The sequence below is a fragment of the Williamwhitmania taraxaci genome, assembly GCF_900096565.1.
Classification (GTDB): domain Bacteria; phylum Bacteroidota; class Bacteroidia; order Bacteroidales; family Williamwhitmaniaceae; genus Williamwhitmania; species Williamwhitmania taraxaci.
Genome location: NZ_FMYP01000014.1, coordinates 1 through 57671, shown reverse-complemented (window position 1 = coordinate 57671; position 57671 = coordinate 1). Strand labels below are relative to the sequence as shown.

General features: G+C 44.1%; 48 protein-coding genes (1 of these 48 running past the window's edge). 24 read left to right on the top strand and 24 right to left on the bottom strand.

Annotation, left to right across the window (positions count from 1 at the left end):
- From BLS65_RS05580 to BLS65_RS05565, 4 genes are all read left to right on the top strand, one after another.
- Window positions 1–1049, top strand: the 3' portion of a protein-coding gene (locus tag BLS65_RS05580) for a GDSL-type esterase/lipase family protein (RefSeq protein ID WP_092436753.1). It extends 97 nt beyond the left edge of the window; only the last 1049 of its 1146 coding nucleotides appear in the window; the start codon falls outside the window, past its left edge; it ends in the stop codon at window positions 1047–1049.
- 3 nt (window positions 1050–1052) lie between these two features.
- Window positions 1053–2585 (top strand): MBOAT family O-acyltransferase, encoded by a 1533-nt coding sequence (locus BLS65_RS05575; RefSeq protein WP_092436751.1) that lies wholly within the window; start codon window positions 1053–1055, stop codon window positions 2583–2585.
- Window positions 2586–2828: 243 nt separating this feature from the next.
- The gene (locus tag BLS65_RS05570) at window positions 2829–3320 is read left to right on the top strand and encodes a hypothetical protein (protein ID WP_092436749.1); all 492 of its coding nucleotides are present in this window, start codon (window positions 2829–2831) and stop codon (window positions 3318–3320) included.
- A 181-nt stretch (window positions 3321–3501) separates the two neighbouring features.
- Entirely contained in the window at window positions 3502–4629 is a 1128-nt protein-coding gene (locus BLS65_RS05565) for a M14 family metallopeptidase (RefSeq protein WP_092436746.1), read from the top strand.
- Window positions 4630–4683: 54 nt separating this feature from the next.
- Here BLS65_RS05565 and BLS65_RS05560 read toward each other — a convergent pair whose 3' ends face one another.
- The 4 genes from BLS65_RS05560 to BLS65_RS05545 all read right to left on the bottom strand — a co-directional run bounded on the left by BLS65_RS05560 (window position 4684) and on the right by BLS65_RS05545 (window position 10704).
- Window positions 4684–5193, bottom strand: coding sequence for a shikimate kinase (locus BLS65_RS05560; protein WP_092436743.1), 510 nt, complete (start codon window positions 5191–5193; stop codon window positions 4684–4686).
- A 48-nt stretch (window positions 5194–5241) separates the two neighbouring features.
- Complete coding sequence (locus BLS65_RS05555) at window positions 5242–7920, bottom strand: DNA gyrase/topoisomerase IV subunit A (protein WP_092436741.1); 2679 nt, start codon at window positions 7918–7920, stop codon at window positions 5242–5244.
- Window positions 7921–7938: 18 nt separating this feature from the next.
- Window positions 7939–9846, bottom strand: a complete 1908-nt coding sequence (locus tag BLS65_RS05550; RefSeq protein ID WP_092436739.1) for a DNA topoisomerase IV subunit B — start codon at window positions 9844–9846, stop codon at window positions 7939–7941.
- Window positions 9847–9954: 108 nt separating this feature from the next.
- Entirely contained in the window at window positions 9955–10704 is a 750-nt protein-coding gene (locus BLS65_RS05545; RefSeq protein ID WP_092436737.1) for a lysophospholipid acyltransferase family protein, read from the bottom strand.
- A gap of 145 nt (window positions 10705–10849) precedes the next feature.
- On the opposite strand from BLS65_RS05545, the gene BLS65_RS05540 reads away from it, so the two are divergent.
- Window positions 10850–11407 (top strand): hypothetical protein, encoded by a 558-nt coding sequence (locus tag BLS65_RS05540; RefSeq protein WP_092436735.1) that lies wholly within the window; start codon window positions 10850–10852, stop codon window positions 11405–11407.
- A gap of 70 nt (window positions 11408–11477) precedes the next feature.
- Here BLS65_RS05540 and BLS65_RS05535 read toward each other — a convergent pair whose 3' ends face one another.
- From BLS65_RS05535 to hpt, 5 genes are all read right to left on the bottom strand, one after another.
- Window positions 11478–12458, bottom strand: a complete 981-nt coding sequence (locus tag BLS65_RS05535; protein WP_092436733.1) for a lipoate--protein ligase — start codon at window positions 12456–12458, stop codon at window positions 11478–11480.
- 56 nt (window positions 12459–12514) lie between these two features.
- The gene (locus tag BLS65_RS05530; protein ID WP_092436731.1) at window positions 12515–13084 is read right to left on the bottom strand and encodes a phosphatase PAP2 family protein; all 570 of its coding nucleotides are present in this window, start codon (window positions 13082–13084) and stop codon (window positions 12515–12517) included.
- Window positions 13085–13087: 3 nt separating this feature from the next.
- Entirely contained in the window at window positions 13088–14077 is a 990-nt protein-coding gene (gene obgE, locus BLS65_RS05525) for a GTPase ObgE (RefSeq protein ID WP_092436729.1), read from the bottom strand.
- Window positions 14078–14172: 95 nt separating this feature from the next.
- Window positions 14173–14751, bottom strand: a complete 579-nt coding sequence (locus BLS65_RS05520; protein ID WP_092436727.1) for an adenylate kinase — start codon at window positions 14749–14751, stop codon at window positions 14173–14175.
- Window positions 14752–14778: 27 nt separating this feature from the next.
- On the bottom strand, window positions 14779–15324 hold the full coding sequence (hpt, locus tag BLS65_RS05515; RefSeq protein ID WP_092436725.1) for a hypoxanthine phosphoribosyltransferase: 546 nt from the start codon (window positions 15322–15324) through the stop codon (window positions 14779–14781).
- A 419-nt stretch (window positions 15325–15743) separates the two neighbouring features.
- Here hpt and BLS65_RS05510 point away from each other — a divergent pair, with 419 nt between their 5' ends.
- From BLS65_RS05510 to corA, 5 genes are all read left to right on the top strand, one after another.
- Window positions 15744–16607: a hypothetical protein gene (locus tag BLS65_RS05510; RefSeq protein WP_092436722.1), complete on the top strand. Its 864-nt coding sequence runs from the start codon at window positions 15744–15746 to the stop codon at window positions 16605–16607.
- Between the two features lie 8 nt (window positions 16608–16615).
- A complete protein-coding gene (locus tag BLS65_RS05505; RefSeq protein WP_092436720.1) occupies window positions 16616–18658 on the top strand; it encodes a helix-hairpin-helix domain-containing protein in 2043 nt (680 codons plus the stop codon).
- Between the two features lie 100 nt (window positions 18659–18758).
- On the top strand, window positions 18759–19145 hold the full coding sequence (locus BLS65_RS05500) for a hypothetical protein (RefSeq protein ID WP_092436718.1): 387 nt from the start codon (window positions 18759–18761) through the stop codon (window positions 19143–19145).
- 84 nt (window positions 19146–19229) lie between these two features.
- Window positions 19230–19706 carry a DUF5362 family protein gene (locus BLS65_RS05495; RefSeq protein WP_092436716.1) on the top strand — a complete coding sequence of 159 codons (477 nt, stop codon included), beginning with the start codon at window positions 19230–19232 and terminating at the stop codon, window positions 19704–19706.
- A gap of 375 nt (window positions 19707–20081) precedes the next feature.
- A complete protein-coding gene (gene corA / locus BLS65_RS05490; RefSeq protein ID WP_092436714.1) occupies window positions 20082–21143 on the top strand; it encodes a magnesium/cobalt transporter CorA in 1062 nt (353 codons plus the stop codon).
- A gap of 25 nt (window positions 21144–21168) precedes the next feature.
- Here the strand turns inward: corA and recJ are convergent, their stop codons facing one another.
- From recJ to lipA, 3 genes are all read right to left on the bottom strand, one after another.
- A complete protein-coding gene (gene recJ / locus BLS65_RS05485) occupies window positions 21169–22881 on the bottom strand; it encodes a single-stranded-DNA-specific exonuclease RecJ (RefSeq protein WP_092436712.1) in 1713 nt (570 codons plus the stop codon).
- A gap of 128 nt (window positions 22882–23009) precedes the next feature.
- On the bottom strand, window positions 23010–23702 hold the full coding sequence (gene lipB, locus BLS65_RS05480) for a lipoyl(octanoyl) transferase LipB (protein ID WP_092436710.1): 693 nt from the start codon (window positions 23700–23702) through the stop codon (window positions 23010–23012).
- A 9-nt stretch (window positions 23703–23711) separates the two neighbouring features.
- The gene (lipA, locus tag BLS65_RS05475) at window positions 23712–24560 is read right to left on the bottom strand and encodes a lipoyl synthase (protein ID WP_092436790.1); all 849 of its coding nucleotides are present in this window, start codon (window positions 24558–24560) and stop codon (window positions 23712–23714) included.
- A 305-nt stretch (window positions 24561–24865) separates the two neighbouring features.
- Here lipA and BLS65_RS05470 point away from each other — a divergent pair, with 305 nt between their 5' ends.
- The 4 genes from BLS65_RS05470 to BLS65_RS05455 all read left to right on the top strand — a co-directional run bounded on the left by BLS65_RS05470 (window position 24866) and on the right by BLS65_RS05455 (window position 28142).
- The gene (locus BLS65_RS05470; protein WP_092436708.1) at window positions 24866–25435 is read left to right on the top strand and encodes a transposase; all 570 of its coding nucleotides are present in this window, start codon (window positions 24866–24868) and stop codon (window positions 25433–25435) included.
- A 267-nt stretch (window positions 25436–25702) separates the two neighbouring features.
- The gene (locus tag BLS65_RS05465) at window positions 25703–25927 is read left to right on the top strand and encodes a hypothetical protein (RefSeq protein ID WP_125869776.1); all 225 of its coding nucleotides are present in this window, start codon (window positions 25703–25705) and stop codon (window positions 25925–25927) included.
- Entirely contained in the window at window positions 25924–26553 is a 630-nt protein-coding gene (locus BLS65_RS05460) for a DUF2238 domain-containing protein (protein WP_092436703.1), read from the top strand. Before BLS65_RS05465 ends, BLS65_RS05460 begins: the two co-directional genes overlap by 4 nt.
- 53 nt (window positions 26554–26606) lie before the next feature.
- Entirely contained in the window at window positions 26607–28142 is a 1536-nt protein-coding gene (locus BLS65_RS05455) for a KamA family radical SAM protein (protein ID WP_092436701.1), read from the top strand.
- Window positions 28143–28241: 99 nt separating this feature from the next.
- Here BLS65_RS05455 and BLS65_RS05450 read toward each other — a convergent pair whose 3' ends face one another.
- The gene (locus BLS65_RS05450) at window positions 28242–29369 is read right to left on the bottom strand and encodes an amidohydrolase (protein ID WP_092436699.1); all 1128 of its coding nucleotides are present in this window, start codon (window positions 29367–29369) and stop codon (window positions 28242–28244) included.
- A 238-nt stretch (window positions 29370–29607) separates the two neighbouring features.
- On the opposite strand from BLS65_RS05450, the gene lysS reads away from it, so the two are divergent.
- The 5 genes from lysS (at window position 29608) to BLS65_RS05425 (ending at window position 38558) form a co-directional block, all read left to right on the top strand.
- The gene (lysS, locus tag BLS65_RS05445) at window positions 29608–31329 is read left to right on the top strand and encodes a lysine--tRNA ligase (protein WP_092436697.1); all 1722 of its coding nucleotides are present in this window, start codon (window positions 29608–29610) and stop codon (window positions 31327–31329) included.
- Between the two features lie 205 nt (window positions 31330–31534).
- Window positions 31535–34879 carry a PAS domain S-box protein gene (locus BLS65_RS05440; protein WP_092436695.1) on the top strand — a complete coding sequence of 1115 codons (3345 nt, stop codon included), beginning with the start codon at window positions 31535–31537 and terminating at the stop codon, window positions 34877–34879.
- Between the two features lie 111 nt (window positions 34880–34990).
- Window positions 34991–35611 (top strand): 3'-5' exonuclease, encoded by a 621-nt coding sequence (locus tag BLS65_RS05435; RefSeq protein ID WP_092436693.1) that lies wholly within the window; start codon window positions 34991–34993, stop codon window positions 35609–35611.
- Between the two features lie 545 nt (window positions 35612–36156).
- Window positions 36157–37176 (top strand): NAD(P)H-dependent glycerol-3-phosphate dehydrogenase, encoded by a 1020-nt coding sequence (locus BLS65_RS05430; protein ID WP_092436691.1) that lies wholly within the window; start codon window positions 36157–36159, stop codon window positions 37174–37176.
- A gap of 35 nt (window positions 37177–37211) precedes the next feature.
- Window positions 37212–38558 (top strand): glucose-6-phosphate isomerase, encoded by a 1347-nt coding sequence (locus BLS65_RS05425; protein ID WP_092436689.1) that lies wholly within the window; start codon window positions 37212–37214, stop codon window positions 38556–38558.
- Window positions 38559–38674: 116 nt separating this feature from the next.
- Here BLS65_RS05425 and BLS65_RS05420 read toward each other — a convergent pair whose 3' ends face one another.
- Entirely contained in the window at window positions 38675–39130 is a 456-nt protein-coding gene (locus BLS65_RS05420) for a hypothetical protein (protein ID WP_092436687.1), read from the bottom strand.
- A 299-nt stretch (window positions 39131–39429) separates the two neighbouring features.
- Complete coding sequence (locus BLS65_RS05415; RefSeq protein ID WP_092436685.1) at window positions 39430–40500, bottom strand: type I restriction endonuclease; 1071 nt, start codon at window positions 40498–40500, stop codon at window positions 39430–39432.
- Between the two features lie 359 nt (window positions 40501–40859).
- Between BLS65_RS05415 and BLS65_RS05410 the strand changes: the two genes are divergently transcribed.
- Entirely contained in the window at window positions 40860–41327 is a 468-nt protein-coding gene (locus BLS65_RS05410; protein WP_092436683.1) for a hypothetical protein, read from the top strand.
- A gap of 601 nt (window positions 41328–41928) precedes the next feature.
- Window positions 41929–43929, top strand: coding sequence for an alpha amylase C-terminal domain-containing protein (locus BLS65_RS05405; protein ID WP_092436681.1), 2001 nt, complete (start codon window positions 41929–41931; stop codon window positions 43927–43929).
- Window positions 43930–44043: 114 nt separating this feature from the next.
- On the opposite strand, the gene BLS65_RS05400 is transcribed toward BLS65_RS05405, so the two are convergent.
- The gene (locus tag BLS65_RS05400; RefSeq protein WP_092436679.1) at window positions 44044–44910 is read right to left on the bottom strand and encodes a hypothetical protein; all 867 of its coding nucleotides are present in this window, start codon (window positions 44908–44910) and stop codon (window positions 44044–44046) included.
- Between the two features lie 307 nt (window positions 44911–45217).
- Here BLS65_RS05400 and BLS65_RS05395 point away from each other — a divergent pair, with 307 nt between their 5' ends.
- Complete coding sequence (locus tag BLS65_RS05395) at window positions 45218–45919, top strand: SIMPL domain-containing protein (protein WP_125869775.1); 702 nt, start codon at window positions 45218–45220, stop codon at window positions 45917–45919.
- Between the two features lie 175 nt (window positions 45920–46094).
- Here the strand turns inward: BLS65_RS05395 and BLS65_RS05390 are convergent, their stop codons facing one another.
- On the bottom strand, window positions 46095–47444 hold the full coding sequence (locus BLS65_RS05390; RefSeq protein WP_092436675.1) for a cyclic 2,3-diphosphoglycerate synthase: 1350 nt from the start codon (window positions 47442–47444) through the stop codon (window positions 46095–46097).
- A gap of 290 nt (window positions 47445–47734) precedes the next feature.
- Here BLS65_RS05390 and BLS65_RS05385 point away from each other — a divergent pair, with 290 nt between their 5' ends.
- Window positions 47735–48361 carry an acyl carrier protein phosphodiesterase gene (locus BLS65_RS05385; protein WP_092436673.1) on the top strand — a complete coding sequence of 209 codons (627 nt, stop codon included), beginning with the start codon at window positions 47735–47737 and terminating at the stop codon, window positions 48359–48361.
- Here BLS65_RS05385 and rodA read toward each other — a convergent pair.
- From rodA to purH, 6 genes are read right to left on the bottom strand one after another with little or no spacing between them, the layout of a single operon-like run.
- Window positions 48336–49748 carry a rod shape-determining protein RodA gene (gene rodA / locus BLS65_RS05380; RefSeq protein WP_244500665.1) on the bottom strand — a complete coding sequence of 471 codons (1413 nt, stop codon included), beginning with the start codon at window positions 49746–49748 and terminating at the stop codon, window positions 48336–48338. The two genes, BLS65_RS05385 and rodA, sit on opposite strands and share 26 nt — an antisense overlap.
- Window positions 49732–51585 (bottom strand): penicillin-binding protein 2, encoded by a 1854-nt coding sequence (mrdA, locus tag BLS65_RS05375; protein ID WP_092436671.1) that lies wholly within the window; start codon window positions 51583–51585, stop codon window positions 49732–49734. Before mrdA ends, rodA begins: the two co-directional genes overlap by 17 nt.
- A gap of 25 nt (window positions 51586–51610) precedes the next feature.
- The gene (mreD, locus tag BLS65_RS05370; RefSeq protein ID WP_092436669.1) at window positions 51611–52117 is read right to left on the bottom strand and encodes a rod shape-determining protein MreD; all 507 of its coding nucleotides are present in this window, start codon (window positions 52115–52117) and stop codon (window positions 51611–51613) included.
- Entirely contained in the window at window positions 52110–52961 is an 852-nt protein-coding gene (gene mreC, locus BLS65_RS05365) for a rod shape-determining protein MreC (RefSeq protein ID WP_092436667.1), read from the bottom strand. The genes mreD and mreC overlap by 8 nt, the downstream gene beginning before the upstream one ends.
- 14 nt (window positions 52962–52975) lie before the next feature.
- Entirely contained in the window at window positions 52976–53998 is a 1023-nt protein-coding gene (locus tag BLS65_RS05360) for a rod shape-determining protein (protein WP_092436665.1), read from the bottom strand.
- A gap of 21 nt (window positions 53999–54019) precedes the next feature.
- Entirely contained in the window at window positions 54020–55543 is a 1524-nt protein-coding gene (gene purH, locus BLS65_RS05355; RefSeq protein WP_092436786.1) for a bifunctional phosphoribosylaminoimidazolecarboxamide formyltransferase/IMP cyclohydrolase, read from the bottom strand.
- A gap of 385 nt (window positions 55544–55928) precedes the next feature.
- Between purH and BLS65_RS05350 the strand changes: the two genes are divergently transcribed.
- Entirely contained in the window at window positions 55929–57176 is a 1248-nt protein-coding gene (locus BLS65_RS05350) for an ABC transporter permease (RefSeq protein WP_092436663.1), read from the top strand.
- Window positions 57177–57251: 75 nt separating this feature from the next.
- On the opposite strand, the gene BLS65_RS05345 is transcribed toward BLS65_RS05350, so the two are convergent.
- Window positions 57252–57671: group II intron maturase-specific domain-containing protein (locus tag BLS65_RS05345; protein ID WP_317039056.1), on the bottom strand; the 420-nt coding region annotated here is incomplete at its 5' end.

Below are 57671 nucleotides of genomic sequence, written 5' to 3'. Positions count from 1 at the left end.
CAGCAGTAATTGCCGCCCCAGACGCATCGGAAGCAACAAACAAGCAAGAGGTAAGAATTTTACATATTGGCGACTCCCATATCCAAGCCGACTTGTTTACCGGAGAGGTTCGTCGCTTGCTGCGCGAATACCTCAGAGACACTATGCCTCAGCGAGGCTTCGTTTTTCCGTTCAGCGTAGCGGCAACCAATAACCCGCTCGATTATAAGTCGACCTCCACCGGTAGTTGGACGACATTAAAAAGTACTGACGTGCTCGCTATGGACGCTTTTGGTATAAACGGAATTGTGCTCAAGACAGCCGATAGGACTGCCACCATATCCTTTAAGCTGAAGAATGAAAAAAGCCGATTCAACCGAGTGCGAATTTTATACACCTCCACTTCCGGAATAAAACCTAGAATAGCGGGTAACTTCACGGTAATAAAAACCTTCGACAACAAGGATTCCGATTTTATTGATTTCATTTTAGACACCAAAGCAGATTCAATTACCATGTCCCTAGCGGGACGGACGGATGGAGAATTTAGGGTCCACGGACTCTTACTGGAAGATATGCAAAGTGCCTTTGCCTACAACGTAGTAGGGCTAAACGGTGCATCTACCACATCGTTCCTACGGTGCGACAACCTTGCAACCCAGATAAAGAGCATTAACCCCACACACGTTATTATTTCGCTAGGAACCAACGATGCCTACAGCACCGCCTTTTCGCCTCAGGATCTTAAAGTCAACCTCGAAAAACTCATTGAAAAGGTTAGAATTGCAGCACCGTTTGCCACATTGGTATTGACCACTCCGGGCGATTTTATGGCAAAAGGGAGGAAAACCACTCCTTCGCCCAAGATTGCAGCCGAAATTATAACCACTGTTGCGGCAAACACCCAATGCGCTGTGTGGGATTTCTTCAACCAAATGGGTGGGGAAGGTTCCATCGAGGGTTGGTACCACAGGGGACTTGCCTCTCCCGATCGCCTCCATCTCTCCAAGGAGGGGTATAAAGTGCAAGGTCGTATGTTCTTTGAATGGCTAACTGCAGTTAATTCATAGCACATGGAACTGGCCATTAAGGAATATATCAAACGATTCTTTCTGTTCTCTCAAACAGAACCGATGCTTTTTTCAGGAATTACCTTTTGGATTTTCCTTTTAATCCTACTGCTTGGATTCCATTTCGTTTACAAAAAGAATCAGCTTCGCAATATATACCTATTTGCATTCAGCCTCTTTTTTTACTACAAATCGGGTGGGTTCTTTTTCTGGCTGCTTATCTTCTCCACCGTAGTCGATTATCTTTTAGGGTTGGGCATTGGCAGTGCTCAAAAGAAACTTGCTCGCCGAGCCATGCTTGCCATTAGCGTTACGGTGAACCTAGGGGTCCTCTCTTACTTTAAATACGCCTACTTCTTTACAGAAACCATCAATAACTGGTTTGGCACCCATCTGAAAGTTAGCAACCTCTTGGCGGAATGGAGCAACCACCTAACCGGGTCAACCTTCGATGTAACCGCTATCATTTTACCAGTAGGGATTTCGTTCTACACCTTTCAAACCATCTCCTACACCATTGATGTTTATCGCCGGCATGTAACCCCCGTGCGCAATATCCTCAACTTTGGATTCTACGTAAGCTTCTTCCCGCAACTGGTGGCTGGGCCCATCGTTAGGGCATCGGAATTCATTCCCCAACTCTATATCCGCTACTACCTCACCAAAGATGAGGTGGGGCATGCCATCTTCCTTATACTAGTGGGGCTATTAAAGAAAGTTGCCATTTCCAACTACATCGCGTCCAACTTTGTCGACAGAGTTTTCGACTCCCCTATCGCTTACTCAGGATTTGAGGTGCTGATGGGAATTTACGGCTACGCACTACAAATATACTGTGACTTTAGCGGATACACCGACATTGCGTTAGGAGTAGCCCTGCTTTTAGGATTTAGGCTTCCCGTAAACTTCAACTCACCCTATAAAGCCACCAGCATCACAAACTTTTGGCATCGTTGGCACATTTCACTCTCCCGATGGCTGCGCGACTACCTTTACATTCCCCTTGGAGGGAGCAAAAAAGGAAAGATCCGAACCTACATCAACCTAATGATAACTATGCTACTGGGGGGATTATGGCACGGCGCAAGCCTTAAATTTGTAGCATGGGGAGGTATTCATGGTCTCGGCCTTGCCATCGAACGCTTGTTTGGCATTGGAAAACACCAACCATCAAAACGACTTTCTCCGGTTCGAAGATTCGTCGCTATAGTAATCACCTTCCATATTGTGTGCCTAGCATGGATTCCTTTTAGGGCTGCCTCCTTCTCCGATGCATTGACAATCCTTTCCAGAATTGCCACCGCATTTTCATGGAATACCATACCAGAGGTGCTCCTTGGATACAAGGCTGTCTTTATTACCATTGCGATTGGTTTCGCGGCTCATTGGTTTCCCTCGCAGAACAAGGAGAATTTCCGCGGGTGGTTTATCAGCACAAACCCTGTTATCAAACTACTAGCAATACTCCTCGTTGTGATGCTGCTTGCCCAAGTCCGCACAGCGGGAATCCAACCGTTTATTTATTTCCAATTTTAGGAATAGGCAATAGATGGATTAGGCGTATCTATGTTTATTCGCACATAGCCTTTGAAAAGACAGCACATGAACAAAATTTAATTAGAATACATTCGAATTACACCGCCTTCAAATCATCAAACAATTGCATTCCGTTGGCACAACCAATTCGGCCTATGACACGTTACCTTACAATTAAAGTATAAGAATTACTTGCACATGTTAAATTTATCCTTACCTTCGATATAGTATTATAAAAATCAAATGAAGGACGAGGAATCAACATTCAATATAACCAACAGCCATCTGAAGGCGATTGAGTATGGCGTTCCACTTTTAATTTCGCAACGATGGACTTTTTGTGCCCAGTTCGCCTTCCTTGCAATTTCCATACTCCTACTACTTACAATTAGCCATATCACTGGCGAACCAGAAACGCTATACATCCTGGGAATAATGGCAATTACAGCCATAATAACTTTCTCCATTTCAAATGCCATCGTGGTAAAGGGTCAACTTCGATTAAAAACAATTCTTGGTAAACCTCACTACATCGATCCTGCAAAAATCAACCATATCTGGTATCCTTTAGGACCAAAGATGAATATCTTGATGATTGTTTATCGGATAAAATATCCCCTCCCGCTAATTAGCATAATCACGGTTCCTGCATGGATCCGATATGCAGAGAACATTAAACTCCTATTAGACCATACCCAAGGGCCGGACTGTATAATGCGTAAGCCGGAACTCTAGATCGAAGCGCGTCAAGTCCTCTGCTTTTTGACATTGTCGGCTTGCCAACGAAATTTCTCTCAAGCCTCATAGATAATTACACACCTATATATCAACATCTTCGAATTTAATCCAAATCCCCACTGGAGGGATAAAGCATGTTGAAACTTTTACTATCTTGCCGCTACGAAACCGAGATCCTATGAAAATATCAACAAACTTCGACTCAGGCAATATTGAGGTTGTAAGCCTAAACTCTCACGACAACATCCAGCTGAGAATCCGAAAAGACACGCAATCGGAATTCCTTCAATGGTTCCACTTCCGCCTTATTGGAGCACAAGGTTATCCCTGTACCATCAAAATAATTAATGCAGGAGAAACGTCATACCCCGAAGGATGGCAGAACTACTACGCATGCGCTTCTTACGACCGGAACAGCTGGTTTAGAGTTCCAACTACCTTTAATGGTAAAGAACTAACCATTGAACTAACGCCAAACGAGAACAGCATCTACCTTGCCTATTTTCCTCCCTATAGCTACGAACGACACCTCGATCTCGTATCAACGGCACAGTCGGAAGATATCTGCGTGCTCGACACCCTTGGGCAAACACTTGAAGGCAGGGAAATTGACTTCCTTACCCTTGGAGAGTTCTCGCAAGAAAAGCGGAAGATTTGGGTTGTAGCACGTCAACACCCCGGAGAGACCATGTCTGAATGGTTTGTAGAGGGGCTCATTCATCGACTGCTCGATAGCGACGATCCTATTTCGCGTAGAATCCTTGAGAAATGTGTTTTCTACATAGTGCCCAATGCCAATATCGACGGTTCCATTCACGGCAACCTACGAACAAATGCCGCTGGGATAAACCTAAACCGCGAATGGGGAAATCCCTCGCAGATGAAGAGTCCAGAGGTATTCCATATACTCAAAAAAATGGACGAAACCGGAGTAGATCTCTTCCTCGATATACATGGAGATGAAGCACTTCCTTACTGCTTTATTTCTGGAATTGAGGGAATACCGAACTACCCGGGTCGCTTACAGATGCTTCAGGAGCGCTTTATTGAAGTGTGGGAAGCCATGAATCCTGATTTCCAATCCAAGCACGGCTATCCCAAAAACGAACCGGGAAAAGCAAACCTAAACATCGGTTCCAAGGCCGTAGCAAACCGCTACGGGTGCCTCGGACTCACCATCGAACTTCCCTTTAAAGATAATGCAAACCTACCCGACAGGGCTTTTGGATGGAGTCCCGAGCGATCGATAAAGATGGGCGAATCGGTTGTGGCCGTGCTGCTTCAAGTATATAAAGGGCTGCGTTAATTCAACCCATAAAGAAAGGAGCCATTGATTGATCAATGGCTCCTTTTTTTATTCTTATTTCAAATGATGCCTAATTGCATCAACGATATCTTCGGCAAGTGGATTATCGGATGGAACAACCACCTTCGCTTTTGAGTAGAATGGCTCGCGAATCTTCAGCATCTCGGTAATGTAAACTGTAAGTTCATTGCTCGATTTACCCCAAAGTAATGGCCTATCAATCTTAGTTGCCTCCAGTCGTTTCACCAACTCCTCGGTGCTCACCTTTAGGTAAACAGTAAGGCCATGTTCATTCATCTCGTCGATGTTGTTGTGAAAGCAAGCTGAGCCACCACCGGTAGCCACAATTACCCCATCCTCTTTTGTCAGATCTGCAAGAGCAATCTTTTCCAAGTTCCGGAAATACGCTTCACCTTTGGTTACAAAGATCTTCCTAATGGTATCTCCATTCTTCTGTTCGATGTATTCATCCATATCCACGTATCGCATTCCCAGCAACGTGCCCAACTGACTGCCAAGGGTTGTTTTTCCCGAAGCCATAAATCCAACAAGGAAGATGTTCATAGAGTAACCATTATGTTGCTGAAAGATACAACTTTTTATTTTTTAAAATTAAATCTCGAGCGACATTTGTGTAGTTTCCCCATCACTGTCGGAATCGGAATCGCTTTCATCCCCACTATCCGAAGGGTCTTGTTCCATTGGTTCCTCTGCCGATTCATCCAAGGGTTCCTCTTTCTGAAGTGGCTCAACAAACTTAGCCTCACCAATTTGGTAAGGCGTTAACCGCTTGCCTCTGGCTCTAAAACTCTTCACTCCAATAAATTCAGAAACATCAACAAGTTCGTTCAGGCGATGTGCATATGAACCTCCAAAAACGATCTCTACCTGAGGCCAAGCATCGGTAGAGAACTCAACAAGGTAAGAACCAGAAGCGTCACCAATAAAACTCTGTGGCTTATCAATAACCTCCACGCTAAACCGTTTAAGGTAAACAAACGACTGTTCAGCATCGAAGAAGAGGACACTATAAACCTTAACGGCGTCAAACTTCTCAATAAGCAGCAAGTCGTCGTCGTAATGATTGGACGTTTCGTAAGAGGTAATGGAATAAATACCACGCTTATAGAACACTACTAGTTTATCGTTGGCTCCAAACTCGCCCAACAATTTTCCACGGCCATCGGCATTCAAGCGCAGCACATCGGCATCGAACCAAATTTTTTGGCCACCTAGGGTAGAAACACCCTTCTCCTTAACCTGAATTTTATGAATTGCGTAGCGGCTAAAGATATTTCCCATTGAGCTACGTCCTTTGATTGCAAGCGTACTAAAATCGAGATCGATAATAGGTTTTTTAAGCTTTGGCCGTGGCTTTAGGAATACCTTCAGTACCTCAGCCTCACCATTTGGGTTAACGCTCATGTAAAGCACCTGCGACCCATCGGTACCCTTGGATATATCATACTCCTTATCACGAGTAATTCCAGTAATAGCGCACCGCTTTATCATGATGGATCCGTTTCGACCGTCGCGGTACACAGCATTATAGATGGTGCGGGTATCGTTTCGCTTAAACACACCTATATGAATAATATCCTTACCAAAGAACGACTTATCGGCAACCTTAGCAATGGTGTATTTTCCGCTCTTCAGGAATACAATCACGTCATCGATATCGGAGCAATCGGCTACGTATTCGTCCTTTTTGAGACCAGTTCCGAAGAAGCCTTCTTCCCTATTAACGTATAACTTTTGGTTTGCTACCACAACTTGCGTTGCTTGAATAGCCTCAAAGCTACGCAGTTCAGTTTTGCGCTCTCTTCCCTTTGAGTGTTTCTTCTTAATTTGCTCGTAGTAGGTAATGGTATAAGCCACTAAGTTGTCGAGGTTGTGCTGAACGGTTAGCATCTCAGCCTCAATACCCTTTATCAACTCATCGGCTTTCTTAATGTCGAACTTCGAAATTTTGCGAACCGGCTTTTCCGTTAACTTCTCAATGTCGGTACGAACAATCTCTCGGCGAAACTTAGCTCGATAGGGGTCAAATCCCCGCTCAATACCCACCAGTATCTGATCCCATGTGTCGGTATTCTTTTCGAGTTCGCGGTAGATCTTCTCCTCAAAGAAAATTTTCTCCAGTGACGAAAAGTGCCAATCTTCGAGCAACTCAGCCAGCTTAATTTGCAACTCCAGCTTCAGCAGCGCCATGGTCTTATCGGCCGAAATGCGAAGCATCTCCTTTACACCAACAAACCGAGGTCTATCATCCTCAATGACACAACTATTTGGAGATATTGAGATTTCACAATCAGTAAAGGCATAGAGTGCATCTATGGTTTTATCGGGCGAAGTATCGGCAGGCAGGTGAATAAGGATTTCGACATTCCGAGCGGTATTGTCGTCAATCTTTCGAATCTTGATTTTACCTTTATCATTGGCTTTCAGAATGCTTTCGATAAGGGTTGCAGTGTTTTTTCCGAATGGTATTTCGGTAATCACCAAAGTCTTTTTATCAATCTTATTGATTCGAGCCCTAACCTTAATTGCACCACCCCTTAATCCATCGTTGTAGCGGCTACAATCGGCCATACCTCCAGTAATAAAATCGGGGTAGAGTTCAAAGTCCTGATTTTTGAGGTAAGCAATGGAAGCATCGATAAGCTCAATAAAGTTGTGCGGAAGAATTTTAGAGGCTAAACCCACAGCAATACCCTCCACTCCTTGAACCAGTAGCAGCGGAAACTTAACGGGCAAAGTAACAGGTTCCTGATTACGTCCGTCGTAGCTGCGCATCCACTCGGTGGTTTTTGGATTAAATACCACATCGTTGGCAAACTTGCTAAGGCGCGCCTCTATATAACGCGGAGCAGCAGCATTATCACCAGTAAGAACGTTTCCCCAGTTACCCTGGCATTCAACCAATAAGTCTTTTTGTCCCAGCTGTACCAGTGCATCACCAATGGAAGCATCGCCGTGCGGGTGATACTGCATGGTGTAACCAATAATATTTGCCACCTTATTGAACCGCCCGTCATCAAGACGTTTCATGGCATGCAAAATACGGCGATGAACAGGTTTGAGTCCATCGTAAATATGTGGTACGGCACGCTCTAGGATAACGTATGAGGCATAATCCAGGAACCAATCCTTATACATACCCGAGAGGAACTTTTTCTTCACTCCATCCCCTATCAGTTTGGCTAGTTTCTCCTTGTCGGCAGAGCCTTCAACGGGTAACTCATTAATATCGTCTAACTCTTCAGGTTTATCCAAATCTTCGGCACTCATGCTTCTGTAAATTAGAATTTAGGCCTCAACGGCGTGTTCCACTTCTTCTTCAACACCAACGGCATTAGCGCCATCGGCATCATTCTCCATCTCTTCAAGCAGGTCTTCCTCAATACGAAGGTTATCGATGATAAACTCCTGCCGTTCGGGAGTATTTTTACCCATGTAGAAGGTGAGTAAATCTTGTATTACATCGTCCTTGGTAATACGAACGGGGTCGAGCCGAATGTCCTTACCAATAAAGTGGCTAAACTCATCGGGTGAAATCTCTCCAAGTCCTTTGAATCGGGTAATTTCGGGGTTTGGGCCTAACTCTTTGATTGCTTTTTCACGCTCATCGCTATTGTAGCAGTACAAGGTTTTCTTTTTATTCCGAACCCGAAAAAGCGGAGTTTGGAGAATATAAAGATGTCCTTGGCGGAGCAAATCGGGAAAAAACTGAAGAAAAAAGGTAATAAGCAACAAGCGAATATGCATCCCGTCCACATCGGCATCGGTGGCAATCACCACCTTACTATAGCGAAGGTCTTCCATATCTACCTCTATGTTGAGAGCAGCCTGAAGGAGGTTGAACTCTTCATTTTCGTAAACCACTTTTTTGGTAAGCCCATAGGTATTCAATGGTTTTCCCTTTAAGCTGAATACTCCTTGAGTATTAACATCGCGGCTTTTGGTAATAGAACCCGATGCAGAATCGCCCTCGGTAATAAAAAGGGTGCTCGCCTCAGCAAGGTCGTGCTTATCGCCAAAGTGAACGCGACAATCGCGCAGCTTACGGTTATGCAGGTTGGCCTTTTTGGCGCGTTCGCGAGCCAGCTTTTGAATGCCAGAAATGGCCTTCCGCTCCTTTTCCGAGTCCAATATTCGGCGCAATAGAGCATCTGCAGTATCCGGATTGCGGTGAAGAAAATTATCGAGAGCAACCTTTAGAAAGTCGCCAATATAGTTTCGAATAGAGGCCGCACCGGGGCCCATATCTTTTGAACCGAGCTTAGTTTTTGTCTGCGATTCAAAAACTGGCTCCTCCACCTTTATGCTAACTGCGGCAACAATGGAGCTGCGCACGTCGGAGGCATCAAAATCTTTCTTATAAAACTCACGAATAGTTTTAACCAACACCTCGCGGAAAGCAGCAAGGTGGGTTCCCCCGTGCGATGTATTTTGCCCATTTACAAATGAGTAATACTCTTCACCATAACGACTTCCGTGGGTAATTGCAACTTCAATATCTTCGCCCTTGATATGAATAATTGGGTAAGCAACCTCTTCGGAAATATTTTCGTTCAGCAGGTCGACTAACCCGTTGGCCGAGAAGAATTTTTGTCCATTAAAAACAATGGTAAGACCTGTATTGAGGTAGGTATAGTTGCGGAGCATGGTTTCCAGAAACTCGCTCTGATAAGCATACACTCCAAAAACAGATTCGTCGGGAATGAATTCAACGAAAGTTCCATTTTTTTGGTTAGTAGTATCAAGAACTTTCTCTTCGGTAATAATTCCTGCCGAAAACTCAACACACTTAGCCTGGCCGTCGCGAAAAGCTTGAATTTTGAAGAACGACGAGAGAGCATTCACAGCCTTAATACCGACTCCATTCAAGCCCACCGACTTTTTAAAAGCCTTTGAGTCGTACTTAGCCCCAGTATTCATTTTCGAAGCCACATCCACCAGTTTGCCCAGCGGAACACCTCGTCCATAATCCCGAATAGTTATTGATTTCTCGGTTTGAGTAACATCAATAACTTTTCCATAACCCATCATGTGCTCGTCGATGGAGTTGTCGAATACCTCCTTAAATAGAACATAAATTCCATCGTCGGGAGCCGAGCCATCGCCCAATTTCCCAATGTACATTCCGGGTCGTCGGCGTATATGCTCTTGCCACTCGAGCGTCTTTATTGAATCTTCTGAATAGTTAGCAGTCATACAAATTAAATTGCTGTCACAAATATAAGCATAAACATGCGTTTACGACCAAACTGTTTATCAACAGTTTATAAACCGCAAGTTAACAACGTAGTGTAAACACACCGTCTAAGAATAGAGTTCCGGGCGCATCGGTTGATGCAGGGCAACAAACTCCTTCTGAAAGTGGGCAGCGACTTCATTGGTTGTCAAATGAGCCAAGGTGGCCTGCTCCACTACAGGAAGAATTCTAATGGTAAAATGTTGTCTGGCCTTTACTTTGTATCCATCACGTGGCAGTGCATCGGAGGTACCCTCCACCAACACTGGTAAGATAGCAACGTTTGCATCGCGAGCAATAACAAATGCGCCCTCCTTAAAACGAGTTATTCGCCCGTTTTTGCTACGAGTTCCCTCAGGAAAAATCATCATAGAAACACCCCCATTAAGAGTCTTAACGCACCTATCTATCATATGGCGAGCACTGGTAGCATTACCACGGGCAATCATAACATGCCTATTCAAAACAAGGTTCCATCCAATAAATGGAACCCGCATCAGTTCTGCCTTTGCCACCCAGCGAAAGTTTACCGGAATCCGATAAAGAAGAGCAATATCGAGAGCCGATTGATGATTTACCACCACAACGTAGGTTCGGCCCTTCTCAATGTTTTCCTCGCCAGTTATCGTAACGCTCCAATTGGGATTCCAATAGATATAGGAGAGCGCCCACCAAGCCGACAATCGTTGAGTGATCCTGAGCTTTTTGTCGAATGGGGCCGTCAATATCCACATAGGAACCATGATGAACATAAAAAAGACGAAGCAGTGCACTGCAACGAGCACCCAAATAAGAAATAGAACCGAAGATTTAAACATAGGAGAAAATTGAGATTGCAAGTTTACTACTTTTTGAAAAGAAACTATTACTATTGTGACGGAAGAAAGAAACAAACTCCGTAAGATTTGTAAACAACACTAAATTAGTTATTTTTGTAATATACAAACCCAAAAATCTATCAGTATGCGATTACTAGCCAAAATAATCCTCACCATTCTTGTCTCAACGCTAATTGGTGGAGGGATTTCGGCTCAAAATGGAGACATCCCCGATACCATTCTCATGCTAAACGGGAAAAAGTTGTTGGTGAATATTTCAGGGCTTACCTCCACCGAAATTAAGTATTTCCCCTTAGGCAAGACCAAACCGGAAATAGTAAAACGCAAGCAAGTTCAAACAATCATGTATAAATCAGGGCGAAGGGAAGTTATCAACAGGCCTGTTTTTATGATGATTGCAGAGGGTGATTGGCGTGCCATCACCATTACCGATAAGCCGGAAGACGTTGACGGATTATTCCCACGCGGAAAAGTGGAAGCTCGCTCACCAAAGAGCGTAAGGGATGCAAAAGCCGCCGAAAAAAATGCCGAAATTCGCGTAAAAAAGAAGGCAGCAAACTTTGGCGGAATAGTTATTCTCCTTACAAAAAAAGAGTTTAAAGGAGGTTATGGCGAAGTGCCCGTATGCATCATCGAAGGTGTTGCCTACGGTATTGAGCCAGCGGCAGAACAGCCCAAATAACTTCTACGTTAACTATAAAACAAGAATGGCCGCTAATGAATTAGCGGCCATTCTTGTTTTATGCATAGAGCTAGAACATCCCTTTCACAAACTCATCTACCAAAACATTGGAACAGTAATCACTAAGAACAATTGAACTCAACCGCTCTTTCACCGCTTCCTGCTCATGTGGACATCCTTTGAGCAAAAGTTCCAATTCAGTGATATCCGTCTTATTGAAAAAATCTCCGTAAATTTTAATGTCGCAGATCATACCTTTTTCCACGTTTAGGTGAAACTCAATATGCCCGCCTTCAGTTTTTATTCCACGTTGAAAATCGTACATAGGGGAATAGCCAAAATTCCACTCCCAGGTAGAGTATTTGTTATCCACCAGATTGTTTATGGATTGCAAGTCGTCGTGGGAATAGTCATAGCCAACAGCATCGGGATACATATCCCGGATATGATCCATAATTAAATCTCGAAACTCCAAGACTTTCAATGGCTGATGCAGATGATCGGATATATTGGTAACCCTCGAGCGAACCGATTTTACGGCCTTATCTCGATACTTTAATGGATTTATTTTTAAAGCCTCGCTAAGGTCGGCCATTTGAGAAGAGAAAAGCAACGTCCCATGGTGCAACACCCGTTTCTTATAAACGTGTTCCGCATTACCAGAAAATTTTTTTCCGTCAATGGTAAGGTCGTTTCGCCCTTCAAACTTGGCCTCAATGCCGAGTTTCAAAAGAACATCAAGAATTGGCTTTGTGAATTTTCGAAAATCGACCAAATTGCCATCGTCCCCATTCATGATAAAGGTAAAATTCAAATTACCTAAATCGTGAAAGACGGCACCACCACCCGAAAGTCGACGTACAACCTTTATTTCACTCTCCTTAATAAAATCGAGGTTTATTTCACCCAGTGTATTCTGGTGTTTTCCCACAATAACAGCGGGTTCATTCCGCCAAAGCATAAAAGCGTCTTGGCTGAAATTTCGCAGGACATACTCTTCGGCAGCAAGGTTGAAATAGGCGTTTGTGTTGGGGTGTTTAATGCAAAGCATACAATTCTGTTTGAAGTAATGTGGCACTAACATTCAATGCCGAGCACAAGTTCAGCCTAGTTTGAGCAACCCTTGAAGCAGGGTAGTTTGACAAGAACCATATAGCAGAGCAAACCCGAGGCTATACCAACGATTGCACCCCCAAGAATGTCACCGGGATAGTGCAAGCCTAAGTATATTCTGGAATAGGAAACAACTCCCGCCCATACCAAGATGGAAATTGTATACCACCTCTTCCGAAAGAGAAGCAGAGTATACATGGCAAATGCAAACGAGTTGGCCGCATGCGACGAAACAAAGCCGTATAAGCCACCCTTCTTCTCAAAAACTAAGTGTATTACCTGTGTGAATTCGGGATTATGGCTGGGCCGCAATCGACCTACGAGATCCTTAATAAGCCCAGAGGCAACCTGGTCGGCGATAGCAATGGATATGACTGCCATAACAAGAACCAGAAATCCATTCCGTCCAAATTTTTTGAAGAAGAAGTAGATGACGGTTGCATAAAGCGGTACAAATGTATACTTATGGCTAACAACAAACATAATCCAATCCAACAAAGGGCTATTGAGTCCATTCAGAAATAGGAATAGCGACTTGTCGAGTTCAATTAAATAGTTGAGCATAGATTACTTATTGAGTTCAGTCCAGAGCAGATCTTTCAGTTCCTTGAGGCCAACACTTGCAAGGGAGCTGATGAAGATATGCGGAATTTTGGGTAAATCAACAGCAATGGCCTCGGTAAGTTCAGCATCGAGCATGTCGCATTTTGAGATGGCGAGCACCCTGCGCTTATCAAGCAATTCGGGATTGAACATCTCCAACTCGTTAAGCAAAACTTCATACTCCTCTTTAATATTCTTGCTATCGGCAGGAATTAGGAATAGGAGCATAGAATTACGCTCAATGTGCCGCAAGAACCTTAATCCAAGACCCTTGCCTTCGTGCGCTCCCTCAATAATTCCCGGAATATCGGCAATGACGAACGATTTAAAATCGTGGTATTCAACAATACCTAGGTTAGGCTCAAGGGTAGTAAAAGCGTAGTCGGCAATTTTTGGTTTGGCGGAAGTTATAACCGACAACAAGGTAGACTTTCCCGCATTCGGGAAACCAACTAATCCAACGTCGGCAAGAATTTTGAGCTCCAAAACAATCCACTCTTCGGAACCCTCCTCACCCGGTTGCGAGAACCGCGGAGTTTGATTTACGGCAGTTCTGAAGTTCCAGTTACCTAGACCGCCGCGACCACCCTTCTTGAGGATTTTCACCTCATCGTGTTCGGTTATTTCACATAAGATCTCGCCTGTTTCGACGTTGCGCGCAATGGTTCCGAGCGGCACTTCAATGGTTACATCCTCCCCATCGGAGCCCGAGCTTCTGCAAGAACTCCCAGCGCCACCATCTTCGGCAAATACGTGCTTCTTATATTTCAAATGGATCAATGTCCATAGTTGAGAGTTTCCTTTAAGGTAAACATGGCCACCACGACCACCATCGCCGCCATCGGGGCCACCCTGAGCCACAAACTTCTCTCGGTGTAAGTGCGAAGAGCCCTTACCCCCATTGCCCGAGCGGCAATAAATCTTTACATAATCTACGAAGTTGGACGAAGCCATAGTTTTTATTGAATTAATATGGGTGATAATCCCTAGTCTACAAACCTGTAGAAAACTTAGTTTGAGATTCCACCACCGTTAATGCTGCAATTCACTTACTTTCTGTGCGCCTCTACCCCTACAGCAATTCTCTGAAAAATATCATCCATGCTGCCCATTCCATCAACTGGCACATGTTTTTTTTGTGCCTTGTAGAAATCGGCTACAATGGCTGTTTGCTTATTGTATACCTTTATTCTATTCGCAATTATCGACATATCTTTATCATCGGCACGCCCATCAATCTTGCTGCGATTTGCCAACCTGCTGGTGAGTTCAGCCTCGCTCACTTCCAACGAAAGCATCAAAGCAATTCCAGACCCCTTAGCCTTCAGCATAGCATCAAAACAGATTGCTTGATTTGTTGTTCGCGGAAATCCGTCAAAAACAAAACCGGCTACCTCGGTGTGCTTGTCCAGTAAGTTTTCAATTATCGTCAACACCATTTCGTCGGGCACCAAATTGCCATGGTCGATAAACTTCCTTGCCTCTTGGCCAATCGAAGTGTCTGCTTTTATAGCCGCCCTGAGCAATTCGCCGGTTGAAACATGCATGAGGTTGTATTTTTCAATTAACCTTGCCGATTGTGTTCCTTTACCAGCCCCAGGAGGGCCAAATAATACAATATTGAGCATCTTTAAAAGTGGAGTTAGGCAGTCAACTTATTTTTCAACTACCAGTTTGTAAACATCTTTTAGGTTTCGTCCAAGCTCATCGTAATCGAGCCCATAACCCACCACAAAATCGTTTGGAATTGACTTTCCTATGTAGTCAATTTTAATATGCTTGCCGTAACTTTCTGGTTTAAAGAAAAAAGTAGCCACACAAATACGCGAAGGCTCATGCGCTGAAATCAACGCATACAACTTTTCAAGTGTAATGCCGGTATCCACAATGTCTTCAACCACAACCACGCATTTTCCCTTTAGCGATGACGAAAGTCCTATCAACTCCGACACAGTTCCAGTTGTGGTGGTTCCTTGGTAGGAAGATAACTTTACGAAACTAACCTCGCAACTGAAATCGATATTCTTAACCAAGTCGGAGGTAAACATGAAAGAACCGTTGAGCACACTCAGGAAAACGACCTCATCCAAAGCAGAAAAATCACCGTTGATTTCATCAGCAACCTGCTTTACTATTGTCTGAATCTCATCGTGTGGGATGAAGACCTGAAATTCCTTATCGTGCAGCGTTACACGTTTCATAAGCGTGCATTTTTGATGGTTATCATTCAATAATGAAAATAAAAAAACATCCGGTCTTGTAAAACTAAAATAGCAACACATTGAATGTCAAGAAAAACACAAACAATATTTGCATTCGAGTCGAAGTCCGAAAGCGAAAAATACTATGTTGCGAAAGTATGAATATTTGTAGAATCTTCCCATACATAATTTTTAAAAGAGCAAAAGTGATCAAATTAACCTCTGGAGGCGAATAAAATCGACCACAAAGGAGATAATTGAGAGCAGTCAGAAACTCAGGAACAACTACTATTCAATTAATTGCCAAAGGATAACTCAACATATCAGAAAAAACATTACTTTTAAGGACGGGCTCGCAAAAAAACTCAGCAAGCCAGCAACGAACTATCTTCAGTAATGTTTTACCATAAGACGAACTGATGTTTACAACAAAAACAACTAAGCTGTCAGTCTCCCGAAATCGGGCTGGCAGTTTTTTTGTTTTTCTCTTCCTTAGCCTCACTGTTAACCAACTCAGTTTCGCCCAAGACGAAGCATCGCTTACCGATGCCGCATCCCACGGCAAAGGAGGATCTTCCGTGGCAACTCCTTCGGTGTGGAGTTCCTTTTCCAACCAAGGAGCCTTAGGCTATTACTCCCAGAAAGCCATTGCTATCCACCAGGAGAATCGTTTTATTATAAAAGAACTCAACGTCAACGGACTATCACTATCAATCCCAACAAAACCGGGAACCGTTGGTGTAGCATTTTCGCGTTACGGATATCAATTGTATAACGAAACCAAAGGCATTCTTTCCTTCGGAAGAAAATTATGGCCATCATTTTCGGCCGGAGTAGGTATTGCAATACACCGCCTCCACGTTGGGGAGGGCAATGGAAATGCAACCGCGACAACTGTTGAGGCTGGAATCCTTTACTCACCCGCCCCAAACTTAGCCGTGGGGGTGCATGCCTTCAACCCGACCATGGAAAAGATAGGTCATACACCGCAAAAAAGCCTATCGTCGGGAATCACGACTGGTGTCGACTATCGGCTACCGCAAGGAGTTCTAACCAGCATGAGCGCCACCCAGCGCAACAGTTACAAAACAGAAGTGAATTTAGGAATTGAGGCAAAGCTGGTTGAAATGCTAATGCTTCGTGCGGGCTACTCTTCGCAACCCAACAAACTTTCGTTTGGATTTGGGTATGTGTACCGCACGCTCACCATCGATCTGGCCATTACCACCAACAATCCGCTTGGAATTTCAGGTTATATCTCTGCAACTTACCACATTCAATAATTTTGGCCATGGCAAAAGTTATTGCGATGCTTCTGATTACACTCCTTCTTTCACTTAAGGCCATAGCCCAAGTGTCAGTGGACAGTTCCCGGGGGCGTCCATCCACTGTGGAAAATATGCTGGAGATGCTGGCAGAGCAAGAGAATCTTAGCGATGAAGCGCTTTCAGACCTTGCCGATAACCTGATCGCACTGCTCGAAGATCCCATAAACCTAAACGACACCACCCCTGAAAACCTGAGGAGGTTACCCCTTTCAGAGCTTCAGATTATGGCAGTAACCGAGTATATAAGAAACCATGGTCAGATGGTTACACCCTACGAGTTGCAATTGGTGCCCAGCTTTGATGAAACCTTGACAGAGCAGTTACTTCCTTTCATTAAAACAGTGCCCTTGGAGAGTGTAAGAGCGGCAAAGAGGGTATTCAAAAGTCGCGTGCTAACTCGATACAGAAGGGTGTTCGAGAAACAAAAGGGATACAGATCGGGAATTCAAAACGGCTATCTTGGCTCACCCGATGCCCTTTTGGTGAAAGCAAAGATTACTGCTTCGCGAAAGATCCAACTCGGTATCACAGCAGAGAAAGATGCAGGAGAAGAGTTCTTCAAAGGGAATAACGCCCAAGGCTTCGATTTTTATTCGGGATACCTTGCCTTGTCGAGAATAGGGGTAATAAAACAGTTGATTATAGGTGATTTCTCCGCCAACTTTGGGCAAGGGCTAACACTTTCGAGTGGCTATTCGCTTGGCAAGGCCTCGCTGATGGTATCACCTGAGAAGCATCGACCAACAGTGACTCCCTACTCGTCGACCGATGAGAATCGATTCTTCAGAGGAGTTGCAGCCACTTCCATAGATCGAAAGCTAACCCTTACAGCGTTTGCATCGAGAAAGCACATCGACGCCTCGGTGGATTCCGACTCCGTCGAATACGTCCAAGGAATAGAGTCGATTCAAGCCACCGGAAGCCATGCCACCAACACCGAAATGAAGAACAAGCATAGTGTAATGGAATCGGCAATAGGGTTTAATGCAAGTTACAGCAAAAACCAACTTCGAGTCGGGACTTCCTGTTTCGCATTGGCAATAAGCAAAGATTTCATTCAACCCACCAACCCCTATCAACTTCAAGATGCCGACCCTACGAATATTGTACGATTCGGTGCTGATTTTTTATACTATCGAAAACAGGCCACCTTCTTCGGCGAATTTGCGATGGATAAAAGGTTTGCGACAGCATCCATAACGGGTGTTTCGTTGCTACTCGCTCCGGCATTTAATGCTTCACTAATTGGTCGTCGCTACGAAAATAATTACCCTTACCGCTATGCAGGTGGATTTGGCGAAGGAAGCAAAACAAGCGGTGAGAAGGGAATATGTATTGCGCTGGAATTCACACCATACAAAAGATGGCGGGTAAGTGCATATGCCGATTTATTTGAGTTCACTTGGTTAAGATATCGAGTATCGGCCCCTTCCAGCGGCACGGAGCTATCGGCCACGGCGAATTACTCTCCATCCAAAACACTGGCACTACAGTTGGGCCTTAGCCAGAACAACAGACCATTCGATGTCACCCTAGACAATCTATCCCAATTGGAGCAAACAACAAGGACAAGAGCGAAAATACAACTAACCTTTGCACCAGCCGAAGCAGTAACGGCAAAGACTCGACTCGAGGCAACCCGGTTTGAGAGAGAAACTGCTCCAACCGAAAATGGCGTTGTTATACTTCAAGATATCACATGGCACAATGCAAGCAATCGCTTTTCGATATCAGGAAGAGTTGCCTTTTACCGAACCGACGGGTGGAACTCCAGAGTATACGCCTACGAGAACGATGTTTTATACTCCTTTACCGTGCCAGCATACTATCTTTCTGGTTCTCGCTACTACCTATTAACAAGCTATAGTTTAACCTCCGCATGTAAGATCTGGATAAAGTGGAGTAATACCCTTTTCTTCGGTAAAAACGAGGTCGGTTCAGGCCTTAGTGCGATTAATGGAAACTCAAAAAGCGACATCAAAGTCCAGCTGCTATTAAGGTTCTAGGAGTTTACCCTATTTTGACCAATCACACCTATCCTCACAGCAAAAGATTGACAAGGGTTAGTATTAGCCCTACCTTGCTGTGTAAATTCTTGGATAGAATATGAAAAACGTTTTATACGATTTCGACCCAAAAACTTCCCTTTTTGAGCATCACTTCCCAAAGGAGTCGATTTCGAATGAGATAAGCTATATTCTTTCCGTTTCGGAAATGCTAGAAGTTCTAGAATACAAGCACCCCAAGTTTTTTTTGATAGAGACTGACGGATATGATCTCACCACAACAACAAAGCTCTCCGCATGGATAACCAATCATGTACTTCCACAAATTGCGAGGCTGGGTATTCGGAAAATGGCCATAGTTACCGCTTCCATGAGCGAAATTAGCATGAGCGCAAAACCAATCCATATCTTTCCGTGGCTTAAAGTGGCCTCCTTTGCCTCCACCGAGAGCGCACGAAAGTGGCTTTTGGAGTCAGAAATCAGTTAATCGCAATTATTTCCCAATTCCATATTGAGCAATAGTTCTTTTTACTATATTAGTTCTCTTTTTCAACCAATAAAGAACCTTACTATGGATCAAATCACTCAACAAGAAAACGCCCCTGTGGCCGAAACCACCGGATTGCTCATTCCCGAATCGGCGATCCCCTATCTTAACTCAACCCGTAAGTGGACCCTCTTCTTTGCGGTTCTTGGGTTTATACTTATTGGTCTGCTTGGCCTTGGATTTATTGGTGTGCTTATAGCATCGGCTTTAAGCCCAATGGGTGGTATAATGGCGATTTTTGCCGTAATCTATGCAATCCTTATGGCTATCTATTTCTTCCCAGTTTTCTATCTGTTTAAATTTTCGAACGAAGCGAAGAAAGCTTTAGCTACGCGGGACGAAGAGTCCATCACAAAAAGTTTCCGTTATCTAAATCTACATTTCAAGATAACCGGTATCATTACTATTGTAATGCTTTCGCTATACATCATTATTATAATTGGAATAATGTCGTTCGGGATGTATTTCACTCAACTCTTCAACCCTATGGGCGGTTTCTAACCGTGAGTATTGGGACTGATCGAAAACAACCTCCAACCATATAAACTATTTGCGCTGCAAAGGAAAACCATTCGATGTTTTCTTTTGCAGCGCTTAAATTATAGGGAGGTATGGGAAAAGCGCAAAACACAAGCCATTGTTTTGCTCAATAGCAAATAACCGCACACATTCCCTAATGTTTTTTGGAGTAGTGAAATTACGTAAGTTGAGAATAAAAAGTGCATTGAAGAACAACAACGGGTTAGCCATAAAAAGAACATTCTCCTACCGCAGCGAGAAACTATTTAAACGCTAATCCTGATTGAAAACCTTACGTTCAGGCATATTCAATCAAAAAAACTACCTTGTAACCTTGTAATGGTTTAACTTTTTGCAATGAAAACGCTAAAGAAGGTAAAAAAGAGAGCGATTAAACTCCCCGGAAAGATTGAATACACGGGTTCGGAACCGATAAGAAAAGGGAAGATTCACCTTACGCAATTCTCGGGTGGGAAGGTTGAAGTAGATCATCAAGCCATAACACCCAACGAAATACATAATTATATAAAAGAAGGTTCCACCTGCTGGGTAAGCCTTGACTCCATTTCCGATGCAGAAGTTCTCCAAGAGTTGGGGAAGGCCATCAACATACACCCCTTGTTTGTGTCCGACATGGCCAACGCCGACCACCAACCCAAAATGCATATTGCGGAGAACTACATATTCCTTACGCTTAAAGGGCTACACTTTAACGGTAATGGGATAGAAACCGAGCACTTAAGTTTAATTCTTGGCAAAGGTTTTGTGGTGAGCATCAGCGAGAGGGAGAATCGATTCTTTGACCTGTTTAGAGAAACTTATCTCGGGGAAACCTCGCTGTGGAATTCGACCCCTGATCTTCTATTCTCGCTGTTGGTAGACTATATCGTTAACGGCTATTTTACACCCATCTCAAAAATTGAGGAGGAGATGGAGGACGCGGAAATAAATCTACTGGAGTATTCTGCGGATGTGTTCTCGGTAAAGATGCTCGACATTCGGAAAAATCTTTTAATTGCCCGAAAAATTATTTTTACGCTAAGGGATGAGCTAATCCCTATTCAAAGAACCGCCATTGCGCAACTCTTGCCAGCATCGGTTATGAACTTCGACAATGTGATTGACCACCTTAACCATCTGATACAATCCATTGAGAGCTATCGCGAAATAAATTCAGGGTTGGTGGAGCTTAGCTACGCTCAAACATCGAACCGAATGAACGAAACCATAACCACCCTAACCGTTATTTCCACCATTTTTATTCCGCTCACCTTTATTGTGGGGCTATATGGAATGAACTTTAGGTATATGCCGGAGCTGGAACAAAAATGGGGCTACCCAGCCATACTCGGGCTAATGATTATAATTGGGTTTGGCATGTATCTCTTCATGAAGAAGAAGGGTTTTCTGAAAAAATAAGCTCCAACAAGTGGAGCTTATCCCTTTAATACTTAATATCCCTTATGCGCACCTGAAGTGAAGAAACTCCACGATAGGTGTTTTCGGCAATGGAGTAACACGCATTGAAAGCCTTTCCCTTGCTTATATGGTCGTAGTGTATTCCTAACTGAAAACCAATAGCAGTAACGGGTTTGTACGGGTTATCCTCCTGAATAAGATCCAACTTAAGGTGCTCATGATCGGCACCCACAAGACGACCATCGCCATTATCCACTACATCGGAACTAATAAATACGGGTGACATATTCCCAGGCCCGAATGGCTGAAACTGCTTAAGAATGCGAAAAAACTTCTCGGTAATATCGGACAACTTTAACTCTGAATCGATCTCTACCATGGGAATCATCATACTATCGGTAATGGAGGCAGCTACAATAGACTCGAAACGCTCAATAAATGCTGGGACATTCTCCTCCTTCATGGTTAAGCCGGCTGCGTACATATGTCCACCGAAATTCTCCAACAAATCGCTACAGCCATCAATGGCTTGATACAAATCGAATCCCGGAACTGAGCGTGCGCTCCCGGTGGCAAATCCGTTGGAAGCGGTAAGCACAATGGTGGGACGGTAGTAGTAGTCGATAAGGCGAGAGGCAACAATACCCACGACCCCTTTGTGCCACGTAGGATTGAAGAGTACCGTGGACTTCTTCTTTTGAAGTTCAGGGCTCGATTGAATAATTTCAATAGCCTGAAGTGTATTCCCCCTATCAACCTCCTTACGATCGTTATTGCAGATATTAATGGCCTCGCCCATTTCGAAGGCATTAAGATCGCAATCGGCAAGAAGCAAATCAACAGCAGCCTTGCCCGACTCCATTCGGCCTGCGGCATTAATCCTTGGACCAATTTTAAACACAATATCATCTACGGCAATGGAATGACCTACCAATCCAGCCAATTTGATAATAGACAAAAGGCCTCTGCTTGGATTTTCATTCAAACGCTTAAGACCGAAGTGAGCGAGCACGCGATTTTCGCCGGTAAGGGGAACAATATCGGAGGCAATGCTCACGGCCACCATATCCAGAAGCGGTTCCAGCTCCGAAAAGGGAATCCCTTTGTACTGCGAATATGCCTGAGCCAGCTTAAAGCCAACGCCACAACCCGATAGTTCTTTGAATGGATAGTTACAATCGATACGTTTAGGATCGAGCACAGCAGCGGCATTCGGGATAGTATCGCCGGGCAAGTGATGGTCGCAAATGATAAAATCGACTCCATGCTCACGTGCATACGCTACCTTTTCCACTGCCTTTATTCCACAGTCGAGCGCCACAATAAGCGTAAAGCCATTGTCGGCGGCATAGGTTACCCCTTCAATTGAAACACCGTATCCTTCGGAGTAACGATTGGGGATATAGTAGGCAATTTTGTCGGTTAGCTTCGACAGAAAGGAATACATTAGGGCAACGGCAGTAGTGCCATCGACATCATAATCGCCGTAAACCAAAATCTTTTCACCCTTCTCAATTGCTTGCTCAATGCGCACAACTGCTTTATCCATATCCTTCATCAAGAAAGGATCGTAGAGAGAATCGAGTGTTGGACGAAAAAATGTTTTTGCTTGTTCGAAAGTTTTTACCCCTCGTTGAATTAAAAGATTTGCTAGGACCCGATCAATCCCTAAGGCATCGGATAATAGGGCAACTTCGGATGCATCGCTCTGCTCCTTTAAGACCCATCGCTTTTCCATATGTAGTTCTTATTTTTTCCATAGCCAAAATATTTGCCTAAAACAGTCACTGCTCCTACCCACAAATCTCCTCGGCAGGCCGTTTTAGAATTCATACGAAGTTATAACAAAAAAAAAGGATTGATTCCCTATCCCTCTAAAAGTTCACAATTAAATACCTTCAGCCACTCCTTTTGGAAGACCAAACGGGCTTCGTCCATGCTTACTTTTCGTTTAAGTTCAACTTCTAACGAAGTAACGCCCTTATTGATAAAACCGCAGGGATTGATGTAAGAAAAATACTTTAAATCGGTGTTTACATTGAAGGCCCACCCGTGCATGGTAATAAAACGGCTGGCACGAACACCAATAGCGCAAATCTTACGCTCGCGACCAGCAACTCCAACGTCGAGCCAGGCACCTGTAGCGCCATCGAGCCGAGAAGCAGCAATACCATAGTGAGCACAAACGTTTATGGCTACCTCTTCGAGCAGATGAACATAATCCTTCAAGCCAATATTTAGTGCTTCGAGATCGACGATTGGGTAGCCAACGAGCTGCTCAGGACCATGATAAGTAATATCGCCCCCACGGGACGTCTGATAGTAGGAAGCGTTTATCTTTGTGAGAAATTCCGGAGTGATGAGCATGTTGGTAGCATCGCCGCTTTTGCCGAGCGTATACACGTGTGGATGCTCACAGAAGAGTAAGTATCCACGAAAATCGCCAAGCGTTCCGGCTTGTTTCTGCTCAAGAACTTTTTGGAAGTATTGCTCCTGCACTTCAACGCCCTCGGCGTATGCAATAGTGCCTAAATTGCGATAGGTAACGAGTCCTCTCATATGCTTTAACTATTCTTGAAAAAATTCGGCAGCATGATAGCTCGAGCGAACGAGCGGCCCGCTTACCACCTGCTTTAATCCAATTTGCTCTCCGGCCTCCTTATACTTCTTGAACACATCGGGGTGAACATATTCTACAACGGGGAGATGAGTAAGCGTGGGCTGAAGGTATTGACCTATGGTGAAGATAACACAACCGGCAGCGTAGGCATCCTGCATAACCTCAACCACCTCCTCAAAGGTTTCGCCCAAGCCAACCATTACACCTGTTTTGGCAGCAAAGCCTCTGGCTGAAATATGCCGAAGTACATCTAAACTGAAACTATAGATGGCGCGACTACGGACTTGAGGAGTGATGCGCTTAATTGTCTCCAAGTTGTGGGCCACCACATCTGGCTTTGCAGTTAACACTACATCGATAAGATCAGTATCGGCACCAAAGTCAGGAATCAATACCTCCACTCTGGTTGCCGGGTTTACTCGCTTAATCTCCGAGATGCAGGCAGCCCAATGCGCAGCCCCACCATCGGGAAGGTCGTCGCGATCGACAGAGGTGATAACCACGTAGCGCAGCTTCATGAGCTTAACGCTCTCGGCAAGGTTCGCTGGCTCCTGAGGATCGAGCGGCAAGGGGCGACCGGTTTTTGTAGCACAGAACTTGCAGGAACGGGTACACACATCGCCACAAATCATAAAGGTTGCCGTGCCGGCACTCCAGCACTCGTGCAAGTTGGGACACTTTCCACTGGTGCAGATGGTCTCGAGCTTGTGCTCACGAACAATCTTGGTTACATCGGCAAAAGATTCGCCAAGGTTCAATTTTATCTTTAACCAGCTGGGTTTACGTTCTAAAGTCATAACAGCATCAATTTCGATGAGTAGCAAAGAAAGATAATTTTTTTGACTTTGGCTGGTGGACATTTGCTAAGCCCAGTGCCAATGGGGCAAGACAATTTGACGATTTGGGGATTTGATGATTTAATAATGGAAAAACAAAAGATAATATGACCATTAAAGAAACAGAGTAGAAATGGATTGTAGAAACGGAGTATCAAATTGCATATGCATGTGAATTATTGGCCGAAAAGGAATTTGCGACATACAAAAAATATCCAGAAAGTTGTAAATTACGGCAATGTATCATCCATGAGGGAAAATGCTGTATGGAAAAATTCCAAAACAAATACCGGATACCATCGGCCCGAGCAGCGTGGTGGGATTACGCTAACCCGGGGGCATACTTTATAACTATTTGCACGCACGATCGAAAACATCTGTTCGGGCAAATTTATTACGGCGAAATGTATCTATCGCCAATAGGGCAAATTGTGGATAGAGAATGGAACAAATCATTTGAAATACGCGCGGAACTTTTTTGCGACGTATGGATAATAATGCCGAACCACATCCACGCGATATTGCGAATTGAGCCTACCAATGGGGAAATCGCAAATCAGGTACAGACGCAAGGCCGTGTGGAAACGCACAGCCGTGCGTTCCTACACGGCGTGGCATATCGATCACCAAAATCGATATCATCATTTGTGGCGGGATTTAAATCGGCTGCAACGACGCGGATCAACCAATACCGAAATACGCCGAAACAACCGATTTGGCAAACGCGATTTCATGACCATATTATTAGAAACGACGCGGATTATAAGCGAATTGCAACCTACATTGAACAAAATCCATCGAAATGGATGGATGACAAATTCTTTCGGAATGGATAAATGGGGGGAACGGCGGGGCTATTGATGAATTGCAATGGGTGATTGGGCTCCTGCAACAAATATCAGATGAAAAATGGTGAGGAAAACTGACATTATAACTTTCGATTAGAAAAAAGGTAGGCTCTGTGTAGTTCCTAATTGCGCTCCCCTCCATATAAAAAATTGAAGGGTCACTCAAAACTAAGTCATTTCCACATCCGAAGAAACTAACGCAAGGCTCAAATTGCTATATTCGCAGGGTGCAAACCACAAATGCAATTTGTGCTTATGAAAATGGTAATTGCAGCAACCACTCTCCTAACCTTAGCGTCGGTGTATTCGGATTCCGATTTTATTAAGGAACAGAAGAAATACGAGCGGGTAAGAGTTGCCTATTCCCAAAAAGGGCAGCTCGTGAAAGACAACCTAAAGAAAGCAGGCATCGACGAGGCAAAGAGACAACAAGATACTGTGCCAATTAAAAACAGAGCAATGAGAACAATTAAAAGATGAAGGCGAAGAAGCAATGGGTTTTGATTATACTATTTATCATAGGGCTGGTTTTATCAGGAATCAATCCCCACGATTACTTTACCTGGGGGTTAGAGGTTTTTCCTGCGGTGATTGGATTAGGAGTTTTAATTGGCACGTTTAAATCGTTTCGGTTTACAACGCTTACCTATGTGCTCATACTAGTCCACTGCTATATCCTATTTATTGGTGGGCACTACACCTATGCCGAGGTTCCAATATTCGATTGGATTCAGGAAGCGTTTCACCAAAGCCGCAACAACTTTGATAAGGTGGGACATTTTGTCCAAGGATTTGTTCCTGCCCTAATCATCCGTGAGCTATTTGTCCGGCAACAAATTGTAAAGAAAGGGCCATGGCTATCGTTTCTTACTGTTTGCGTATGCATAACCATTAGTGTAGGCTACGAATTGCTGGAATGGTTTGTGGCGGTTGTGTCCGGCCAATCGTCCGAATCGTTTCTAGGAACACAAGGGTATGTGTGGGACACTCAGTCCGACATGCTTTACGCAGCGATTGGGGCCATTTGTATGATTATATTCCTATCCAAAATTCAGGACAGGCAAATAGATAAGATTAAACCGGCAGCCACACAGAATAGGGCATAGCGCTAGGTGGGTAGTAAGAAGACGACGGTACTAATGAAAAAATCCGCGAAGCAATGGAAACCGACAACCAGATATTTCACGAACCAAGAGCCTACGATTCCATTGATTTATGGAAGGATGTAACCCCCGAGCAATGGAATGATGCCGCTTGGCAAATGAAGCACTCCATTCGTAGCGTGGAGCAGTTGAAAAAGGTTATCAAGCTGAGCGCATTTCAGGCAAGCGAAATTGAGCGAACATTAGCCGCGCTTCGAAGCCAAGGAAAAGAACCGCTGCGGATAACGCCCTACTACGCCACCCTGATGGATTCAGATCCGTTTCATCCCATTATGCCGATGGGTGAGAAACCAAAGAAGCGGCTCGATCCCATCTTTTGGCAAAGCGTACCCACCCCAGCCAACCTCCTATTCCCCGATACCGGTGTGGAAGGAGCCATGGCCGAAGGGTCCCGCAGCTACGGAGCAGCGTACCAACGCTATCCCAACAGGCTGGCCCTATTCGTAGCCGAGAATACCAGCTGCGCCTCATACTGCGTGCATTGCCAACGGGCAAAATCGCTGGACGGCAGCGTGGATGTGAGCCGCACAGAAGTAGACAAGGGATTGTTCTACATTGGGAGCAACCGCAACATTAACGAGGTGCTGGTTACCGGCGGCGATGCGCTTATGATAAGCCGAAGCCGACTGCAATATATACTGGAAGAGCTGAGCCGAATACCCCACCTCCGAGCCATACGTATAGCCACCAGAGTTCCGGTGGTGTTGCCCATGGCCATCACCGACGAACTGCTCGACCTTATTGAGATATCGGCCAACCGCTACAACAACGGAGCCGAAAAGTATGTGTATTTTATGACACACATAAACCATTACCACGAAATAACGAAGGACTTGGCCGTTGCCGTAAAAAAGATCCGAAAGCACGGCTTCACCATTCGCAACCAAACCGTGCTCCTTAACCATGTGAACGACTACTACAAAACCCTGGCCGAAACTTTTCGGCGAATGTTTTGGATTGGCATTCACCCCTACTACCTATTGCAGTGCCATAAAGAAAGAGGCATTGTGCATTTCATCACGCCCGTTCAGGTGGGAAAGATTTACATGAAGCACCTCCAGGGATGGATATCGGGGGTAACCATGCCCCGATACGCGGCCAACGTGGAGGGAGGAGGAGGCAAGGTGCTGCTAATGCCATCGGGGCACGACACGTTCAATGTTGGATCAAACAATGAAGACCAAATCTCCGAGAGCTATGCAACCGTCACCACATGGGACGGCAAGGAGCTGTTTAACTACGAAGCCCTAGGGAGAGCAACCCGCGAGGAGTTCGAGGCCGCGGTAAAAGTAATGGACGAATTTATTGGACGAAAAGGAGTTTTTCTCCCCAAGGTGATCTTGGTGGACCAGGATGGAAAACACATAGAAACCACCAACCGATTGAAACTACCCATTATTGAGAAACTGAAGAAGTCGGCACTGCTGGGATATGATCTTTTCGACAACGAGATGCCGATAACCAACCCCGCCGAGATCACGAATAGGCTGGACGAACAGTTCCGTAACTCGAAATACAGCAAACAGCAATAGACAACAGCGAATAATTCGAGTTAGTGTGATTAGGATGCAAGACTAGTATATTGGAAGTATTCTCGATAGATTAATTCCAAAAAACTAATCCTAACCGTCCTACCCCAATATCTCATCCACGATACCCCTAAAGAGATTTACGCCAGGGTCGATGATGTCGTCGGGGAAGTCGTAGTTAGGGCTGTGTAGGTCGGCGTGATCCACGCCGGATCCAAGGCCAAATATGGCTGCCTTGCATGCTAGCGTGAAGTGCGAAAAATCCTCCGACCAACGGTTGGGCTCCGTGAGCATTACTTTTTCCAACCCATGCTTTGCGGCAGCCACTTCGACGTGGGCAATGGCTTCGGCATTGTTTATGGCGGCAGGAAAATCATCGGTATAGGAAATCTCCACCTCAAGGCCTTGCTCCTGAGCAACCCGCTGCACGAGCTCCTCCGAGAACTTTGAAAGCAATTTCATGTCCTCGTTCTTTATGGCACGAAGCGTTGCCCCCACCTCGGCATATCCAGGCGTAGTTCCAAAGGCAACCTCACCCAGCTTGGTATAGATAACGGTAAGCAATACATAGTCATGAAACAATCCCACTGACTTTGAGAGCTGCACCAACCCTTCGATGGTGCGCGCTACCGCTAATGCAGGGCTTAAGCCCTTTTCGGGTTCGGCCGCGTGCGACGATTTTCCATATAGCTTTACAACCAAACCCTTTGAAGCCACAGCAAAGGTTCCCGGATTAATAAGAACGGCACCTTTGGGAAACCGAGGCATGTTGTGTATGGCAAAAGCATATTCTGGTTTAAAACCACGCATGGTAATATCCTTAAGGGCACGATAAGCACCTTCGCCTGTCTCTTCCGCTGGCTGAAAGAGCAAGAGAGCACGACCCTTTGTAGGTCGCTTGTGAGCAAGTGAAACGGCCAAGCCAGAGAGAATAGCCATGTGCCCATCGTGTCCGCACATATGGCCTATGCCCTTCTTGGTAGAGGCGTAGCTAACCTTGTTGTTCTCCTCAATAGCAAGCGCATCCATGTCGGCTCTAAAGAGAACATCGGGACCGGGCTCAGCGCCACGGTATACGGCCAGAATTCCCTCTCCACCTACGCCAGAAATAAGTTCATCGGGTTTATGGCGACTCAGGAAAAACTTCAACCGCAAAGCCGTGTCGGCCTCCTTATTCGAAAGTTCCGGATTTTTGTGTAGTTCGTGGCGCAACCGTTTCAACTCATCCATGACACACCGTTTTTCTTTCAAAAGTAATGAATATTGAATAGGTAAGGAATGTAGTAAGGTTAAAAATGGTGAAAAGGTTTAGTTTTTCAACCAATTAGGAAGCAGAAGCATCGATAGCCGAAACGCCTTCAGCCATCTACGCCTTGGACCAACGTGCGAATAACTTCACCGAAGTTCGAAAGGCTGCCCTAGCGGTAAATAAGATTTTGATATATTTGCATGCTAAATAAATAGAACAATGAGTAATTTAGAGCTAAGCGAACAGGAGATTATCCGACGTAACTCGTTAGACGAACTTCGCAAGCTGGGGATTGACCCCTATCCGGCGCAAGCCTATCCGGTGAATAAAAGCACCGTGGACATTATCGACAACTTCGATGCACTAAGTGGTTCGGGCGAAGAAGTTTGCGTAGCAGGTCGTATCATGACCCGCAGAATCATGGGAAATGCCTCTTTCTTCGAGATACAAGACGAGAAGGGGAAAATCCAGATATACCTTAAACGTGACGACATTTGCCCCGGCGAGGACAAAACTCTATACAACACGGTTTTTAAACGATTACTCGACAATGGCGACATTGTAGGTGTAAAGGGGTTTGTTTTTCGCACCAATATGGGCGAGATATCAATCCACGTAAGGGAATTTACGATCCTTTCGAAATCACTCAGGCCTTTGCCCACCGTTAAGGAGAAGGATGGGCAACTATTCGATGCATTCACCGATCCCGAGCAACGGTATCGTATGCGCTACGTGGACCTAATTGTAAACCCTCAGGTTAGAGAAGTCTTCATTCAGCGGGCAAAGATCATCAGCACCATGCGGGAATTCTTCAACGCCAAGGGCTATCTTGAGGTGGAAACCCCAATTCTCCAACCCATACCTGGAGGTGCTGCTGCAAGGCCATTCATTACCCATCACAACGCACTGGACATGCCACTTTACCTTCGCGTGGCCAACGAGCTTTACCTCAAACGCCTTATTGTGGGTGGATTTGAGGGCGTTTACGAATTTTCCAAAGATTTCCGCAACGAGGGAATGGATCGTACCCACAACCCCGAGTTTACGGTAATGGAGATATACGTCGCCCATAAAGATTACTTCTGGATGATGGAGTTCACCGAACAGATGCTTGAGCGCGTTGCCATGGCCCTGCACGGAACTACCGTGGTTCAGGTTGGCGATAAGACCATCGACTTCAAAGCGCCCTTCCGCCGCATAACCATGCTCGATGCCATCAAGGAATACACCGGAGTGGATATCTCGGCTATGGATGAGGCTGGAATCAGGAAGGTATGCAACGATCTTGGGCTTGATGCCGACGAGACTATGGGCAAAGCCAAGCTCATTGATACCATCTTCGGAGAGAAGTGCGAGGGCAACTTTATCCAGCCCACCTTTATTACCGACTACCCCATTGAGATGTCGCCACTTTGTAAGCGCCACCGTAGCAACCCTGAACTCACCGAAAGGTTCGAACTCATGGTTAACGGCAAGGAGCTCTGCAATGCCTACTCGGAACTCAACGACCCTATCGACCAGCTGGAACGATTCCAAGACCAGATGCAACTCTCCGAAAAGGGCGACGACGAAGCCATGTTCATCGATATGGACTTTGTGCGGGCACTGGAATACGGAATGCCAACCTGTTCAGGAATGGGTATTGGCATCGATCGCTTAACGATGTTTATGACCAACCAAGCCTCTATCCAAGACGTTCTCTTCTTTCCTCAAATGAGGCCCGAGAAGAAGGTAACAAAGGATGAGCCTGCCGACTATATTGCCATTGGTATCCCCGAAGAGTGGGTAGCTGTTATTCAGAAGATGGGGTTTGTAACCGTTGATTCGGTAAAAAAGGCGGTACCAAGTAAGCTGTTCAACGACCTATGTGGCTCCAACAAGAAGAATAAGCTGGGACTGCAAAACCCCACCATGGATCAGGTTAAAAAATGGGTTGAATAGGGACGACATAAATAAAGCGATGAGATTTTCCTTCAAAGTGAGATTAACCGCTTTGTCCTGATATTGATTATAAGGAAGTAGAGTAATAAAAAGGCACCCAAAGCGGTGCCTTTTTTTGTTTCCCAAAGACAAAGGAGATATTCAGCAAATATGTATATTTAGCTGTTTTAGAATGAGAAGATACCCTCTTTAAAATTCCATCTCCATGAATTTAGTCTCCCTAGTAAACAATATCACACTGCTTATATCCATTAGCATTGTGTATAGTTTTATATCGCGCCGATGGAATTCCCACACCTCTTACCATCGGATACTTACTGGGCTACTCTTTGGACTAACTGCCATAATCGGCATGCTTACCCCAGCACAAGCTATTCCTGGGATAATCTTTGATGGCCGCACCATTATATTGGCAGTAACCGGGCTATTTACAGGCGGACTGGCAACAATTATTGCAATGGTTATAGCCATGGCTTACCGAATTTCCATTGGTGGTCCAGGAATTTATATGGGAGTGTCCACAATAATTACCTCGGGCGGAATAGGTCTTTTCTTTGCATATCTGCGGCAACGAAAAATCATTCAGTACAATTGGGTTACGCTTTTGTCTGCAGGCATAGTGGTTCACATAGCCATGTTTCTATGCACACTCTTACTTCCCACATCCATTCGTTACGAAATCACAAAAGGATTAATTATTCCTTTAACCACCATCTACCCAATCGGTGTATTATTGGTGGGAAACCTTTTCCTTAACCAGGAACAACGCATCAAATCAGAACAAGATTTAGTTTCCAGTCAGAATAGTTATGAAAATCTTGTGGAAAACGTCAAGTCGGTAATTATTAAACTTAACAAGGAAGCCCAAGTAATATTCATCAACAACCACGGCATCGAAATTTTTGGTTTCGAAACCAACGAACTTATGGATAAGATGCCACTGGATACTTTCATCGAGAAAGAGGACCCGGCAGCCAAATACTTTTCGCCGCTGGGATGCAGCCTCATCCAAGTTCATGAATCGATAACCGTGGAGGGCGTAAGCCACACAAAAAGCGGAGATAAACTTTTCCTGATCTGGACATTCACAGCATATACCACCGACGACGGCACGGATGAAATCCTATGCATAGGAAACAACGTTACCAGTTTAAAAGGGATTCAGAATGCACTCCGGGAGAGTAAGCAGATTCTCAAAAACATAATGGACAATACAAAAGACTTCATTTGCCAAATCGACAATGAGGGAAATCACTTATTTGTAAACCGATCCTATACCACCGGGCTGGGATACGCACCAGATGACCTCATTGGAAAACCAATCATTGATTTTGTCCACCCTGAAGATAGAGCTATCGTGATAGATTCCTTTAAATCGGTACTAATGAAGAAGGATAACTATTTGTTAACCTTTCGCTTTAGGAATGCAAATGGAGAATATACTTGGATAGAGTCGATTGCAACAACAACATACGACAGCGATGGGAATGTTACAGGGGCGGTAGCCAGCTCGCGCGATATTGCCGAACGAATGGAACAACAAAAGGCACTTGAATATAGCGAATTGCGATACAAAGCCCTTCTATTTGCTATACCCGATATATTGTTCGTTCAATCCATGGATGGATTTTATCTCGATGTACATTGCAGCGATCCATCTAAGCTGCTGCTCCCCACTGAAGAGTTTTTAGGAAAGCACTATTCTGATGTATTACCCCAATATATCATCGAGAAATTTGAAGAGAAATTCGAACTCATCAAAAAGAAAAGTCAAGTTGAACTCTTTGAATATTCAACAGAACACAATAGCAGTGTTCTCTACTTTGTGGCACGCATTGCCCCTTTTGGGAAAGACAAATTCATCACTATAATCAGGGATATTACCGATCGTAAGACAGCCGAGACGCAGGTAAAAATAGAGGAAGAGAAATATCGACTCCTTGCAGAGAACAGTAGCGACGTGATTTGGAGAATGGATGCAGCCACTCAAAAGATCACCTACGTAAGCCCCAGTGTTTTTAAACTCAGAGGATACACTCCCGAAGAGGCGATGGCTCAAACGCTCGAGGAATCGATGGACAAAGAATCATTCCAGCAAATTCAAAGTGAATTGCCCGGGCGGATACACGATTTCATTACAGGAAAAGAGGGGGCAAGAACGAGTATCACACAAATACAACAATCATGCAAAGATGGAAGCTGGAAATGGGTGGAGATTGCAACCAACATAGTGACCAACGAAAAAGGTGAGATATCCGAAATAATAGGAGTGTCGCGCGACATTACCCTCCGCAAAAAAGATCAATTCGAACTACTTGAAAACGAACAACAATTAAAACAACAGAACGAGGAGTACTTGTCCATTAACGAAGAGTTAAATGAGAGTAACACAACCATTCAAGCAATAAACGAGGAATTGACCCTTGCAAAAGAAAAGGCAGAGGAGAGCGACCGCCTAAAGTCTGCTTTCTTGGCAAATATGTCGCATGAGATACGAACCCCAATGAATGGAATTCTTGGGTTTGCCGATCTCTTAAGGCGGCCAAACCTATCCTCCGAAAAATCTGCCAAATATATCGACATCATCAATACCAACGGGCATCAACTGCTTTCCATTATTAACGACATTATCGACATATCAAAGATTGAGGCCAAGCTGATTCATGTAGAGCAGCATCCTGTGAACATAGGCGATCTTACAAACGCACTAAACGACCAATTCAAACCCTTGGCAAAAGCAAAAGGCATATCGTTTGATGCTGTCAACCAATTTAACACAACAACCGTGGTACTGACGGATGAGGTCAAACTCAAACAAATCATCTTCAACCTTATTGGCAATGCCCTAAAATTCACCCACAGCGGAAACATCAAGGTGTCGGTAATAAAAGCAGACGCTAACCTACTATTCAGCATAAAGGACACAGGAATTGGAATACCAAAATCGCACCACGAGCTAATCTTTGAGCGATTCAGACAGGTAGAGACAACCATTACACAGCAATATGGAGGAACAGGATTGGGGCTTAGTATCTCACGTTCCCTCGTAGAGCTGCTAGGCGGCAACATTTGGCTTGAATCCAAAGAAGGCGAAGGATCTAACTTTATCTTCTCCATTCCCTGCATCGAAATTGAGGATTTGAATACCAAAATCGCGCCTCAAAAAGATTATGAAAACATCAACCTCTCCGGGAAAATCATCCTCATTGCCGAGGACGAAGAGAACAACTTTCTTTACCTCCAAGAGATTCTACAGCCAACAGAGGTAACCGTAATTCGTGCAAAGAATGGTGAAGAGGCAGTTCGTCTTGCCCAAACTAAACCAACGCCAAACCTAATTCTTATGGACATTAAGATGCCTATTCTCGATGGATTTGAGGCAACGATGAAGATACGATCAACAAATGCAAGCATTCCAATAATTGCTCAAACAGCCTACGCAACCCCTTCCGACAGAAATAAAGCAATTAATGCTGGGTGTAACGGGTTTCTCGCGAAACCTATTTCGAGTCAACTGCTGCTGCAAATCGTATGCGATTACATTTGTTAATATGCTCAGAATTGGAAGGAAATGGTGTAGGAAAATAGATGGACGAGATGGTGCAGCGGTAGCGATGCCACAAACATTAAAACCGCTATCTTAGCAAAAACATTTTAGGGCATGAACTATCTTTCTATCGATCTCGAGATGTCCGGCACCGAGCCGGGCTGGCACGAAATAATCCAAATTGGAGCAGTGCTATACAACGAAAACTGGGTCGAGTTGGACCGCTACATCTCCAATGTTTACCCCGAAAACGAGGAGAGTTACTCCCAATCATCGTTCGAAGTACACGGCCTCTCGCTAGCCGACCTCGACGACGCCCCCATGCTGAACGAGGTACTTCCCGATTTTGAAGCATGGATACTAAAGACCCTAAATGTCCCAGTAAACAAAGGCAACCAGAACATCGCAACCAATGCGCTACGCAGCGTGGCCATATGTGGGCAGAGCGTAATCTACGACATTAACTTTATGCGATTTGCCTACCGACAGGAAAAGCTGCAATGGCCCTTCTCCAACCAAACCATCGACCTCAACAACCTAGCCTTTTACCTATTTGCAATCCTCAAAGAGAATGGCGTAGCCATACCAAAAGGACTTAGCCTAACTGCAATAGCCGATTTCTTCCATCTCGAACGTGAGGGCGAAAGCCATAATGCACTGGAAGATGCCGTAATCACAGGAGAGTGCCTAAAGCGCGTAATGGAATACACCAAGCAACTTTCGCTGAAAAAGTAAAACCAATAGATATCCGCCTCTCTCCTTCGATAATATGGCATTACAATCGACCATAATTGAAGAGGAATCTAGCATACCGTATTGGGGGGAAAACGATGACCGTTGCTTTGTATTCTAACTCACAACTTTGTTCTTCAAAGGCCACCGTTACCTCCCCTTATTAAACGAAAGCACCACTTCAGGTTGTCGATCTTCCCCCTAAAGACTATTGCCCATTGCCTCTTTCCCCCTAAATCCATGTCGACCTATGGGAAACCATTACATTTTTTAATAACTTTGCCGTTTCACAAATTTGCGCTAATCATGCTAAATTATTCAAGAACAGGATTACTAGCAATAGTTCTGAGTTTAGCCATTATGACAGGATGTTCATCTTCTCGAGCAGTAAACGGAGGAAAACCCGTTGGCGCGAGCAAGTGCAACTGTGCAAAAATGAAACACATGAAGAAGCAAAACTCATTCCTTTACCGGAAATAACAAAAAAAGATCATGGTCGTATAGAGGAGCACATTGCCACTCTATTTTGTCCAACAAAATATTGAAACATGGGAAAAACAATTGATTTTCAACTTGACGAGACAGCAAAAGTTGCAGTATTTGGTGGTGGCAGTTGGGCCACAGCAATTGTAAAAATACTGCTAAACAATGTTGAAAAAATTGGTTGGTACGTACGCGACCCGGAAGTGGTAGAATCCCTAAGGACGGATGGCCGTAACCCCAAATACTTGAGCGCCGTAAAGTTCGACAAGACTAAGCTAATTCTTTCTAGCGATATCAACGAGATTGCTAAGAACGCTGACATTATTGTCTTTGCCATTCCTTCGGCATTCCTAAAAGATAGCCTACAGGACTTAACCGTGAACTTAGAGGGAAAATTTATCATCTCCGCCATTAAAGGGATTATCCCCGACGACAACCAAACGGTGGCAGAATATTTCCACGAGCACCATCAAATCCCCTTCGATTTTATTGGTATAGTTACCGGCCCTTGCCACGCAGAAGAAGCCGCGCAAGAACGCCTCTCTTACCTTACCATTGCCTGCAAGAATCGCGAAAATGCAGCCGCCATTGCCGAGAAGTTCAACTGCTCGTTTATCAACACCATTACCAGTACCGACATTTACGGCACAGAATATTCTGCCGTGCTTAAGAATATTTACGCCATTGCAGCTGGAATATGCCACGGTGTTGGCTATGGCGATAACTTTCAAGCAGTACTTATCTCCAACGCCCAGCGCGAGATAAAACGATTCCTCGACCAAACATACCCATCGAAGCGCAATATCGACTCCTCGGCCTACCTCGGCGATTTGCTCGTTACCTCCTACTCTCACTTTAGCCGCAACAGAAACTTCGGCATGATGATTGGCAGAGGCTACTCCGTTAAAGCCGCTCAACTCGAAATGAGCATGGTAGCCGAAGGCTACTACTCTACTTCATGTATTAAAGAAATCAATAAAAAGTATAATGTAAAGCTGCCAATCGTGGATGCCGTATACAATATCCTTTACGAAGGAATTGCACCTGCCATTGAAATTAAGCTTCTCACCGAGAAACTAAAGTAAGCTCTAAACTGTTTATCTTTAAAAAGAAATTCATTATGAATAACCTTAAGCTAAATCTCGAAGGAGTTTACCCCTTCGTGTCCAAAGAGAAGGTGTTTGCCTTCAAAGCAAAGGTTGAAGAGAGCCAACGACTCCTTCACAGCAAAACAGGTAAAGGAAACGATTTTCTGGGCTGGCTACACCTCCCCTCATCCATTACCACCGAGCAGCTCAACAACATTAAGGCCACTGCCGAATCGCTATCGCAAGCTACCGAAGTGGTTGTGGTAATTGGCATTGGCGGTTCTTACCTAGGATCCAAAGCAGTTATCGACGCGCTATCGAATAGCTTTAGCCAACTCCTAGACAATGGCGCTCACCCCCACATTGTATATGCCGGGCAAAACATTGGCGAAGACTACCACTACGAGCTACTCCAACTACTCGAAAAGAAATCGGGTGCAGCAATTGTAATCAGCAAATCGGGAACAACTACCGAACCTGCTCTTGCGTTCCGCTTAATTAAGAACCATCTCGAAGCAAAATACTGTAAGCTGGTTGCCAAAAACCGCATTGTAGCCATTACCGACGAAAGCAAAGGCGCCTTGCGCACCTTGGCCACTCAGGAAGGCTACACAACCTACGTAATTCCCGACGATGTGGGTGGTCGCTACAGCGTGCTTACCCCCGTTGGATTGCTACCCATTGCTGTTGCTGGGTTCGACATTCACGAGCTGGTTCGCGGAGCACAGGATATGGAAAAATTCCTCATGGATGCTCCTTTCGAGGAAAACCCTGCCATGCAGTATGCTGCCGTGCGCAACGCACTTTATAGCAACGGAAAAAAGATGGAGATTTTGGCCAACTTCGAACCAAAGCTGCACTTCATGACCGAATGGTGGAAACAACTCTATGGCGAAAGCGAAGGCAAAGAGAACAAGGGCATCTTTACTGCCGGCGTCGACTTTACCACCGACCTGCACTCCATGGGCCAATACATCCAAGAGGGTGAGCGCTTCTTCTTCGAAACAGTATTGAGCATTGCTAAAACAAAACACCAGTTGGTTGTGCCTACCGATAAGGATAACCTCGACCAGCTCAACTTTATTGCCGGCAAGCGTATCGACCAGATTAACAAAATGGCCGAACTGGGTACCAAGATTGCCCACATTGATGGCAACGTTCCCAATATTCACATCGAGATACCAGAGCTTACAGAGTATAACCTCGGTGCCCTGATCTATTTCTTCGAAAAGGCATGTGCCCTAAGCGGATACACGCTCGACGTAAACCCATTCGATCAACCCGGCGTGGAGGCTTACAAGAAGAACATGTTTGCCCTACTCAACAAGAAAGGATTCGAAAAGGAAGGCGATGTGCTCCGTAAGCGGTTAGGAATTTAAGTTTACACCTTGATATATAAAAAAGCCACCTGTGATAGGGTGGCTTTTTTATATTTGTGTAAGAATATACCTATTCCGCAACAAAAGTCATCCCATAAAAAGGAGAAAGCCACGAGTTATACAATGGTAACGGATGGATAAACCTCCTTTACGAAGCGGCAGAAATGACCAAAGCTACCACGCTTAACAAAGGGATAGAGCGAGAGATGAAAAACCTTACCCTCAGCAGAAACCTGCATAATCGTAGTGGTTCGCAACGCGATTATGAGCATATATACGCCAAGAACCAACGGTAGAAAGGGAATGAGTAACCGCTCAACAAAAATCAATCCTGGTAAACCATTGGTTAGTTCGCCCCAGAGCCAAAACATATCTAAGCCTACAAAAGCAAGTAACAAAAGCGCGATAAGTAATACAAGCATCCACTGCTTAAGTTCCTTGCCCTTCTTAATTACCATAAAGTCCACCTTAGTAAAATCGAGAGTTTTGTAGCTATAGCCGCTGCGAAGTAAGTGTATGCCGCTGCCCGAAACGCCAAATTGATCGCACTCATAGGGATATCTTCCGCTCATAATGGACAAATTCAAAGGATTTATCGCAACAATTAAGGCGATGATGACACAAAGATAGCGATATAATAATGCGGTTTAAATTGTGGCAATCCCGAAGGGATTGAACTTGCACCGAGCATAGCTAGTTCGCCACAGGCAATAACCACAAAATGATTGAATGTAATAATCAAACGTTATTCAACCTTTTCAAGGCTTGAGTTTACAACCATTCAATAGCACTTCATGGTTCGCGCTAATTAAAAAAGAGCCACCCGGTGATAGATGGCTCCTTAATACGCAAGATATAAATTCAACAGACCTTACTTCTCTTCTTCATAATAGCCCACTGTTTCGAGTAATTGTACCGAGTAGTTATAAATATCATCAAGCGAACTAATCTCATATTTTGTCTCCTTCTTATCCCGATCGAAAAGACCTATATGCTTTTTATTCTGTCCATTTAACCAGAGTCTGCATATTGGCTTTCGGTTATTATCATCTAAAATCACGCTAAAGTAAGATTGAGAGTCCCGGTAAGACAATCTTGAGGATGCAGTCTTTATTCGTAAAATACTTTTCACAATATAGAATCCATTCAACTCCTCCTCCGTAGTGATTACCTTACTCTCATCCGTTTCAACCAAAGCAACATCTTGAATACTGTCGTTTTGCACCTGTTTTGTTTGATTAATTGCGCTCATCAGCCGATCGCTAACAATATCATTGAATGTTTGCTCGATGGTACGCTTGACGATACCAGTAAACTGTAGCATAACTTTTTCTGTCGCTTTACCATCATAAACACGACTAACGAAAAACTTAACAAATTCCGGGGTTGGAACGGAGATCTCATCCATAAGAACACCTCTAATGGCATTGGCATATTTCAACTCGCTAGCCGTAGTAAGAATAGTATTAACATCAAAACCACTCTTATGAAACTTGGCCAATTCCTTTATTTGCTGCTCTTTGATATTCGTAATATCGAAACTCAGAAAAGGCTTTTCGTCCATCTTATTCGCATTATCGATATCGGCATAGAAATTATATTGCACACCATTTGTTAAAACAGCAAATCGAGCATTGGTTAGATGGAAATATTTATGGACTTGGGTGTAATGCTTGTCTAAATTTTCGCCATGATTCTTACACTCTATAACCAAAACTGGTACATTATCATTTAAAATGGCGTAATCAATTTTTTCAATGTTTTTCGCACCATAGTCAGTAACAAATTCGGGAACAACCTCCAATGGGTTGAACAAATCATAACCAAGAATTTGAATAAAAGGCATTACGAATGCACTTTTCGTAGCTTCTTCCGTTAAAACTTGGGATCTTAATTTTGAAACTTTTTCTCCCAGCTGCTTTATTTGTTCCTTGAATTCCATAACTATAATTTTTTTAAGGTTAGCAATAACAAATCAATACCTTTAAAGTGAAACTTAATCCCTATAAACTTATTTAAAAAACCAATAACAACCAATTTTATGACTATCAATTATTTATTGCGTATTGCATAGGCTTGGATTGAATGGAAAATGTAATGAATTTGATAGTTACGCCACAATTAAACGAGATATAAAGTAGCCATACACCCAGTATATATGTTGCTAAACATATTTACACAAAACCCAAGTATTTTCGTCCTATTCGGAGCATACACCTGTAATAATCAAGAGGAGGGTATTGTTTTTTGTTGTCGGAATGTTGTAAATTGGTGATATGTTTCACTACAAACCTTTACATTATGAAAAGTCAGATTAATGTCACAGTTGAACGTGCAGCCATTGACCAGGCAAAAGTTAGAATTAGAAGCGTTCGTGAGTTAATTCCAACCCCAGTGGTGCTCACACCCGATGAAATAAGGGGAATGGCAAAGTATGGTCCAAAGTCGAAAGCATTTGTAGGCCGAGCGCAAGAATATGCCTCCAATTCAGCCTTCTCGCTATCGCTCATAAATGTAGAAGAATTCACCAACGACATTACAATAGCCGAAACATACAACGAGATAGAGGCTGAGCTAGACCTCCTTGCCGTAGACGTGCGCAGCATGGCCATACTTGCAGGCAGCGAAGCCTATAGCCATGCATTACTGCTTTACAAAAGTTTGCAAATCCTCTCGCAGCAAAATGTACCGGGTGCTAAAGCGGCATACGAAGATTTGCGTTCACTATATCCAGGTTACGGCCGCCCCAAGAACGATCCCAACAAATAAACCTAGACTATCGCCGAACCATTGGTCAGCATTAAAAGAGAGCCCCATCTGGGGCTTTTTTTTGTACTATGAAAAGGAAAAGACAACCCGAAAACAAACCGAACTGCTTGTCCAAATGGCTTATAATAGAAGCGCAATAACCGGCCAATAAGAGTAAAAAACCATCCCATTACTATGGCTAAAAATGACAATCAATTGAAAATATGCCGACGTTACCATAAAACATGGCGGCATCACCATTTTTTTATCTGGCATCAGCTAATTTTAAGGAGAATTCACCTTAATACTATACAACATCACCACTTTTTTCTTCAACTGAGCCATTCAATTCGATGATATTGGCTAATTAATGGAGATGTCATCAAATTATTAATCGATATGAGCACAAATCTGTTAATCGGGAAAAAAAATGATGCGCAAAACTACAATTTATGCAAAGAATGCCCTCTCGGAAAAGTGATGCAGTAGGGTGTATCCTAATAATCCCATAGCAAACCTTCCCCTACCACTTGAATTCTCCGCCAGGACATCTTTTATCCGTTAACCTTAAACCTTCAGTTTTAAAACCGTATATTAGCCTTTAGTAATACACTGCCAAACCATGAAGAGTTCATTACCCCCCATTGTAGAAAACGATCCCTATTTACTGCCCTACGCCGATGTTATTCTACGCCGCCAAGAGCTAGTTCGGCAGCGCCAAAGCATACTCTGCAGGGGAAGAAAGTTGTCGGAAATTGCCTTGGGCCATCTTTACTTTGGTCTGCACAAAACGCCAAAAGAATGGATATTTAGGGAGTGGGCACCAAATGCAATGGCCATTTATCTGGTGGGTGATTTCTCCGATTGGAAAATTGATGAAGCGTATTCGCTTACTAGGAAACTATATGGAAATTGGGAGATAACGCTACCACTAAAGACACTTAAGCATGGACAGCACTATAAGCTGTTCATAAAATGGGAAGGTGGCGAAGGCTACCGTCTACCTGCCTATGGCAATCGAATGGTTCAAAACGAAGAGACTAAGGTTTTCGATGCTGAAATCTGGGCCCCTTCGCATCCATTCCAATGGAAGAATCCCGATTTCGAGCCAAGCAGCACCCATCCCCTAATTTACGAAGCCCACGTCGGCATGAGTGCCGAGGAGGGCAAGGTATCCTCCTACAACGAGTTTACAGCGCACATTCTTCCGCGCATTAAGAAGGATGGATACAACACGGTGCAGCTCATGGCCATTCAGGAGCATCCATACTATGGGTCTTTTGGCTATCATGTATCCAATTTCTTTGCCGTATCGTCGCGCTTCGGCACTCCCGACGATCTTAAACACCTCATCGACACCGCGCATGGGTTGGGATTAGCTGTGGTGATGGATCTTATTCACTCCCACTCGGTGCAAAACGAAATGGAAGGGCTTGGATTGTTCGACGGAAGTGGCTCGCAATACTTCCACGCGGGAGCCCGCAGGCTGCACGTAGCATGGGATTCGCTATGCTTTAATTATGGCAGACCGGAGGTGCTGCATTTCCTCCTCTCCAACTGCCAGTATTGGCTCGATGAGTTTAAGTTTGATGGACTCCGCTTCGATGGCGTCACGAGCATGCTTTACCTCGACCATGGACTAGGAAAAGACTTTACCGATTACCGTATGTACTACGATGGCGCACAAGATGAGAATGCCATTGCCTACCTAACCCTTGCCAACAAACTCATTCACGAAACCCATCCCAGCGCCATAACCATTGCAGAGGAGATGAGCGGAATGCCTGGGCTCGCCACCCCACTAGAGGAGGGCGGCTATGGCTTCGACTATCGCTTGGCCATGGGCATACCCGACTATTGGATTAAGGTAGTAAAGGGACTCCCGGACGAGCAGTGGGATGTGGGCAACATCTACTACGAGCTCACCAGTCGTCGTGGCGATGAAAGCACCATCTCCTATGCCGAATCGCACGATCAGGCATTGGTGGGCGATCAAACGCTGTTCTTTCGACTTGCCGGAGCTGAGATCTACACCCACATGGACATGGGCCTCGACAACCTAATAATCGATAGAGCAATTGCCCTTCACAAGGTTATTCGGCTCATCACGCTCACTACGGCAGGATCGGGATACCTCAACTTTATGGGAAATGAGTTTGGACATCCCGAATGGATCGACTTTCCCCGGAAGGAGAATAATTGGTCCTACCTGTATGCGCGCAGGCAATGGAGCCTTGCCGAGAATAGCAAACTAAAATACCAATGGTTGCAAACCTTCGACAACCAACTTATTGCACTAGCCAAGAAAAGTGATCTGTTTTCGGAAAAGTACACGTCACTAAGACACTCCGACACGCCCAACCAGGTGCTAGCATACAGCCGAAAGGATTACCTTTTTGTATTTAACTTTAACCACGCACAATCCTACACCAACTATCCCATACCGGTAGAACCCGGCACGTATAAAGGCGTCTTCACTACGGACGATCTGGAATTTGGAGGCCAAGGCAGGGTCGATAACCGCGTAAAGCATCTCACCATTGGCGGAACGAATAGCTTTGGACTCGAAAATTTAATGCTCTATCTCCCAACAAGAACTGGATTGGTATTAAAAAGACTCTAGGCTATACCGGCTCACCGAAATAAGCCCACACATAAAAAACTCACCTGCCGTTACAAAAAAAATGAGCCGTAAAAATATGGCTCATTAATCATTTTCTATCAGAATATCAATTCACTACTTCGGCTTATAGGCCCTTGCCACCAACCGAACATATGGCGGATCGCCATACGGTCTGCGAACATCGCGGGTAGTGATAAGCACAATTGTAGCACCAAGAAGAGCCGCTTTCTTTTGAATGGTAATGGTTGCGCTGCGCTCGAGATCACGAGCATCCACATACTTTTCGCGTGTTCCTTCATCGACACCCTCCACTTCACCTACGTCTACCATATCCTTAATAGCAGCCGTGCGCTTTTTAAGAACCTTAACATCCTTCCACCCGCCTACCTCGCGGATATCAACCTCACGCGCAGATATGGTCTCTACACGTCCATACTTGTAAATTATCTTTTGCACATATCTACGATCGACCGCCACCATCTTTACATCGCCCGGGAAACCGTAAAAAAGATCTCTAAAGGTAAACTTCTTCACATTGGCCAATACCTTATCGCCATTGAGGAACACAATGGTATCGGTCTGCTCCTTGTTACCTACCTTTGCTAAAGCCAACCCATAGTTTTGGGATGAGTAGGTATAGTTAGGATCAAGCGGTGCGTTGGGAATAATAACAGCGGGAGAATTAACGGCATTCACGCCTGTAGAAGAACTATCGGACTTAGATACAACAGTATCTTTAGCAATCGAAGGCACGTTAAGCGTATCGACCGAAGAGGAAACATTAGTAGAATCGGGAGTTACTGTGATTACAGGTAAATCGATCTTCTTGGCAACGGAATCGATTACTTGAATAGAAACCGGAATAACATCCTGAATAACCAAACCAGTAGAGTCCTTTACAACTCTTGTAGTATCGGTATTTTGAGCCCACAATGAACTCGACATGATTACGGCAATAAGAAATAAGAAAAGGAAACGCATAGTAAATTGGCTTTGATACAAAAGTAGGAAGATAAAAAAAGTTCACAACCATCCTTTCCTCAAAAAAGAGAACTATTTAATATTTTGCTTGATTCATAGAGGTACTGCAAGGTTTAAGGAAAAAAGAACGAACATAGCAAACACCTTCAAGCACCGACTTATGATAGTATAAACCCAATTAATATGCAGATATTGTCCAATCAAAGGTCAGATTATCATCGAAAAGTGGCACGAGGTTTGAAAGAAATGATTGGAGGCATTCAAACAATTTGCCGATTTTCCAGAAATAAAACTAAAGCATAATACCATGAAGAAGTATAGTTTTTTAGCAGCAGCAATGCTCTTCACAACATTGGCAATTGGACAGGTTTACCAACAAGAGAAACCATACATAGAGGTTACCGGGATCGCAAAAATGGAAGTGGTCCCCGATCAAATCTACTTGCGCATTATGCTGAAGGAGCGAAATGAATCCAGGGGAAAGATCTCCATTGAACGACTCGAAACGGATATGAAAGGCGCACTAAAACGTGCAGGAATCGACATAAAGAATCTCTCGCTGCAAGATGCCGAAAGCGACCTCACCAAGATTTCCCGTAGAAAGCAAGACGTGCTCATCTCCAAGACTTACCAACTGGTGGTATCCGATGCAAAAACCGTGAGCAGTGTGGTAGACGAATTGGGAAAAATCGAAATAACCGATTTGAACATTGTAAAGGTTAGCCACTCGCTTATGGAAACCTTGCGAAAGGATGTGCGCATTCAAGCCATGAAAGCCGCAAAAACAAAAGCCGAATATCTGTTAGACGCTATTGGAGAGAAAGCAGGAGCCGCCACCATGGTGGTGGAAAACTCTTGGATGGAGAATATGCCACAAGAACAGTTTCGCAGCAAAGAGGCCAACGTAATGATGAGCGGAAGCGAAGCAAATTCGGAATACGAACTATCATTTTCAAAAATTACGCTGGAAGCTAGGATGCAAGTGCGATTTGCTATTGAAGGAAAGTAATTGAAACAGGACAATGAGATTTCCAGTAGCGTAGAAAGGCCATAATCGAGTCGATTTAATAAAGAGAAACAAGAGAGTATTAAGAAGCAAAGTGTGGCAACTTTTTGTCGATGCACATAAAAGCAAAAAGAGAGGCGACCATTAATGGCCGCCTCTCCTAGTATAGTATGAGTGATTACTTTTTCTTGCTAAGTTTATGTTTCTTTACGAAATCACCAAGAACTCCGGTTAAATCTGGCTTACCAATCTCGGCTAGATCATAGTAAACACGGGTGTTTGGCTTTTTGATCTTAATAATTCGATTAAGGTCAATTGGCGTACCAATGATAACACTATCGCAATCGGTTCCGTTAATGGTAGCTTCAAGATCCTTAAGCTGCTGAGCACCGTAACCCATAGCAGGAAGAATACGGCCAATATTGGGGTAAATCTCAAAAGTCTCCTTGAGCTTGCCAACCAAGAATGGACGAACTTCCACTTCCTCGGAAGCACCAAACTTACGAGCAGCAATGGTACCAGCACCAATCTTCATTTCACCATGGGTAAGGGTAGGACCGTCTTCCACAATTAAGCAGCGTTTGCCCTTAATGATATCGATATCATCAACAGTAATTGGAGATGCCGCATCAACAACAATTGCTTTCGGATTGCATTTGGCAATATTTTCGCGAACAATCTGGATTCCTTCAGGAGCCGCAGAGTCCATTTTGTTGATTACAACTACATCGGCCATGCGGAGGTTAACCTCACCCGGGTAGTAGGAAACCTCATTGCCCGGACGGTGTGGATCGGCAACGGTAATGGTAAGATCGGGTTTATAAAACGAGAAGTCGTTATTACCACCATCCCAGAGAATAACATCGCAACCGCCTGGATCTTTTTCGGCAGCACGAAGAATATCCTCATAGTCGACGCCAGCATAAATAACATTACCGCGAACTACGTGTGGCTCGTATTCTTCCATCTCCTCCACGGTGCATTTATGCTTCTTAAGGTCGCCAACCTCAGCATAGCGTTGAACGCGCTGAGCAACTAAGTCGCCATAAGGCATAGGGTGCCGAACAGCCACAACCTTCAATCCTTGGCTCATGAGATATTCAACCACCCGACGGGATGTTTGTGATTTACCGCAACCAGTACGCGTTGCCACCACAGCAATTACTGGTTTGGTGCTCTTAATCATAGTTTCCTTTGGACCAAGAAGCATGAAGTTTGCTCCTGCGGCATTTACTATCGAGCTAATGTTCATAACACGATTGTAAGGTACGTCGGAGTAGGAAAATACACAGTCCTGCACATCCAAATCCTTGATCAATCGAGGAAGTTCCTCCTCGGCAAAAATTGAAATTCCGTTAGGATAGTTCTTGCCTGCCAATGCAGCGGGATACTTTCTACCGTCGATATCGGGAATTTGAGCAGCAGTAAATGCTACTACGTTGTAAGAATTATTGTCACGGAAAAACGTGTTGAAGTTGTGGAAGTCTCTACCGGCAGCACCGATAATAATCACATTTCTTTTTGACATAATGGCTCCTTTTTTGTTAAGAATTAGTAGTTAGTTTGTAGTATTGGCCTTATCGCCTCTCCAAAAATAGGATATTTAAGTTACCATTAGCATTAAATATTACTTTTTTTAATGGAATATTTTTATCCGAAACAACTAATAATCTTTAGCTTTACGCGGAGCAATCACTTCTTGGAAATTTATACAATTTGGCAAAAACAGAACAAAATAATTATCCTCGATAAAAGTTAATAGCAACCGCTGAAATAAAATAAAACTGTAAAAATGAAACTGTATAAAATGAAAATAAAATGAATTTTCTTGCACACATATATTTATCGGGAAAAGACGAGTTAATTCAGTTGGGAAACTTCTCTGGCGACTACGTAAAGGGAACAAACTTCACCGCCTACCCCGAAAAAGTGATCATCGGGCTTAAAATGCATCGCACTATCGACAACCTCACGGACAGTCACCATTCATTCCTAGAGAGCAAAAAACGACTAGTTCCGGTCTATGGTCGTTATGCAGGAGTGGTAGTGGATATATTTTATGATCATATCCTCGCCACCACATGGGATAGCTATTGCGCTACGGCACTCACTCCTTATACCCGCACGTTTTATTACAATATGGTGCGCAACTACCACCACTTGCCAAAAGATGTAAAATACTTCTTGCCCTTTATAATACAAAGCGGACGATTGGCATCCTACGCCACCATAGAAGGAATTGGGGAGGCCCTCAACATTATGTCACGACGCACAAGTTTACCAAATAGAACCGAGGCTGCCATTGAATTGCTGGAAAAAGAATACCATGCATTTAGAAGTGAATTCGAAATACTCTTCCCCTTCTTAATCGAATCGGTTGAAGAAACCTATGGTATTCAATGCGGATGCAATGCCCCTGCTAACGATCGGAACTTATCTTTATAAATACAAAGAGGAGAACCGTAAACGACCAGAGAGAAGAACCTCCATAGCTAAAGAAGGGCAATGGTATACCTATCACAGGAAAGAGTCCAATGGTCATAGCGATATTAACCACAAGGTGAAAGAAAAGAATGGAAAGCACCCCGTAGCCATACATTCGAGCAAATGCCTGCTTTTGTCGTTCGGCAGTACGCTGAATTCTAAATAGTAATACAACAAAGAGGCTTATAACGATAGCCGATCCTACAAAACCCCACTCCTCGCCTACGGTGCAGAAGATAAAATCGGTACTCTGTTCCGGAACAAAGTTGTACTTGGTTTGTGTTCCCTGAAGAAAGCCCTTACCTAAAAAGCCACCGGAACCAATAGCCACCTTTGATTGGTTTAAGTTGTAACCCCAACCTAACGGATCGGATTCAATTCCAAGTAAATCTTTGATACGTGATTGATGATGAGGTTCCAATACGTTATCGAAAACATAATCGACCGAATAGGCAAGTCCAGCACTCGTCACAAAGAAAACAAGTATGTAGAAGATGGATCGTATTTTTTGCTTTAGAGCATAAATAACGGCAAAAGGGAAAAGCATTAACACCGCAATAACCAGCGAAACATAAGCGCCAATCTCCAGGTGAACGGCTTTTACAAGGAAGAAAATGGATGTCGACAAAGTGGCTATAACCGCAGCCAAACCTAATATAACAACACCCTTTCGCAGTAAAAAGAAAAGAGCAGCAAGCCCGATCACTACCAGCCCGATCATAATAGCGAGCATAGAAAGTTTAAGCGTAAGGATAAAAAGTATGGCAGCAAATGCCATGATCACAAGAACCCATCCCGACATTCCCTCACGATAGAGCATCAAGGTTAAGGCCATAAAAACCATTACCGACCCCACATCGGGCTGAACCAAGATAATAAGCATTGGCAGCCCCAGCAAAGCACCTACTTTTAAGTAACCCCTGATGGTTTTAAAAGTAAAATCATAGGAACTCATTAGGCGTGCCAGCGCCAACACGGTGGTAACCTTTACAAATTCGGCAGGTTGTATCCCACCAACACCCCTGATAAATATCCACGATTTAGCCCCATTCACCTCTTTTCCTAATACAAAAACCGAAAGCAATAAAAGTATGGATAGAGCATAGAGCGCATAGGCAAACACATAGTAAAACTTGCCATCCACCGCAAGGGTAAATATGGCTAACACAACGGCTGCAGCTATCCAGATCAACTGCATTCCATAGCGCTGGGTTAGGTCGAAGATACTATAATGCTCCTCATTAAAAACAGCAGCATAGATATTCATCCAGCCCATAAACACCAGCACCAGGTATATGAGAACTAGCGTCCAGTCAATTCCACTCGCAAAATCACTTTTTCTTGCCACTTCGCTTGGAGTTAAGTAAGTTAGCTTCAATTAGAAATTTCTCATAATCGGGACGCGATACGGTATCCTTAAGATATTTCTCGATCATCATACTTGCAATGGGAGCGGCATAGGTTGCACCAAAACCACCATTTTCAACGTAAACAGCAATGGCGATTTTGGGATTATCCTTGGGCGCGAATGCAATAAAAATGGAATGGTCTTCCCCATGTGGATTTTGAGCTGTTCCAGTTTTTCCGCATATATCAAGACCGGGAACAGCAGCACGACGTGCAGTGGCACCACTTCCAGGAGCACCATTCACGGCAAGATACATACCCTCGACGATGGGTCGAAAAAAAGAAGAATCAATTAAAACCTGATGCTTAACCTTAAATTTTTCATCTATTCCGTTTACACCTTGAATACTGCGGACCAAATGAGGCGTATAGTAGAAACCCCTATTGGCCATGATGGCAGTCATATTGGCCATCTGAAGCGGTGTAACCCCTAATTCGCCCTGTCCAATAGCCAACGATATAATGGTAAGAGCTTTCCAGTAATTCTTTCCGTGTATTCGATTATATAGTTCGGGCGAAGCAACAATCCCATTTAACTCATTAGCAATATCAGATCCCAGTCGTTTACCAAACCCAAAAGAGAGGACATATCGACGCCATGAGGCTAAGGCCTCGGGAACAGAGCCAAACTTTGGATTCTCCATAATATTCCTAAAGACGTAGCAGAAGTAAGCATTACAACTGTTCTCCACCGCATGCACTAAATCGAGGGGAGATCCATGTTCATGGCAAGCCACTCCACGTCCATAGGGGTATCCCCCGTGGCAAGCATAGCGAATTTCAGGGCGAAGAACCCCGTCCTGTAATCCGATCAAACCATTGATCAACTTAAAGGTCGAACCGGGAGGATACATCGCCATGGAAGCCCTATTGAATAGCGGTTTTAACGAATCGGACTGGAGTGCCTTAAAGTTAACAGTGCGCTCCCTACCTACCAAAAGGGACGGATCATAACTTGGGCTACTAATGAGTGCTAGAATCTCTCCGGTAGAAGGTTCTATTGCAACAATGCTACCCAATTTATTGACCATTAGTTTTTCACCAAGGGCCTGTAACTCGGCATCTATACTTATGGTCATACTCTTCCCAGCAACGGCAAGAGAGTCGAATTTACCATCGGCATAGTTGCCTTTTATCTGGTTATGGACATCAACCATATAGATAGTTACCCCTTTTTGACCCCGTAACTCTTCCTCATAGATCTTCTCCAACCCATTTATCCCAATGTAATCGCCGCGCTTGTAGTAAGGTTTTTTTTCAATTATACGCTCCTCAACCTCACCTACATAGCCAAATAGTCCCCCTGCTATATGGAAAGGGTAGTCGCGAAGGGTGCGGGTTTGCACATAGAAACCAGGGAATAGAAACATCTTTTCCTGAAAGCGGGCATAATCTTTTGCTGAGATCTGCTTAATAAAAGGATACTGTTTGTAAGCAGAAAAATAGGGAGATCGCTTCATCGCCCTAAAATTATCGAGAACTTGCTCCTTGGTAATATTTAAAAGTTTAGCAAACTCGACGGTATCAAACGCGGTAACTTGTCTTTTCACAATCATTAAATCGTATGCAGCTTGGTTGCTCACCAATACTTCACCTTTGCGACTGTATATTAATCCTCGAGCAGGATACTGAGTAACGTAATGAAAAACGTTATTGCTGGCTGTAATCTTATAGGAGTTATCCAACACTTGAATAAAAAACAAGCGAAATAAAATTGCCGCAACAGCGGCAACTATGATGGATGAGATTACAAATTTCCTATCAAAACTAACGTCCACGTTAAACTAATTATTAAGCAGAGTATTACTCTTTATAAAACAGAAGCTGCGATAGCACAATAATGACAAGAGTGAATACGCTGCTTAGGATGACTCGCAAAAAGGTGAAAAAGAATCCATGAAACGTAAATGCCTCTAGGTAAAAAAGCGTAAAATGGTGTATGAGGATGCATAGGCCCGCATAACGAAGAAACCAAGGCAAGCCAAATCCTGCCATCGTAGGGACAGGTCCTTGATTATAGTCATCGCGATTCGAAAAGAGCGCAATAATATTAGGTCGTATGAATGCAAGTAGCGTCGTAGCAAATGCATGAAAACCCAACGTATTAGCAAAAAGATCGACAGATAACCCCAGCAAGAATGCGGTCACGAGCATAATCCAACGCGGAGTATTCAGGGGAAGCATTAAAACGAACAAGATGTAAACATAGGGGTTTAGATAACCACTAAGTTGAATGTTGCTGAAGAAAAATTCCTGCAGCAACACCAGCAGAACAAATAGTCCAAAATACTTTAGTAAGTACTTAATCATTCTTGATATCTATACTTTCCAACTGAGTTTGCTCCTCAGATTGGACGTTATCAACTAAATACACATAGTTCAACTTCTGAAATTCGCTGGATAATTTTACGCGAATTCGGTAAAAACTCCCCCCAGTCATGTCAAAATCCTTAATAAAGCCAAGCATAATACCTTCAGGGAACATGGAAGAATACCCACTGGTAACAACCGTATCGCCCACAACCACATCGGCATTTTGTGGAATTTCGGAAAGAATTACAATATCTTGGCTAATACCATCCCAAGCGAACGAACCAAAGTAACCCGTACGTCGGAGTTTTGCACTTACCTTCAAATCGGTATTGAGCAGGCTTATAACCGTAGAGTAGTTCTTGGAGCAACTCTTCACAACACCAACCAAACCATTGCTAGTAATTACCCCCATCTGTGGTCTTACTCCATTGGATGTTCCCGCCTTAATGGTAATGAAGTTATGCTGTTTATTCACAGAATTACTCACTACCTTAGCACTATAGTAATGATACTGCGCAACAACTTTGATTGCGGTATCCTGCAAAAGTGTATCCGGGACATATGGCGCAATATTCGTTTCCATATCTCCATAATCGGCCAATTTTCGGCGGAGGTTCAGGTTCTCCCGAACCAAAATATCATTCTGATCGCGGAGATCCACGTAATCGGAAATGCCCCCAACCCAATCATGCAGGGCACCGCTAACACTTCGTGCCGCAGACACCATGCGATAGCGCTGATAAAGGCTATCGGATGATATCAGAACAAGCGCTATAACCTCTAAAAAGACGAAGAGGAAGATAATATGATAGCGGAAAAGAAAACGAATTAAACTATTCATCCAGAATCAATCTACTATCGGATTAGGAAAGAGAAGCGATCAACATTCTTAAGAGAGATACCAGTACCTCTAGCTACAGCGTGTAATGGATCCTCGGCTACATGAAAAGGAATGTTAATCTTCTCTGTTAAGCGCTTATCGAGTCCGCGAAGCAGTGCACCACCTCCTGCGAGGTAAATTCCCTTAGTAACAATGTCGGCGTAAAGTTCCGGAGGAGTTTGTTCTAGCACACCCAAAACAGCGGTTTCTACTTTCGAAATCGATTTATCGAGGCAGTGAGCAATTTCCTGGTAAGAAACAGGGACTTCAATTGGGAGTGCAGTCATCAAGTTTGGTCCCCTTACAATATAATCGCTTGGTGGGTTATCCAAATCGGGAAGTGCGCTACCTACAGCAATCTTAATATCTTCAGCGGTGCGATCACCAATTTTGATGTTGTGCTGATGGCGCATATATGCCTGAATATCGGCAGTAAAACCATCTCCAGCAATACGGATACTTTTATTACAAACAATACCACCAAGTGCAATCACAGCAATCTCCGTAGTACCACCTCCTATATCCACAACCATACATCCCGATGGCGCTTCCACGTCGAGACCAATTCCTAAGGCAGCAGCCATTGGCTCATAAATCATGTAAACATCGCGTCCACCAGCGTGCTCGGAGGAGTCACGAACTGCACGTATTTCCACTTCAGTGCTTCCCGAAGGAATGCAGACAACCATCCGTAAGGAAGGCGTAAACAATCTGTGTTTGGGGTTAATCATTTTAATCATTCCGCGAATCATCTGTTCCGCAGCATTAAAGTCGGCAATAACTCCATCACGCAAAGGCCTAATGGTCTTTATGTTATCGTGTGTTTTGCCGTGCATCTGACGAGCCTTTTCACCAATAGCAATAAGTTTACCGGTATTTTTATCAATCGCCACAATAGACGGCTCATCCACAACAATCTTATCGTTATGAATGATGATAGTGTTTGCAGTCCCAAGGTCGATGGCCAGCTCCTGCGTTAAAATCGAGAACAATCCCATATATTCAATTCTTAATGTCAATTAGTGTTTAAAATGGCGAACACCTGTAAAAACCATCGCCATGCCATTGGCGTTACAGTAATCAATGGTATCCTGGTCTTTTACCGAACCACCGGGCTGAATTACCGAAGTAATACCTGCGTTATGAGCAATCTCTATGCTATCGGCAAAAGGGAAGAAAGCATCGGAGGCCATAACGGCACCCGTAAGGTCGAAACCAAAACTTTTTGCTTTTTCAATGGCATGCCGCAGAGCATCCACCCGAGAAGTTTGCCCAACACCACTGGCAAGCAGCATCCCATCTTTAGCCAAAACAATGGCATTGGATTTAGAGTGCTTTACAAGTATATTGGCAAACATCATATCGGATATCTCCGCCTTTGTTGGACTCTTAGTGGTTTTCACCTGCATATCGGCTTCCACTTCGGTTTTTAAATCCTTGTCCTGAACCATTACACCATTGAGCAGCGAGCGAAACTGCTGCTTACCCAATGCATGTGGTTTCCGAACAAGAATAATCCTATTTTTTTTTGTCTTTAACACATCCAGCGCTTCCGGAGAGTATTCCGGTGCAATGATAACCTCAAAAAAGAGAGTGTTAATATCGGTGGCAACATCTGCAGTAACCGCTGTATTGGTAATAAGAATTCCGCCGAAGGCCGAAATTGGATCACCGGCTAGGGCATCCTTCCATGCAGTCATCAGCGAAGGGCGCGACGCAGCACCACACGCGTTGTTATGCTTTAGAATGGCGAATGTAGTTTCGGAATACTCGTCAACTAAATTTATTGCGGCGTCAATATCGAGCAAATTATTGTAGGATATCTCCTTGCCGTGCAGCTGGGTGAAAATTGCATCAAGGTTGCCGAAGAAGGCACCCTTCTGATGTGGGTTTTCGCCATAGCGCAACTCCTTTTTTCCCGACACGCTAACCTTTATGGCATTGCCGCTATCTCCGGAAAAGTAGTTAAAGATAGCAGCATCGTAGTGCGATGAAACATTGAATGCTTCACGAGCAAAGTTTCTGCGCTGCTCAAGGGTTGTTATTCCACTGCCTGACTCAAGAACATGCAACAACTCGCCGTATTGGTTCCTAGAGGCAACAATTGTCACATCATTAAAATTCTTTGCAGCCGCCCGAATAAGGGAGATCCCGCCAATATCGATCTTCTCAACAATAGCCTGATCTGCAGCACCTGATGCTACCGTTTCTTCGAAAGGGTAAAGATCTACAATGACGAGGTCAATCTGAGGTATTTCGTATTCAATCAATTGATCTAAGTCACCTTGCAACTCACGTCGCGCCAAAATACCACCAAATACTTTGGGATGTAGTGTTTTTACCCGACCACCCAAAATTGAAGGATAACCAGTGAGACTTTCAACCGATTCGGCCGCCACGCCCAACTCGTGAATGAAGGATAAAGTTCCACCAGTGGAGTATATTCTTACACCAAGGTGATTCAACTTCTTCACCACCAAATCAAGACCATCCTTGTAATAAACAGAAATTAAAGCACTTTTGATTTTTTGCTCATTACTCATAGCGGCAATATTTTTTTTAGCAAAGATAAAAGAACCAACCAAAAAAAACATCAATTAAGACAATTAGTATTGTTATTTTCAATGCTTTTTCTGGATATCAGTTTTTTGACCTTATATATTCCTCAAAAGAGCATTAATCTTTAGAGAATACGTGTAGTCTTACTCAAAAAAAATGCAATTTTGTTCTTTGGATTTCCATCAAACAAAAAGGATTTCGACCATTATGTGTGCAACCCAACCGAATTGCATTGAATGGTTTGTTTAATTGAGCTAAATTGCAATCGATCTTAACACATACGAAAACAGAAACAATTCGAGCATTTAAACATTATTTGCAGGCGGCAATACAGGCTCGGATCGATCATTAAAATAAATCAACAGACAAATGAAAGTTTTACGACAGATAGTTGAAAGTTTTATCTTCGCCTTACACGCGGCAAGCGTGAATAGGTTGAGAACATTTCTATCCCTGCTTGGAATCACTATTGGTATTTTCGCCATCATTTCGGTTCTAACGGTAATTGATTCGCTGGAACGTAACGTTCGTAACAGTTTACAATCGCTCGGCAACAACGTAGTTTACGTTCAAAAATGGCCTTGGATGCCGCCCGAAGGAGAAGAATACGCTTGGTGGAAATTTATGAATAGACCACAACCAACCTACAAGGAATACGAGACAATTGAGCGAAAAGTAAAGGGTGCCGAGGCTTTTGCTTTTCTATTTGGATCGAGATTACAACCAACCTACAAAAATGCCTCCGTTTCGGACGCAGCCGTGCTGTGCGCCACGCACAGTTACGATCAGATACGATCCTTTGAAATAACAAAGGGACGTTACTTCTCGGTACTTGAGGCGAATCAAGGCAAGGCATTGGCTATAATTGGGATTGACGTAGCTACTCAACTATTTGGGAAAGAAGACCCTCTTGGCAAGATGATCAAAATAGGGCGCAACAGGGTTACCGTGATCGGAGTATTCAACCGCGAGGGCAAAACCATGCTGGGCGATGAAAGCATCGACAAGGTGGTGCTGGTTCCTGCACTTTATGGTCGAACCTTTGTGGAACTTAGGCGAGCAAACCCAACAATCATGATAAAAGCACTCCCCAACATCCCCACCGATGAGGTAATGGATGAGGTGAAGATGATTCTACGGGCAGAACGCCGAATTAGACCGCTAGAAGAGGATAGTTTTGCGCTTAATCAACTTAGTCAACTATCACAAGGTCTCGACAAGATTTTTGGCATTATCAACATTGCCGGGATTATTATTGGTGGATTTAGCATTTTGGTGGGAGGATTTGGCATTGCCAACATCATGTTTGTCTCGGTAAAGGAACGCACCAACATGATAGGTGTTCAAAAAGCGTTAGGGGCAAAACAATACTTTATACTGCTGCAATTCTTATACGAATCGGTAATTCTTTCTATTGTGGGAGGCGGGATTGGGCTTTTTTTGGTCTTTATTGGGGCCATTAGTATAAGTTCCCCCGCTTTCGAAATCTCAGTATCGTTGCGTAACGTAATTACCGGTCTTAGCATTTCGGCTGCAATCGGGATTATTTCCGGTTTCATACCTGCCTATACGGCATCAAAACTCGATCCGGTAGAAGCCATCAACGCCAAAGTATAAAGATAGAAACAGATCTGATGTTTTTTCGAAGCAGATGATAAATCGAGTAGGTAGGGGGATTGCTCCCCCGCCCTCTCACACCACCGTGCATGCTCTCGCACACGGCGGTTTCCTTAAATTGGTTAAACGTTCGTATTTTAATACAAGGTTGTACAAGCCTTGCTCCTCAAACCATAAAATGCTCATAGCCTGATTGGCTTGTGGGCATTTTGCTTTCCGCCAATGACCTTTGCCCGAAAGCGCTAAAATCCAGCTTTGCCATTCCTTGACCCCCATGCTTTCTAAAAAGCGCTGGAGCGTTATCACCCTTTTACATTGCTTAAGCCTAAAACAGCGTAACTTGCGCCGTATCCATTGGTCGGTCGATTGTAAAAGTCCACGGCATTTTGCATGCTGAAAATAGGTTAACCACCCGCGCAATACTGGTTTCAGCTCGGCGATAACCTGTCCGAGGCTCACCCCTCTGTTGCGCTTGGTGATTGCCCTGATTTTCTC

Excerpts from the sequence above, each read along its gene's own strand:
- BLS65_RS05495 (WP_092436716.1), top strand. The coding sequence starts at position 19,230 with ATGGATCAAATCACTCAACAAGAAAACGCCCCTGTGGCCGAAACCACC.
- BLS65_RS05455 (WP_092436701.1), top strand. The coding sequence starts at position 26,607 with ATGGAAACCGACAACCAGATATTTCACGAACCAAGAGCCTACGATTCC.
- lipA (WP_092436790.1), bottom strand. The coding sequence starts at position 24,560 with ATGACTTTAGAACGTAAACCCAGCTGGTTAAAGATAAAATTGAACCTT.
- BLS65_RS05425 (WP_092436689.1), top strand. The coding sequence starts at position 37,212 with ATGAATAACCTTAAGCTAAATCTCGAAGGAGTTTACCCCTTCGTGTCC.
- mreC (WP_092436667.1), bottom strand. The coding sequence starts at position 52,961 with ATGAATAGTTTAATTCGTTTTCTTTTCCGCTATCATATTATCTTCCTC.
- BLS65_RS05500 (WP_092436718.1), top strand. The coding sequence starts at position 18,759 with ATGAAAAACGTTTTATACGATTTCGACCCAAAAACTTCCCTTTTTGAG.
- BLS65_RS05530 (WP_092436731.1), bottom strand. The coding sequence starts at position 13,084 with ATGCTCAACTATTTAATTGAACTCGACAAGTCGCTATTCCTATTTCTG.
- BLS65_RS05550 (WP_092436739.1), bottom strand. The coding sequence starts at position 9,846 with ATGACTGCTAACTATTCAGAAGATTCAATAAAGACGCTCGAGTGGCAA.
- BLS65_RS05390 (WP_092436675.1), bottom strand. The coding sequence starts at position 47,444 with ATGTCAAAAAGAAATGTGATTATTATCGGTGCTGCCGGTAGAGACTTC.
- BLS65_RS05440 (WP_092436695.1), top strand. The coding sequence starts at position 31,535 with ATGAATTTAGTCTCCCTAGTAAACAATATCACACTGCTTATATCCATT.
- BLS65_RS05505 (WP_092436720.1), top strand. The coding sequence starts at position 16,616 with ATGGCAAAAGTTATTGCGATGCTTCTGATTACACTCCTTCTTTCACTT.
- BLS65_RS05510 (WP_092436722.1), top strand. The coding sequence starts at position 15,744 with ATGTTTACAACAAAAACAACTAAGCTGTCAGTCTCCCGAAATCGGGCT.
- purH (WP_092436786.1), bottom strand. The coding sequence starts at position 55,543 with ATGAGTAATGAGCAAAAAATCAAAAGTGCTTTAATTTCTGTTTATTAC.
- BLS65_RS05435 (WP_092436693.1), top strand. The coding sequence starts at position 34,991 with ATGAACTATCTTTCTATCGATCTCGAGATGTCCGGCACCGAGCCGGGC.
- BLS65_RS05555 (WP_092436741.1), bottom strand. The coding sequence starts at position 7,920 with ATGAGTGCCGAAGATTTGGATAAACCTGAAGAGTTAGACGATATTAAT.
- lysS (WP_092436697.1), top strand. The coding sequence starts at position 29,608 with ATGAGTAATTTAGAGCTAAGCGAACAGGAGATTATCCGACGTAACTCG.
- BLS65_RS05465 (WP_125869776.1), top strand. The coding sequence starts at position 25,703 with ATGAAAATGGTAATTGCAGCAACCACTCTCCTAACCTTAGCGTCGGTG.
- BLS65_RS05545 (WP_092436737.1), bottom strand. The coding sequence starts at position 10,704 with ATGTTTAAATCTTCGGTTCTATTTCTTATTTGGGTGCTCGTTGCAGTG.
- BLS65_RS05565 (WP_092436746.1), top strand. The coding sequence starts at position 3,502 with ATGAAAATATCAACAAACTTCGACTCAGGCAATATTGAGGTTGTAAGC.
- corA (WP_092436714.1), top strand. The coding sequence starts at position 20,082 with ATGAAAACGCTAAAGAAGGTAAAAAAGAGAGCGATTAAACTCCCCGGA.
- BLS65_RS05535 (WP_092436733.1), bottom strand. The coding sequence starts at position 12,458 with ATGCTTTGCATTAAACACCCCAACACAAACGCCTATTTCAACCTTGCT.
- BLS65_RS05450 (WP_092436699.1), bottom strand. The coding sequence starts at position 29,369 with ATGGATGAGTTGAAACGGTTGCGCCACGAACTACACAAAAATCCGGAA.
- BLS65_RS05460 (WP_092436703.1), top strand. The coding sequence starts at position 25,924 with ATGAAGGCGAAGAAGCAATGGGTTTTGATTATACTATTTATCATAGGG.
- mreD (WP_092436669.1), bottom strand. The coding sequence starts at position 52,117 with ATGATTAAGTACTTACTAAAGTATTTTGGACTATTTGTTCTGCTGGTG.
- BLS65_RS05410 (WP_092436683.1), top strand. The coding sequence starts at position 40,860 with ATGAAAAGTCAGATTAATGTCACAGTTGAACGTGCAGCCATTGACCAG.
- BLS65_RS05570 (WP_092436749.1), top strand. The coding sequence starts at position 2,829 with ATGAAGGACGAGGAATCAACATTCAATATAACCAACAGCCATCTGAAG.
- BLS65_RS05560 (WP_092436743.1), bottom strand. The coding sequence starts at position 5,193 with ATGAACATCTTCCTTGTTGGATTTATGGCTTCGGGAAAAACAACCCTT.
- BLS65_RS05575 (WP_092436751.1), top strand. The coding sequence starts at position 1,053 with ATGGAACTGGCCATTAAGGAATATATCAAACGATTCTTTCTGTTCTCT.
- BLS65_RS05520 (WP_092436727.1), bottom strand. The coding sequence starts at position 14,751 with ATGCTCAATATTGTATTATTTGGCCCTCCTGGGGCTGGTAAAGGAACA.
- BLS65_RS05430 (WP_092436691.1), top strand. The coding sequence starts at position 36,157 with ATGGGAAAAACAATTGATTTTCAACTTGACGAGACAGCAAAAGTTGCA.
- lipB (WP_092436710.1), bottom strand. The coding sequence starts at position 23,702 with ATGAGAGGACTCGTTACCTATCGCAATTTAGGCACTATTGCATACGCC.
- BLS65_RS05420 (WP_092436687.1), bottom strand. The coding sequence starts at position 39,130 with ATGAGCGGAAGATATCCCTATGAGTGCGATCAATTTGGCGTTTCGGGC.
- BLS65_RS05405 (WP_092436681.1), top strand. The coding sequence starts at position 41,929 with ATGAAGAGTTCATTACCCCCCATTGTAGAAAACGATCCCTATTTACTG.
- BLS65_RS05400 (WP_092436679.1), bottom strand. The coding sequence starts at position 44,910 with ATGCGTTTCCTTTTCTTATTTCTTATTGCCGTAATCATGTCGAGTTCA.
- BLS65_RS05395 (WP_125869775.1), top strand. The coding sequence starts at position 45,218 with ATGAAGAAGTATAGTTTTTTAGCAGCAGCAATGCTCTTCACAACATTG.
- BLS65_RS05540 (WP_092436735.1), top strand. The coding sequence starts at position 10,850 with ATGCGATTACTAGCCAAAATAATCCTCACCATTCTTGTCTCAACGCTA.
- BLS65_RS05415 (WP_092436685.1), bottom strand. The coding sequence starts at position 40,500 with ATGGAATTCAAGGAACAAATAAAGCAGCTGGGAGAAAAAGTTTCAAAA.
- BLS65_RS05350 (WP_092436663.1), top strand. The coding sequence starts at position 55,929 with ATGAAAGTTTTACGACAGATAGTTGAAAGTTTTATCTTCGCCTTACAC.
- BLS65_RS05385 (WP_092436673.1), top strand. The coding sequence starts at position 47,735 with ATGAATTTTCTTGCACACATATATTTATCGGGAAAAGACGAGTTAATT.
- BLS65_RS05470 (WP_092436708.1), top strand. The coding sequence starts at position 24,866 with ATGGAAAAATTCCAAAACAAATACCGGATACCATCGGCCCGAGCAGCG.
- BLS65_RS05360 (WP_092436665.1), bottom strand. The coding sequence starts at position 53,998 with ATGGGATTGTTCTCGATTTTAACGCAGGAGCTGGCCATCGACCTTGGG.
- hpt (WP_092436725.1), bottom strand. The coding sequence starts at position 15,324 with ATGAAACGTGTAACGCTGCACGATAAGGAATTTCAGGTCTTCATCCCA.
- obgE (WP_092436729.1), bottom strand. The coding sequence starts at position 14,077 with ATGGCTTCGTCCAACTTCGTAGATTATGTAAAGATTTATTGCCGCTCG.
- recJ (WP_092436712.1), bottom strand. The coding sequence starts at position 22,881 with ATGGAAAAGCGATGGGTCTTAAAGGAGCAGAGCGATGCATCCGAAGTT.